Source organism: Robiginitomaculum antarcticum DSM 21748, from assembly GCF_000365025.1.
GTDB lineage: Bacteria > Pseudomonadota > Alphaproteobacteria > Caulobacterales > Maricaulaceae > Robiginitomaculum > Robiginitomaculum antarcticum.
The window spans coordinates 1,106,320-1,163,990 of the sequence record NZ_KB823011.1; the positions used below are offsets into that span (position 1 = coordinate 1,106,320).

The following is a 57,671-nucleotide window of genomic DNA, read 5'->3' on the forward strand; positions in this document are numbered from 1 at the left end:
CCGCCTTAGCAATATGAATCGCTTGTTTAATATAATCCATTTCAGCACGCCGTCCAAAACCGCCGCCCATTAACGTTGTATGGACATGGATATTCTCGACAGAGAGTTTCGTAATAGCCTTGGCTTCTTTGACGATTTGTGTGGGCAATTGGTTTCCGGCCCACACATCCAAGCGGCCGTTTTTAAGTAACGCTGTCGCATTCATCGGCTCCATCGTGGCGTGGGCCAGATAAGGCACTTTATACTCACGCTCAATAATATTACCTTTGGACAAAGCCGTATCAACGTCGCCGTCATTGCGATTCTCGCTATCACTATCACCCGCGAAGGATTGCGCTAATGCATCGAATTGTCCGTCAGTTGTCAACGGATAGGATGGCGGCTCATAATCAACCCGAATCGTTTTAGCCGCCTGCATGGCATTCCAAGTATTTGTCGCCAGCACAGCGACACCATCCGGAATTTTGACGATCTGTTTGACGCCAGGCATAGTTTCGGCCTTGGAAGCGTCATAGCTTTTGATCGGATAAAGAATATGCGGGCCCATTTTCACACTGGCAAACAGCATATCGGGAAGGCGCACATCAATGGAGAACTGTGCCGTTCCCGTTGATTTAGACGCCATATCCAAACGCGGCATGGACTTGCCAAGATAGCGCCATTCGGATTGCGGTTTTAATTTCGGTTTTTTGCGCAGATCGACCTGCGCCGCCTCCATCGCCAAATCAGTATAGGCAATGCGTGTTCCGTCCCGGGTGACGACCGCGCCCTCTTGCGTGACAAGCACATTAGCGGGAACGCCGAGGCGCTGCGCGGCAGCCTCAATAAGCGCGCCGCGCGCCGCAGCGCCGGCAAGGCGCATTTTCATAAATCCGTCGGGAATCGAACTTGACCCGCCGGTTATTTGCATCGCCAGGAATTTACCTGCCCCTTTGGCAATCACGCGCATACGTTCTGCGGCGTCGGATATATCTATTGCCGCGTAGGGGAGGCCCTCTTCAAGCACGGCTTGATTGAGATAAGCTTTTGCCGGCGGGCCGTGTATGACGCGTATATCGTCCCACGCCATGTCCAGCTCTTCGGCAACCAGTGCGGCCAGCGTGGAGTGGATGCCCTGCCCCATTTCGGCGCGCGGCGTAATAATAGTTACGCCGTCAGCGTCAATTTTAACAAAGGGCGTTAGCGCGGCTTCGCCCTCTTTCAAACCCTCCGCCAGCGGATTTCCATAAGGCGTTTTATAACGCCAAACACCAAAAGCGACGCCGCCGGCAACAGCCAAAGATCCAACCAAGAACGTGCGGCGCGCGATTTTACCGGCGCGGGAACCTTTGCTTTTTTGTTTACGGGCCATAATCTAACCCTCCGCCATCAATTTGGCTGCAGAATGAACCGCGGCGCGTATGCGCGGATAGGTGCCGCAACGGCATAAATTACCCGACATGGCTTGATCAATTTGCATATCCGTGGGGTCCGGCACTTCGGCAAGCAGAGCCGCTGCCGTCATAATCTGTCCGGATTGACAATAGCCGCATTGCGCGACCTGGTTATCAATCCACGCCTTTTGCACGGCGTGCAGAGCTTGCGGATTACCGAGACCTTCAATGGTGGTGATTTCGCCGTCAACTTCGCCTACGGGATAGGAACAGGACCGCACGGCCTGTCCGTCAATATGCACGGTGCAGGCCCCGCACATGGCAATGCCGCAGCCAAATTTTGTGCCTGTCAAACCAAGCTCATCACGCAGCACCCATAATAGCGGCGTATCGTCCGTCGCCTCTGTAACCGTCTTCTTTTGTCCGTTAACGACTAAATCGACCATGATGTTTCCCGTACTTCGCGCGACGTTAACGCTAACCTACCCTGTTACACCGCCCGATAACAAGCAGACATCAGCAACAGCCGTGACGGACGGCTATTCACGCGGGCGGTCTTTATCCAGCAAATCGCTGTCCGCTTCATTTTGGATTTCCGCTTCAATGCGGTCTTCCAGATGGGTATTTGGAGACACATCCATGACGTCGTCATGCGGCTCGACAGTGACCGCCGCAGGCTTTTGTGGCTTTGGCGGGGCAGGTTTTGGCGTTTTTGATTTGTCAGGCTCAGGCAATTGCGTAAGCCGTCCCTCCAACGCTGATAATGTGCCCGCATCAAGGCGCAGGCGGTAGATAGGCTCTGGCAGGGTAAAGCCTTGCTCCTCAATTGTGTCTTTAGCGTCTCTGATGGCCAGGCTGCGCGCTTTACCGAAATTAGTCTCTTTCTGATCGATCCACGCCATAAACTTTATGACGATATTTGAATCGCCCACCGTTTCAATCACGGCATAAGCTTCGGGGTCATTGAGCACGAAAGGCAATGCCCGTATGGAGTCCAGTCCCGCCTTCATGGCCGCGACCGGATCGTCCGCAGCGTCAACACCAAGCTCAAACTCAAAACGCCGCTCGGAATTAGTCGTATAGTTCAGAATGATGCCTTTAAACACGTTCGAATTGGGAATACGAAGATGATTGCCCTCCAACGTCATCAAAATTGTCGCCCGAGACGTCAGGCGCACGACAATGCCTTCATGCTCATTAATCACAACATGGTCCTTAGCCCGAAAGGGCTGGCGAAGGCTGAGCATGATAGAGGAAATATAATTTTCCATAGAATCGCGAACGGCAAAACCAATAGCAAGGCCGACAACCCCGGCGCCGCCCAGAAGTGTCGTAATGACCGCCCCGGCTCCTAACAGTTTGAGCGCGAAAATAACGCCTATGACAACAAAAATAATCCGAACGGCCTGAGCCATTAATTCAGCCAGAAACGGATTAGGGGCAATCTTTGCCCAGATCGTTTTGCGGCGCGCCAGAAACCCGCCAAAGAGTGCGAATATTGTCGCAATTATTAGACTAATGGCAATAAGGGGCAGCGCCTTGATTGCGCCTTTAATAAAACCGCGAATTTGCGTCACCACAGGGGCCACATTATCACGCACGGCTAGCGTTCGGGTTATATTATCCTGCACAGCAACAACGCTGTCCATACGCTCGGCTAGGCTTTGCGCTTTTTGCGCGCCGGCCTCATTGGCGGTCTCCCCGCCCAGCGTCACGACGCCTTCATTAACGGTCACAGTCACCGCGCCGAGGTCATCCAGTTCAGCAAAAATATTCTGGAGGCGTGACTGTATGCGCTCGTCTACTGCCGCGCTATCCACGAAGGTTTCAATCACCGGCGCAGGAGAGCTGTCATCCGGCGGCGTTTGCGCGCTAGCCTCCATCCCTACAAGACTTGAAAAAACTAAAAACCAGACCGCTAGAAAATATCGCATTATTAAGTCTCATGAACAGAATGAATGTATCAGCTTAAAATGATTCGACTATGTAATCAGAGTTTACATGACTTTGTTCCGCGCGCTGCGTCAATTTCCGTTAGCGGCCATGCGGATAAGCCATATTGTGCATTGCGGTCTGCGGTTTATATAGACAACACTCACAGGACATCTGACTTATGAACACGCCCCTTTCCGGTCTTAAAATTATTGAAATCCAATGTCTTGGCCCCGCGCCCTTTTGCGGGCATTTGCTGACGGATCTGGGCGCGCAAGTGACGTTAATCACACGCCCGACGCCTTCGCTAAATTTGCCTGGCGGGGCGGGGCTGGTTGACCGCGAGAAACACGCCGTCCCGCTCAATCTGAAAGACGAAGACGACCGCGCCAAACTTTTAGAAATGGTCAAAGACGTCGATGCCCTGATTGAAGGCATGCGCCCGGGCGTGATGGAGCGCCTCGGTCTGGGGCCCAAAGACATGGCCGCCGTGAATCCCAAATTGGTCTATGGCCGCGTCACGGGATGGGGCCAAAGCGGGCCGCTATCGCACGCGGCGGGGCACGATATCAATTACTCCGCCCTGTCCGGCGCGCTCTGGTATAGCGGACAACCTGACGGAGCCCCGCCCATGGCTCCGCCAACATTGCTGGGCGATATTGCGGGCGGCGCGCTCTATCTGGCCATTGGCTTGCTTAGCGGCGTCATGAAAGCGCGCGAGACGGGCAAGGGCTGCGTTGTTGATGCAGCTATGGTTGACGGCAGCGCGCATATGCTCAACCTGCTGCTCTCGCTCATGCCGATAGGTCAATTATCAGAGACGCGCGGGCAAAGCCTTGTCGACGGCCCGCATTGGTACCGCACATATGAATGCAAAGATGGCGGATCCATTTCCATCGGGTCTATAGAGCCGCAGTTCCACGCGCAGCTTCTCGCCGCGATGGGGCTGGAGGGTGACTCCGATTTCGCCCATCAAATGGACCGCAAACGCTGGCCGGAGTTGACGCAGCGCTTTGCCACGATCTTCAAATCGAAAACCCGGTCTGAATGGCAGGATATTATGGAAGGCACGGATATTTGCTTTGCGCCCGTACTCTCTCCGATGCAGGCGGCTAATCATCCCCACATGAAAGCGCGCGGCATTTACCGGCAGGAGCAGGGCGGACTTCGCGCTGCGCCTGCGCCGCGATTCTCCCCGCTTGATGGGTAGCCCGCCGCATATATTAATTGCGGGCGGCGGCATTGGCGGCCTGACCGCGGCCATCGCCCTGGCGCGTCATGGCGCGCGGGTCAGCCTATTTGAACGCGCCTCAGAGTTTGGCGAGATCGGTGCAGGGCTGCAGCTTAGCCCCAATGCTATGGCCGTCTTGTATGCGTTCGGTCTTGGCGATGAAATTAAAGCCGCTGCATTTGAACCCGAAGCGGGTATCTTGCGTGATTACCTAACGGGAAAGCCGCTATTGACGACAAAAATGCGCGGTGCTTATGAGGCGCGTTACGGACATGGCTATTACAACATTCACCGCGCGGATTTGCACGACATTCTGGTCAAGGCAGCGCGTGACAGCGGAGTAGCCCTGCATTTAGATCACGACGCGCAAGGCTACGCCCAGAGGTCTGATTTCATCTCCTTGCAAACATCTCAAGGCGAATATAGCGGGGATGCTCTCGTCGGCGCGGACGGTATAAAATCGGCTATCCGCGCGAAGATGTTAGGTCATAGTGAGCCGCGCTATACTGGATTTTGCGCGTGGCGCGGCACGGTAGCGACCAATGCGCTCCCCGAAGGCACACTCCCCAAAGCGGCCAATAACTGGCTTGGTCCGGATAAGCACTTCGTCGCCTATTATCTACGCGGCGGCGAGCTTGTGAATTTTGTCGCAATACACAAGCGTGAGGCTTGGAGCGACGAATACTGGACGCAAGACGCAGATATGACCGAGCTACGCGCCGCCTATCAGGATTGGGACGCCCCCGTCTGCGATATTCTAAACGCGTGTAAGCAGAGTTACCTCTGGGGGTTATCTGACCATCCCGCCCTACCGAATTGGACGGATGGACGCGCCGCATTGTTAGGGGATGCCGCGCATCCGATGCTGCCCTTTATGGCGCAAGGCGCAGCCATGGCTATTGAAGACGCATGGGTACTGGCGTCGAAAGTCCTCAGCCGTGACGCGCCTATGGCGTTTCGTTTGCGCGCCTACCAGGCCGCACGCTATCAACGCGCCACAATGGTGCAGGACATCTCACGAAATAATGCGAAATTATATCACGCCCATGACGCTATTGGTCTTGCCAAACGCGCTGTGATGTTGAAAACGGCAAGCCTGTTTCCGGCCGCTGCACATTCAAAATTTGATCCTGTATTTGGCGTCGATGTTACGAAGAGCCATCCTATTTGTCAGGTTTAAGCGCCCGCCGCCCGATCAGCCTTAATCATATCGGCGGCTTTTTCAGCGATCATAATGGTCGGCGCATTAGTGTTGCCGCTAATCAGATTTGGCATGATTGAGGCATCGACAACGCGAAGTCCGTCCAGCCCGTGAACCCGCAGACGATCATCTACGACCGCCATGTCATCATGACCCATTTTACAGGTTCCGACGGGATGATAAATCGTCTCTGCCCGCGCTTTGATATTGTCGCGTAGCGTGTCCTCATCCAGATTATCACCATCATAAAGCACGTCACCCCGCATATCGCCAAAGGCGTCAGAGCGCATGATTTGCAACATCGTTTTAGCGCCCTTCACAAGCTTTTCAAAATCACGCGGGTCAGAAAAATATGCCGGATCAATCATCGGCGCGTCTTCGGCATTGGCGCTATTCAGTCCGACGCGGCCGCGGCTATGCGGACGCAAGACGCAAACATGACAGCTATAGCCATGTCCCCAATGGGTTTTGCGGCCATGATTATCAACAATCGCCCGCACTAAATGAAGCTGAATATCCGGGCTGGGCTCGTCGCGATCCAAATATAGAAAGCCTCCGGATTCTGCATAATTAGACGTGTACAAACCTTTACGCTCTTTGCGATAGGCTTTGATTTGTTTGGGAGTATCCATAAAACCGCACAAAGAAAACCCAAGATTATCAATATCTTGAGATTTATAGTTCACTACGTAATCTATATGGTCTTGTAGGTTTTCACCCACGCCGGGAAGGTCATGAATTTGCGAAATCCCGTATGGGGCCAGCTTATCTTTTGGCCCAATACCCGAGAGTAGCAAGAGTTGCGGCGACCCAAATGCGCCGCCACACACTATAACTTCGCGTCGCGCTTTAAGTGTCCGCGCTGACTTGCCAATCTTCACCTGAACCCCAATGGCGCGTTTATCTTCGAACAGGATTTTTTGGGTTTGAGCCTGCGTGATAATGATGAGGTTTGAACGCTCCATATTCGGGTCAAGATAGGCGCGCGCCGTGGACCACCGTTCGCCGTCTTTTTGCGTCACGTCATAGAGACCAACGCCCTCTTGGTTTGCGCCGTTAAAATCATCGTTCATGGGAATTTGAAGGGCGCTGCAGGCCTCTAAAAACCGTGAATTGATTTTGCCCGGACTGCGCAGCGCCGCAACATTAAGCGGACCGCCGGAGCCATGATAGTCATCAGCGCCCGCTTCTCTGTTTTCGGCTTTTTTGAAGTATGGAATCACGTCGTCATAGGCCCATCCCGCATTACCCTGTGATGCCCAATTATCATAATCCGCGCGGTGTCCGCGAATATAAATCATGGCATTTGCGCCTGACGATCCGCCCAGCATTTTACCGCGCGGTTGATAGGTTTCCCGATTGTTTAAATGCGTCTGCGGGATGCTTTCATATTCATGGTTGCGGCCTTTGAAATGGCGCTGCAAAACGGCCATTGCGGGGACGGCTACAGTGAAATGATTATGGTCTTTTCCGGCTTCTAAAACGCAGACCGTGACCTCAGGGTCTTCGGATAAGCGCGCGGCCATGACGGCCCCTGCCGAGCCTGCGCCGACGATGACATAATCATACTCCGTGTCCATATTCCCCCCTATGAGGACGCGTCGTCGCGCGCCCAATCCCCGGACTTTCCGCCCGTCTTTGTGTTGAGCTTAATGTCTGAAATCACCATAGATTTATCTGACGCTTTGAGCATATCGTATAACGTTAAAAGCGTAACCGATACGGCGGTCAGCGCCTCCATCTCTACCCCGGTTTTTCCTAAAGTTTTAGTTGTAGAAGTTACATTAATACATTGTTTTTCATCATCTATATTTATAGAGACCTGTACATTAGACAGCGGCAAGGGGTGACATAAAGGTATTAAATCCGACGTTTTTTTTGCGCCCATTATACCCGCAATTTCAGCTACGCCGATCACATCGCCCTTGGCTGCCGCGCGGTTTTTGACCAGCGCCAACGTGGCCGCCGACATGGATATCGTCCCGCTCGCCACGGCGACGCGCGACGTATCGACTTTGCCGGATACATCGACCATGACGGCACGGCAATCGGCATCAAAATGGGTTAACGGATCAGTCGCCATACGCTTAGCGCTCCGACAATCGCGGCATCAATTCGACCAAATTGCAGGGCTTGTGCCGGCTATCAAGTTGCAAGCGGATTACTTTTTCCCACCCGTCTTTGACCGCGCCGTTAGAGCCGGGCAGACAGAAAATAAATGTATTATTGGCCAGTCCCGCACAGGCGCGGCTTTGCAGCGTCGACAGCCCAACACTCTCGTAACTTTTCATATGAAAGACAATCGAAAATCCGTCGAGCTCTTTTTCAAATAATGGACGTATCGCTTCCGGCGTGACGTCGCGCCCCGTCAGGCCTGTCCCGCCCGTGCTGATGACCACGTCAATATCGGGATCATCAATCCAGCTTTGAACCTGGGCCGCAAGTTTGAGTTTGTCGTCCGTCACAATTTTGCGCGCAGCAATAGAGTGTCCTGCCGCCTCAATCATGCGCTGCAGGTTCGCGCCGGATGTATCCGTGTCCATGGTGCGGCTATCCGATACGGTCAGCACCGCAATACTCACCGGGGTGAAGGTCAGGCTCTCGTTAATTCCGTGCGCCACTTATGTCTCCCATCGTTTTAAATCAGCTTTATCGCGCCCGCACGGTTCAATCCAGCGACTCGCGTCGGCACGGTATTCTTTCTTCCAGAACGGCGCTTCAGATTTGAGATAATCCATCACATAATCCGCCGCCTTGAACGCCTCGCGGCGATGGGTGGCGGCCGCCGTGACCAAAACGATTGGCTCTCCGGCCTGCATCTTTCCCACGCGGTGAATGACCAAAAGCCCGCTGAGTGCCCAGCGCGCTTCAGCCTGCCCGCAAATGTCTTCGATCTTGCTCTGCGTAAATCCTTCGAAATGCGATAGCTCTAGCGCGTTGACGCCATCCTCATAGCGAACCATGCCTGTAAAGCTTACAATCGCGCCGCAATCGCCCAGCGCCTTGCGGAACGCCGCTAAGCGCGCTTCCGGATCAAAGGCCTCGCCGCATATGTCAATTTGCGGGATCACTTAGCCGCCGCTCAGCGCCGACATAAAGGCGATTTCATCATCATTCCCGATCGTGACAGGCGCGCTGCCCATCACCAGCACTTGATTGACCGCCATGCGCGCCCCGGCCCGCTGCCATTGTGCTTCAAACCCCTCAAATGTCCGGCACAGCCAGAGCGAAAGGGCGGCGCTGTCAGAGACGCCGTCCGGCAAATCGCGGGCGAAGCCTTTACTGATATCTGTAAACCGTCCAAAAAAGAGAAACTGAGCCATAGCCGTTTTTGTGCCGCTTTCGCAGCGTTTTGGCTAGCTAAAAAGAGTTTTATCCCTGCATGGCGGGTGTTAAGCGATGTCATGATTTCTGTCTGCGAAGCGCTCCATCTATCTCTCAGCATCGCTCCGATTATAAATCGCAAGCGTGTCGCGTGGATAGATTAGCGGGCCGCATTGCCTGCCAAGATATCCATGCCCGCCTGACACAGCCGCCCTTTGATAGTTCCGCCATGGATGGCTACGCCGTCAAACTTGACGATGTCACCACGCAGGGCAGGACGCTCTCCATTATTGGCGAAGCGCCTGCAGGCGCGCCGTTTAACGGTGCAGTTGGCATCGGCTAGGCTGTGCGGATATTCACCGGAAGCGTCGTTCCGCGCGGGGTAAATCATATCGTCATTCAAGAACATGTGACACGTAATGGCGATATCATTACTGTCAATAAACCGGGCAAAGCTGCCGGCAATATCCGGACTGGCCGGACAGATGAGCAAGCTGACCGATATCGGCATCGCAAAACAGGCGCTGGACTATTGGCCTGTCCTGCCCGCCGTTTTGATCGGCGGATTAATCGGCAATCGCGTGGCCGCCCTGAAAATATCAGAATTGTGGCTGAAGCGCCTCACGGCCATTCTGATTTTATGCGTTGCGCTGCGTCTGGCTTTGCGCTGGATTAGCCTTGTGACAGCCTAGCCAGATCATCGCGCGTATCGACGTCACCGGCATAATATGCGTCCAGAGCAATCATTTCAGGCGGCTTTGCAAAAACATCCTTGCCGTTCTGCCCGGGCTCTAATGTGGCGAGCGCCGGTAGATCATTTGCGGTGAACAACGCCGGAGGCTGTGGCACGCCGCCAACACTCGTCATAGCGCTACGCTTACACTTTAGCACATCGCGGTAATGCGCGGATGGAACCAACGGCATATCGGACAGAGTGATTAGAGCGCGGTCCGCGCCATGAGATAAAGCCGCCTTGGCGCCCAACCGGATTGACCCCCATTGTCCGTCTTCAGGGGCGTCATTGATGACAATCCTATAGCCCTTGAATAGTGCCGCCCTCTGGTGCGTATCCGGCCCGGTCACAACATAGCGCGCGGAAAATTCAAACGGCGCGAGCGTATCAATGACGTGCTGCGCCAAAGACTTTCCATTCAATGAGGCCAGCAATTTATCATCCGTGCCAAAACGGCGGGATAGCCCGGCCGCGAGAACGATGAGCGCGGTCATAACAGATCCCCGTCTTGTGCCGTCTGAATAATTTGGGCGAGTATTGAAACGCCGAGTTGCCGGGCGTCACGCAGAGACGGGATTAGGCCGACCGGCCCGCGCACGCGGTCAATCTGCGCCGCGCTTATGCCCAATTCTGCCAGCCGTTCACGGCGGGCTGCCTGAGTCTGGCGGCTCCCCATGGCGCCAATAAAAAAGGCGGGGCCGCCCAGCGCAGCCTTGAGCAAGGGCAGCTCGTAATCATGGTCGTGAAACAGCATCACATGCGCCGTCCACTTATCGTCCCCGCGCCCCGGCAAAGATGTTCCGTTCAAATGCGTAAAGGCGATATCGCCAAGCGGCATTTTAAGCTCAATATCCGGCGATCCGGCATCGACCAGAAATCCGGACTCCGTCGCCAGCCGGGCAAGCGCGATAAGCGCCGCGCCGCGCCCCGAGATGCGAAGGCGCAATCGGGGATGATAGACGCAAGGGGACCCGAGTCCTAAATCCAGCGTCACAGCCTCGCGGTTTATGAGCCCCGCCAGCCCCTGACTCATAATATCGCGATCAGGGCCCGGAATAAGCGTCAGCGCAATCGCGCCGCCGCAGGGCAGGACAATATCAAAAAACGGTGAGCCCTCGCCATATATTAAATCCCTGCGCTCGCCATCCGCCAGCGCCGCTCGGGCCTGAGCGATAATATCGGCGTCAACACAGCCATTACTGACATAGCCCGCCATCCCGCCGCTCTCGGTGACCGCAAACAGCGCACCTTCCGGCCGCATTGCGCCGCCCGTCACGCGGGTGATGACGCCAAGGCAGACGTCATCACGCGCGCAGGCAAAGCGCAATATGTCTTCGGGATGGGCGGCATAAGTCATATCTCACCCTAATGCGGCATTACGTCATCGCCAATGGCCAAGCGGCGTCCGCGTCACTATATAGCCTCTATGGATTTTCTGATCTCACATGAAGGCGTGTTGCGTCTGGGTGTTTTTGCAGCGCTGTTGGCGGCTTTCATCATGCTGGAAACGCTATTGCCGCGCAAAGCGCGGGTCATGCCGCGCGCCCGGCGTTGGCTGACCAATTTTGCGATTGTCGGCGTTGATACGGTTTTGCTGCGTCTCATCTTTCCGTTGGCCGCTGCAGGGACGGCGGTATGGGCCAATCAGGCCGGGTTTGGCCTCTTCAATCTTGTTGCTTTGCCGCTTTGGCTCACGATTGTGGTCACCGTCATAGTGCTCGATGCTTTGATTTATGTGCAGCATATCATATTCCACCGCGTGCCAATTTTCTGGGCGATGCATAAGGTCCACCACACGGATCGCGATCTGGATGTGACCAGCGCGTTGCGGTTCCATCCGGCAGAAATTATCGTGTCGATGCTCTATAAGCTCGCCTGCGTTGCGCTGCTCGGCGTGCCGGTTGCCGCTGTGATCATATTTGAAATTCTTCTTAATGGCACTGCCATGTTCAATCATGCGAATTTACGTTTACCGCTCTGGCTGGATAAGGCGCTGCGTATAGTTTTAGTAACGCCGGATATGCACCGCGTCCATCATTCCGTCATCCCTAAGGAAACCAATAGCAATTACGGCTTCTGCCTGCCGTGGTGGGACAGGCTGTTTCGCACTTACCGCGCGCAACCCGAAGCCGGCCATGAGGGTATGATCGTCGGGCTTAAGCCGCATCAAGACGAGCGGCCCGCAAACCTGCTGTGGAGCCTGGCCCTGCCCTTTCGTCGCATGAAGTAACAATAGGTCCTTTGACGCACATCCCTTCTGTCATCCAGAGCCGCAAGGCGGCGAAGGATCCATGCCTGGGGGCCGCGTCTCTAAATAATTTTGCACGTAACAGAACCCTCTAGGAATTGATCCTTCGCTGCGCTCTGGATCACGGGGTGTTTGGTGTGTTGTTTATCTCAATATTTTTTCTCATTTTCGTTATAAGTAGGGCTGTCTGTGCGGGACTTTGGTAAACAGGAGTACCTGAGCTAAAAATGTAATTTCGTTTATCAAAGTTCCTGCCGGGCACGCGGATCGCTCCGCATGACCAACATGTGACCCTGAACTCTGCCCGGGTCACAGCACAGCAATGTCTCTGCCAGCGGCCATGAGCCGGGTTTCGCCGTTCTAGCTCTCACTGGCGGGAGTCACTACAGCTCGTTTAGCTGCAGCTCGGCCCAACACCGCCTCATCTCCAGCCAGCCAACGATCACTTGCCTGCCCCGTGAGATAAGAACAGCTTAAATATATATGAGGTTTGAAAGGCGGGGATGAATCTGTTTTCTGATAAGCGTTATCAACGGCTTATACGCAACGCGGCGTGGATATACAGTCGCGGCACCTGATTACGAAAAGAACGATTTTCAATCTTACAGTCGGTAAGTTTGCCCCCAACCTCGCCCTTTAAACCCCCAGCCGCCGTTCAATCGCGTCCCAGCACAGGGCGGCGGCGTCGATGCCGGAGAAGCGCTTTAGCTCCTGCACGCCGGTCGGGCTGGTCAGGTTGATTTCGGTCATTTTATCGCCGATGACATCAATGCCGACGAGGATTTGACCCCGCTCGCGCAGCATCGGGCCGATGGCGTCGCAGATGATCATATCGCTTTTCGTAAGCTCGGTCGGCAGGGCCGTCCCGCCGACATGCATGTTCGAGCGGGTCTGGCCTTCAAGCGGTTTTCGGTTAATCGCGCCGGCGGCTACGCCGTCAATAATGATGATGCGCTTATCGCCTTTGGACACGGCGGGCAGGAAGGCCTGCGCGATAATGGCTTCGCGCGAGCCGTCGAAAAACATCTCCAGTAAGCTGTCATAATTACTATCGCCCGCTTTAACGAGGAAGACGCCCGCGCCGCCATTGCCGAATAGCGGTTTAAGGATGATGTCCTTGTGTCTCTCGCGAAAGGCGTCAATTGCGGATTTGTCGCGCGTAATTAAAGTTTCAGGGATGAGGTCCGGATAATCCAGCGGGATGATTTTCTCAGGACAGCTGCGTACCCATTGCGGGTCATTGCAGACAAGCGTCTCGCCTTTCAGGCGCTCTAAAATATGCGCCGCTGTAATATAGCTCATATCAAAGGGCGGATCCTGGCGCATCCAGACAACATCAACATCGGTCGCCAAATTAAGGCGAACCGGCTCGCCAAGAATGGCGGGCGTGCCTTTAACGCGCTGCACCTGCGCCGGCCGCGCCAGCGCCTCAATCCGTCCGGCATTATAAGACAGCTGATCCGGGCCATAGGTATAAAGATCATAGCCGCGATCCTGCGCGGCTTCGGCCAAAGCGAATGTCGTATCGGCAGTGATGTCGACATTTGTGATCGGGTCCATTTGGAATGCAATTTTTAAAGTCATAATCGGAGGCATACAGGGTGATTTGCCGATGGGCAATCACGTAGCGCGCTGCGGTCACGCAGTTGTGAGGCAACTATCATAGTCCGGCACACGTATTATTTATATAGACGCGACGCCATATTGCTTCGCGCCCTAAAAATTATGACTAGGGACGATAAATGATACATTTAACGAAAATTCTCGCCGCAACGGCTTTGATGACAACGCTGGCGGCCTGTTCCGACAATAATAAGGACATGTCTGATGATACAAATATGGCCGCTGAAACAGTCGTTGTTGAAGTTAAGCCCGCACCTGTGGTGGCTGAACCTGAAATAATGGTTGCCAACCCGACCGTTGGCGGCGCGGCCATGTATGACTATAAAACCATAGTCGCCAATGCCTCTACAGCCCCGAATTTAACAACACTTGTGACAGCCGTAACGCAGGCGCAATTAGTTGAAACATTATCAGGCGAAGGTCCTTTTACAGTTTTCGCCCCGACAAATACGGCGTTTGGAAAATTACCTGCTGCCACGGTTAAAAGCCTTATGATGGATGAAAACCGTGCCGATTTGCAAAACGTTCTGACCGCACATGTCGTGTCCGGTAAAATTACAGCGACCGACCTGATTGCTAAAATCATGGATAATGACGGACGCTACACGGCCACCACCGTATCCGGTGACAACCTCGTCTTTTTCATGCGTGACGGAAAAGTCATCGTCGAAGATGAAAATGGCGGCACCGCCACAGTTATCACGGCTGACGTCATGCAATCCAATGGCGTCGTACACGTTGTTGATGGTGTTTTGGTCCCAAAATAGCCGTATTTGCAGGCTTCACAGAGTTGTGAGGCACCCAATACGCTCAACTGAACGTATTTATAACATAGACGCGCCGAAATATTTCGGCGCGTTATGAACTTTATTCCAGATAGGAAAATATAATGACTAATTTAACAAAAATTCTGACAACATCGGCCATGGTTTTGGCGCTGGGCGCTTGCGCTACAGCTGACCGCGTTGAAAAACAAGCCGAAGCTGTTGTCGCCAAAGAGCAAGCCATGATGGCCGAAAAGAAAGCTGAAAAAGCTGAAATGAAAGCGATGAAGGCTGAGAAAATGGCCGATATGGCTGAGGATAAAGCGATGATGGCCGCTAAAAAAGCCAAAATGGCCGAAGAAGAAGCGCAGGCCAAAATGATGACCGCTGAGAAAAAAGCCATGATGGTGAAAAACCCAATGGTCGGCGGCGCCCCTATGATGGCGAAGAAAACCATCGTTGAAAACGCTTCTATGGCCTCCAATCTGACAACGCTCGTCGCAGCCGTTAAGCAAGCCCAGCTTGTCGAAACATTGTCCGGCCCCGGTCCCTTTACCGTATTTGCGCCAACTGATGCGGCCTTTTCCTTATTGCCCGCTGACGTCACATCATCCCTTATGATGGACGAAAACCGTGCTGATTTGCAGAAAGTTCTCACGGCTCATGTTGTGGCCGGTAACGTAACTTCTGCTGACCTGATGATGCGCATTAAAGAAAATAATGGCAGCTATACGGCGACAACCGTCTCCGGCGACGCGCTGACATTCTTCATGTCCGACGGCAAAGTCAAAGTGGCTGATGAAAACGGGATGGTCGCAACTGTGACAACCGCTGACGTTATGCAGTCAAACGGTGTCGTACACGTTGTGAACTCTGTGCTTGTCCCGAAATAAGCCTCTAAAATACTAGACTGTTAAACCCGCTTGGCTCTGTCAGGCGGGTTTTTTATTGGCGTACCCACTGCTCGCCGTTCCAGTAAACGGGTGCGGGTTGAGGCGCGGATGTTTCGGGATTGGCCGCAGGCTGTCGTAATGCAGTCGGCGCGGGCACAATTGTAGCGGTGCGGGTTTGCGGCGCCGTAACCGTTTTGAACTCTGTTGCTACAGCCACGATATTGCCCGCGCTGTCGAGCGCGGCATAGCCGGGCGGTTTACGTCCGCCTGCGCCTAGGCCGCCGGGCGTACTGGGCTGATAGGGCACAACTTTCGTGCCGGGCGGAAGCTCTATAATCTCGCCTGTATAGGGATCACGGTAAATCGGCTCGCCGCTGCTGAGCGCGTCAGGGTCCAGTTCTGTTGAGCCGGGAGAATAGGGTAGCGGGGCGGCGGGGTCGATCGGTGGCGCTGTCGGTCCTGCGCCGGAAGGCGGCGCCGTATCGGCAATAGGATCGCCCCAATAAGATGTATCGTCATTGGTCTGCGGCGTCACAGCCGTTGGCGCCCCATAAGGCGAGCCGCTTTGCGCCACCACCGCGCCTTGCGACGGCGCGGCATATTCATTGGGCATTTCGCTTCCAATGGTGACATAGGAGACAACTTCGGTCACGCCGCGTGTGATAGAGGCCAGACGCGCGGCTTCTTTAAGCTCGAAATCGTTACGCGCCACGCCCATTAAATAGACCACACCATTACGGGTCTCGATGCTGTAGTTCAAATTGCGCACATTATTACTGCCGGCCATCCGCGTTCTGACGGCTGTTGTGATGAGTTCGTCTTTGGTCTTGCCGCCAAAGCCCAGCGATTCTCCGACATAGATCTCGTTTCCGACTTGCGTGACGCCGGGCGCTGACCAGGCAATACGCCCGGCCTCGACTTTGTCCACATCGCGCGGCGCCGCGCCGGCCAGCAGGACGACGCCGTTAATAACATCGACGGAGATATCGTTCAGATCAAAACCTTCAACGCGAAGCATGCGCGCTTTAATGGCGCGCGCCGCGGTGATGTCTTTAAAGGATCGGGTCACGCTGACCTGGCTTTTTGGGTCAATCGCGGATTTGGTCATGGCGCAGGCCGGAAGGATCACGGCCGCGGCGCAAATGGAGACGGTCAAATATAGTTTTTTCATCATAGGCGTAATTAGCGCCATTATGGTTAGCAAAGCGTTACTGCACGGCCGTTTTTACCGAAATTTTAATCTCCCCGCCAGGCTTTGTAGCGCTTCGTTTGTTTGGCCTTTTCGATCTGACCTTTCAGCGTTGCCATAAAGCCATTGGGAGATAAGGGGACAGATTTATTTTGCGATGCCGCGCGCATTTGGGCTTTGGTCATGCTCATCCCGACCAGAGAATTAAAGGCGGGATGTTTCAGGCGCGATAGCGGAATAGAAGTCGTCAGGTTTTCACCGGCTCGCCAATCCAGCGGAATATCGGGGTTGGCCGCCATGGCGCGGGCTATACCCACCATATCAACGCCTTTTATAGATAGCGCATAATTTGCCGTCTCGCGGCGGGTCACACCGCCTGTGACCATGATAGCGGGCTTTGCCGCGCGGGCGAGATCTTCGACAAATTCAGCAAAGTAAAGCTCGCGTTCCATGCTGCGCGTGACGCGGCCATCCGCGCTATGGCCGGCCATGGCAGCGCTTTCATAGCTGCCGCCGGAAAATTCGATAAAGTCCACGGCCTTGTGATTGAGCATGGCCACAACTGCGCGGGCGTCATCCGTATCAAATCCGCCGCGCTGGAAATCACTACTGTTGAGCTTCACGCCGACAATAAAATCGGCGCGCGTTTTGGCGCGCACGGCGTCGATAATCTTCATGAGAAACCGCGCGCGGTTCTCCAAATTGCCACCATACTCATCCTCACGTTTATTGACGAGCAGGGAGAGGAATTGACTGACCAGATAGCCATGGGCCGCGTGAATTTGCACGCCGTCAAACCCGCAGGCCTGCGCGGCGGCGGCTGTATCGGCAAAGCGCGTGACCAGAGTGTCAATCTCAGCGGCGGTCAGCGCCCGCGCGGCGGCGAACATGCCTTTCAGCCCTTTGATCTCGACCTGCGTATCGGACGGCGCAACTGCGGGCGTGCCCAGACCACTATCATAAAGGCTACTATAGACCTGCCGTCCGGGATGGCTGATCTGCATGACAAATTTTCCCGCGCCGGATGTGCCCGCTTGCGCCCAGCGCTTAAAGCATAATTTTGCCTGCGCGTCATCAAAGGTCGAGCGCTGCAAGACCACGCCGCCCGGCCCGGTCATGGCGGTCGGATCAACCATCACATTACCCGTCAGGATCAGGCCTGCGCCGCCTGCTGCCCAGTTACGATATAAATTATGAAGCGCCGGGCCGGGGAGTTGCCCGGGCTGCTCGGCCAGATTTTCCTCCATCGCCGCCTTGCAAATGCGGTTGGGCAAAACGGCGCCGCACGGCAGTGTCAGGGGCGTAAATAAATCGGTCATAATCGCTTTCGGATAATCGGGGGACAAATAATCTTATGGGGCCGCTTTACCGCGTCACGCCCCGCGCTTACAAGGCGCTATGAGCAAGACAATACGCATCGCGCTTCTGGGCGCAACGGGGCGCATGGGCCTCGCCCTTGTGCGCGAAATCGCCGCCCATCCGCGCGCAGAGCTGAGCGCCGCAATCGCTGCGCCCGCCCATGACGGCGCGGATATTTTCGAGATGGCAGGCCTGAAATCGACGGGGCTGTTGGCGGGCACGGATTTATATGCCGCGCTGGACGGTTGTGATGTGCTGATTGATTTTTCCACCCCGAAATCAGCGATCGACGCCGCCTTGCTCATGCATGAAGTGTCCTGCGGCGCGATGGTGTCGGGGACTACGGGCTTTACCGGCAGCGAAGAGCGCGCTTTTGACGCCGCCGCGCAGGCCGTTTGCGTCGTGCGCAGCGGGAATTTCTCGCTTGGCGTCAATGTGCTGACCGCGCTGGTCGAGCAAGCTTCCAAAGCGCTTCCTGCCGACTTTGATATCGATATTCTAGATGTCCATCACAAATATAAGGCTGATGCGCCGTCCGGCACTGCGCTGATGCTGGGCGCCGCCGCCGCCAAAGGCCGGGGGCAGGCCGCGCCCGATGCACGCAATCTGCGCCGTAACCAGCCGCGCAAAGATGGCGAGATCGGCTTTGCGGCCATGCGCGTGGGCGGGGTGACCGGCGATCATGACGTGATTTTCGGGAGCGAGATGGAAACGCTGACGCTGTCCCACCGCGCTCTGGACCGCGCCGTCTTCGCCCGCGGCGCGCTGGTTGCGGCGCTCTGGGCGGCCGGGCAAAGCGCGGGGCATTACGATATGCGCGATGTTTTGGGATTAAACAGATAGTTTATGCTCAAAACGCGTATGAAAATCTTCACATCTATTGTTTGCTCTTTTGCAGGCATTGGCCTTTTCGCTTGTAATCGGGCAACGCCTGCACCTGATTTCGGCATAGATGTTCTAGAACCGTTTGGATTTACATGGGAAAAATCAAACTTACAGCCAAAATCAATCATTGGAGAATGCAATAGAGAAACGAATAAACTTCGATCTATATATACAGTTTCAGAGCTAGAATCTTTGGTCGCGCATTGTAAATCGGAAAGTTACGACATTGTGTTCTTTCCAAAGAGACGCTTACCAAAGGCATTCCGTGACGGTGAAATCGGAGTTCTTATAAATGGCGATGGCCAACCTTTCTCTTATACGTTCTCATATCTACATGAACTAAGCCCAACTACGAAATCGGTTAGAAAAAAGCATATACGTGCAGATGCTTTGAAAAAAACGATTACAGAAATATACGGAGAGCCTCTAGCCAAAGGCTACTATGCTCAGTTTAACCGAATAGGGTTTATACCGGATGAAACAATCGCGCCGGAGTGTTTCTTTTGGAAACAAAATCAAGTCGGTATTCTGCTTTGCCGGGAGCGCGTGATTTATGTAGACGGCTTTGAAATGTCACTATCATTTATAAGAACGGATAACTTTCCGTATGGCATAGCTTTGCAAGAGAGAGTTAACCAATACATCGAAAAGGGCAAATTCGACTTGCCGGAAGATGACGACATTGAAAATGATGAATATGAAAAATCTTTTCTTGCGTCAGTGCGAAGATTATCAGAATGGATGAAAAGCCCTTACAAGGCTTGCGAGCAAGATACTCTACAGCCCTTAGAAAAAGCTTGGGAGATAACAGAAAATGATAAAAAGCGCGTTGCACCGCTATTAGAAAAATACAACGGTGACGAGTTGGCCGAGCTCATTTTTGAGCATGAGGAGCTTCCAGATTGGATTTGGAAGAAAGATAACGTCGTTCTGTATCTTTTGAAATATGCGGCCGATGACGGCAACGCAGATGCTATGAACGAGATTGCATATTCTCAACTCAGATGTGCGTTTGGCGTTGAGCAGAACCGAGAGTCCGGAAAAAGATGGATAGCGAAAGCTATAGAGGGAGGGAGTTATTCGGGTTACGCCAATCAAGCTTCGACAATATTCTACGAAGGGCCCCCATCTAAACAAACACGGCAAAATGCAATGGGTAATCTCCAAAAATGTGTCGATTTAGGTGGCGAAAACTGCGGGGTGGAACTACGGGCATTGAAGACTCTCAATGAAATTATTGATGCTGGAAAATGAATAGTAGGGCGCGCCTTTTCACTCGACAGAATGCTCTCGCGCGTCAGTATTGCGGCATTAACGCCTTCCTGAAAGCCAAATTGCATGACGCCGCATAACCTTCAGACCATTGTGGACGATATTGCCGCCGAGATGGCGCAGCATACCCTGCGCGGGAAAGTCGCCGATTATATTCCGCCGCTCGCATGTGTTTCGCCCGACCATTTTGGCATTACAATTATTGATCGCAAGGGAGATGTGTTCTCCGCCGGGGATGCGGACAAAGCCTTTTCCATTCAGAGTATCAGTAAAGTGTTTGCTCTGACCATGGCGCTGGGATCAGTCGGGGATTCGCTCTGGGCGCGGGTGGGCCGCGAGCCGTCCGGCAGCGGGTTTAATTCGATTGTGCAGCTCGAATGGGAAAAAGGCATTCCGCGCAATCCGTTTATTAATGCCGGAGCGATTGTCGTGGCCGACGTACTGCTTGCCGGTTATCAGCCCAAAGAAGTGATCGGAGAATTTCTGCGCTTTTTACATATGGTCACCGGGGACAACACGATTACGATTGATAAAGCCGTGGCGCAAAGCGAGCAGGATACAGGCTTTGGCAATTTTGCCCTCGCCAATTATATGCGCGCCTTTAAAAATATTCATAATCCGGTTGAAAAGGCGCTGGGCATTTATTTTCATATTTGCGCGCTGTCGATGAATTGCCAGCAGCTGGCTATGGCCGGGCGCTACCTCATGTGCGGCGGACGGCGCGGCCCTAATACTCAGGACACGATTATCTCGCGGCAAAGAACGCGGCGTATATTGGCGCTGATGATGATGTGCGGCCATTATGACGGATCCGGCGAATTTGCTTATCGCGTGGGACTACCCGGTAAGTCCGGTGTCGGCGGCGGTATTCTGGCCATCGTCCCCGGCATCGCGTCGATTGCGGTGTGGTCGCCCGGCCTCAATACCACCGGTAATTCAAAGCTCGGGACAATTGCGCTGGAACATCTGGTCAAGCGCACGGGGTGGTCAGTCTTTCGCGCGGATAAATAATATTGGTAAAGCGGTTCACCGCCTTAATACGCCCACCGTAATTGCCTCTCGACAAACCGCGCATTCTGCCTTATACAGCTCTCAAGTATGAGTTCTGAAGCATTACGCTGACGACGGCCTCCCCCACGGAGCGCCGTTTTTTTAATGTCCCGATTGGGGCGTGACGCCCGCGATAGTTTCAGAACGCCATGGAGTGTAAATGAAGACAAAAACAGATATGGACGCGCGCATATTAGCGATAGCCGAGCCGGTCGCAGATGATCTGGGCCTCGATATCGTGCGCATTCGCGTCATGGGCAATAAGCGCACAACCGTGCAGATCATGGCCGAGCGTAAATCCGACGGCATGATGAATGTTAAAAACTGCGCCGATCTGTCCCGCGCTCTGTCTGCCGTAATGGAAGTTGAGGATCCGCTGGTTGAAGGCTATGCGCTGGAAGTCAGTTCCCCCGGTGTTGACCGCCCGCTGACAACGCCGGCGCAATTTGCCCGTCACGAGGGCTATCTGGCCCGCATCGAACTTGATAGATTAGTTGAAGGCCGTAAACGTTTTCGCGGCATATTGGCCGGCGTCGAAGACGGCGACCAGATCGGGATTAATCTGGAGGGTGAAGACGAAACCGCCTTTATGCCGTTTGACTGGATTTCCGAAGCCAAGCTGCTGATCACCGATGAGTTGATCGCAAAGGGCCAAGAAATAGCCGCCGCAGCGCGCGCGCAAGATAATAATAATGACGACCTATCGTTAGAGGAAGAATAATTATGGCAACCGGAATTAGTGCAAACCGCCTTGAGCTTTTGCAAATCGCAAATGCTGTCGCGGCAGAAAAATCAATCGACAAATCCATTGTTTTGGAAGCGATCGAAGAAGCCATTCAAAAAGCGGCGAAGTCGCGTTATGGCAGCGAGCACGATATTCGCGCGACGCTTAATCCTGTCACCGGTGAAATGGCGCTGAAAAAAGTCATCACCGTGGTCGAAGAGGTTGAAAACGACGTCACGCAAATCTCTCTGGCGACCGCACAACTCGACGCGCCGGATATTCAACTGGGCGATATGATTGAAGAGCCGTTGCCTCCGATTGAATTTGGCCGCGTTGCCTCGCAAACGGCGAAACAGGTCATCATGCAAAAAGTGCGTGATGCCGAGCGCGAGCGTCAATATCTGGAATATAAAGACCGCATTGGCGAGATCATTAACGGCATCGTTAAGCGCGTTGAATATGGTCATATCATTGTTGATCTGGGCCGCGCCGAAGGCGTTATTCGCCGCGAGCAGGGTCTGCCGCGCGAAAATGTCAAATCCGGTGACCGCATCCGCTCTTATATTTATGACGTGCGTCAAGAGCTGCGCGGCTCACAAATCTTTCTCTCGCGCGCTCATCCGCAATTCATGGCGCAACTCTTTGCCCAGGAAGTGCCGGAAGTGTATGACGGCATTATTGAAATTGTGGCCGTGGCCCGCGACCCGGGATCACGCGCTAAGATCGCTGTGCGCTCAAATGACGGATCGATTGATCCGGTCGGGGCCTGTGTCGGTATGCGCGGCTCGCGCGTGCAAGCCGTCGTCAATGAATTGCAAGGCGAGCGCATCGATATTATTCCTTATATCGAAGATGCCGCCAGCTTTATCGTCAATGCCTTACAGCCCGCCGAAGTGACCAAGGTCGTTTTGGACGAGGCCAATACACGCATCGAAGTGGTTGTGCCTGATGAGCAATTATCACTGGCCATCGGCCGCCGCGGCCAGAATGTACGTCTTGCGTCACAGCTCTCCGGCTGGACCATTGATATTCTGACCGAAGAGCAGGAATCCGAGCGCCGCCAGAAAGAGTTCTTGGAGAAATCCGAACTGTTTATGGGCGCGCTGGATGTCGACGAAATGATCGCCCAGCTTCTGGTAACGGAAGGCTTTGAGACCCTCGAAGAAGTTGGTTATGTGGCCCAGGACGAGCTGGCCTCTATCGAAGGCTTTGATGAAGAAACCGCGCAGGAATTGCAGGCCCGCGCCCGCGAATTCCTCGACAAACAAGCCGAAGAACAGGACGAAGCCCGTAAGGCCGCCGGCGTCGAGGACGATGTTCTTGAAATTGAAGGCGTTACCCTTCCTATGGCCGTCAAATTCGGTGAGAACGAGATTAAAACTGTTGAAGATGTTGCCGGACTGGTTCCGGACGATCTTCTGGGCTGGGACGAAGTGAAAGCGGGCGAAACCGTACACGAAGCCGGCATTCTCGAAGGCATGGATATGGACTCGGATGCGGCGCAAATGATGATTATGCAGGCGCGCGTTAAAGCGGGCTGGATTGAAGCCAGCGCGCTGGATCCTGATCCTGAATATGTTCTGGATGAAGATGGAAATCCTGTTCTGGATGATGAAGGCGAGCCGATTTTGTTAACGGATGTCGCACTGCCTGCGGCTGAGGAGATGGCCTAACGCGCGTTGGGCTATAAAACCCTGATGCGCCCCGACGACGCTCCGACAGATTTATTTGAAACCGCCGACGCGAAAGAGATCGCGGCTCAGCTTAGCTCAGGCGCGCGGGGTAAGGCTTTGCGCGAGCGCCGCGATATTGTGTCCGGGGCTGTGATGGAAGAGAGCCGCCTTATCCGTCTCGCGATCGGGCCCCAGGGTCAGGTTCTACCTGATTTGGGTATGAAGCTTGGCGGGCGCGGCATTTGGGTAGAAGCGACGCGCGCCTCTGTTGAAATTGCCGTCAATAAGGGCCATATCCACCGTAGCGCGAAACGTAAAACCGATGTGCCCGACGGACTGGCCGATATGGTCGAGGCCGGGCTTCACCGGTCGCTACTCGGCTTGATGGGCATGGCCCGCCGCGCCGGAAAACTGCATAGCGGATTTGAAAATGTGCGAAGTTTCGTGCGTGAAAATCCGCCCGCTTGGCGTATTGCCGCGAGTGATGCGACGCGTGACGGACGCAATAAAATCCGCGTCCTGTCCAAAGCGCCGTGGAACGCAACGCCAATGCTGGCGGCGTTTAGCGCGCAGGAACTGGGCGGGGCCATTGGCCTTGATGATGTCACCCACGCAGCTTTGGCTGAGGGGAAATTGGCGAAAAGCTTTACCACCGTCGCGCTAAAGCTGCATGGTTTTACGCCGCTTATACCGCCCGACTGGACGGAAGAATTAGACGATTTTGCGGCTTGGCAGGCCGATCGAGCAGCGCCCTGAACAGGCGCTATGGAGTGTTGATAATTTGGCAGAGGCCGTTAGGTTACGGCTCCTGTCGCAGAGGGGGAGATTTGCTCCCCGGCAAAGAAGAGACTTATGACTGATAATAATGACACATCCGGCGGCAATAATACAGGCGGGCGCAAGCCGCTCAGCCTGAAGGCGAAATCCGGCGGAACCGTACGGCAGAACTTCTCTCATGGACGGAGTAAATCCGTTGTGGTTGAGAAAAAGAAGCGCCGCGTTATTGGCGGACCGGGCAAACCCGCGCCCGCGCCCGAGGCTGCACCGGCCCCGTCCAAACCCCGTGTTGATGAAGACGCAATTGCCGCGCGCAAAATGGGCCTGTCCAAGACTGAATATGTAAAGCGCAAACAAGCGCTGGGCGCGGCTCAGGCCGTTGCCGCAGACCGCGCCGCGGCCCAACAGGCTGAGGCCGAGGACCGCAAGCAACGCGCGGAAGAAGAACGCACAGCGCTCGAGCAAAAACGTATCGAAGAGGAGCGCGCTGCTGAAGACGAAAAACGCCAAGCCGAACGTGAAGCCAGCACGGCCAAAAAAGAGAGCGAAGCCCCGCGCCGCACCGAAGCGCGCGCCGAACCCGAGCCAAAACCCGAGGCGCGCAATGCATTGGAAGCTATGGGCGGACGCGTAAAGCAAAAGCGTCAGCAGCCGTCCTCCACGTCCAAGCCTTCCCGCAATACGCGCGAGCAGCCGCGCCGCCGCCGCAAGCTGACCATTGTCTCCGCTCTGGCGGACAATGAAGAGCGCCAGCGCAGTCTGGCCTCGGTTAAGCGCGCCCGTCAACGTGAAAAAGAACGCCGTAGCGGGGGCGACGGCGGGGATAAAAAAGCCCGTCAGGTCGTCGTACCGGAAACCATTTCAATTGCCGATCTGGCCAACCGTATGGCAGAGCGCGGCTCTGATGTTGTGAAATATCTGATCAAGCAAGGCACTATGGCCCAGATCAACGATTTGCTGGATGCCGATACGGCGCAGCTTATTGTCGAAGATTTTGGCCATAGCGTGAAACGTGTTGCCGATAGTGATGTTGAGGATAATTTCCTGGCTGATCGTGACGATGACGATCCCAAAGATATGAAACCCCGCGCGCCTGTGATTGCTGTTATGGGTCATGTTGACCACGGTAAAACATCACTGCTCGACGCTCTGCGTAAAGAAGATGTGGCCAGCGGCGAAGCCGGCGGCATTACGCAACATATCGGCGCCTATCAGCTCAAGCTGAAAGACGGCAAGAAAATCACCGTTTTGGATACGCCCGGACATTCGGCCTTCTCGGCTATGCGCACACGCGGCGCTGCGGCGGTGGATATTGTTATCCTCGTTGTGGCAGCTGATGACGGCGTCATGCCGCAAACCATTGAGTCGATCAGTCACGCCCGGGCTTCCGGCGCGCCGATTATCGTGGCGATTAATAAAATGGACGTGCCGGGCGCTAATCCGCAAAAGGTCGAAACCGATCTTCTGCAGCACGAGATTATCACCGAATCCATGTCCGGCGAAACCCAGGCTATACCGGTTTCTGCCAAGACGGGCGAAGGCCTGGACGCGCTTTTGGAAGCGATTAATTTGCAAGCCGAACTGATGGAGCTTAAAGCCAATCCAAAACGCGCGGCGGACGGTCTGGTTATCGAATCCAAGGTCGAAAAAGGCCGCGGCTCTGTTGCGACATTGCTGGTCAAACGCGGTAATCTGAAACGCGGCGATATTATCGTCGCCGGTGATTATTGGGGTAAGGTGAAAGCCTTAACCGATGAGCGTAGCGCCCGTATCAAGCAGGCTTTGCCGAGTATGGCAATTGAAGTGATGGGTCTGGACGGGGCGCCCGATCCGGGCGAGCCTTTCGGTGTTGTCGAGAATGAAACCCAGGCCCGCGAAATTACGCAATACCGTCAACGCGCGCGCCGTGACACCCAGACGGCTCCGACGGCTATGGCCTCTATGGAGCAGATGATGGCAAAATTGCAGGAGAAACAAATCTCCGATATGCCGCTTCTGGTTAAAGGTGATGTTCAAGGCTCCGTCGAGGCGATCAAAGCTTCGGTCGAAGGTATGGGCAATGACGAAGTGCGCGCACGGGTGATTTACGGCGCAGCCGGCGGGATTAGCGAGAGCGATATTCTTTTGGCCAAAGCGTCCGAAGCGCCTGTGATTGCGTTTAACGTCCGGGCCAACCGTCAGGCTAAAGATTTAGCCGAGCGCGAAGGCGTCGAAATCCGCTATTACTCAATCATTTACGATCTGATCGACGATGTGAAAGGTGTGCTCGAAGGCATGCTGGATCCGGAACGCCGAGAAACATTCCTGGGTTACGCGACCGTCAAAGAAGTTTTCGATATTTCCAAGCTCGGCAATATTGCGGGCTGTTTGGTCACTGAAGGCATGGTCAAGCGTGGCTCCGGCGTGCGCTTGCTGCGTGATGATGTTGTTATTCATGAAGGCGAGCTCTCCACGCTTCGCCGCTTTAAAGACGAAGTCGACTCTGTTGTCTCCGGCACAGAATGCGGTATCGGATTTAAAAATTATCACGACATCAAAAAGGGTGATCAGGTTGAATGTTTCAGCGTAGAATACCTCAAGCGTAATCTTGACGAAGTCAATAAAGCCGAGGCCGCAACGAAAAAAGCTGAAGCCAAAGCCCAGAAAGCGGCCGACGCGGCGGCAGAGGCTGAAGCGGAAGAATAGACCGCCTAAAATAGCTAATGATAAAGCCGCCCTCCTTTAACTTAGGAGGGCGGCTTTTTGTTTAGAGTTTAGAACATATTACGTGAATTTGTCAGCGCGTTGGGCGCTGAGGCGCTATGGATACACGGATCAGTTTCAAAGATTAACCGCCTTCAATGCAGCCTTTTAATTCGGTAATGAGATGCTCATTAGCGGTAATAATATTGCCGCTCATCGGATTATGACCATTTATATCGGCTGCATCATTATCCAGTTCCCAGACTTTCAGTCCGGCTTCGCGCGCAATCACAATTCCGGCTGCGACGTCCCAAGGCTTCAGATCGCGTTCCCAATAGCCGTCATAACGGCCTGCGGCTGTCCACGCCAGATCAAGCGCGGCGCTGCCATAACGGCGTACGCCCGCGGTTTTTGCCATGACTTTGTGAAGCCCTTTGAGAAATTGTGCATGTCCGGGCTTACCTAGAAACGGCATTCCGGTCGCAAATAATCCTTCATTAAAATTCTCGCGGTGTGCGCCGCGAAGACGAATCGCTCCCATTGCCCGCTGCGCGTCCAAATAAGCGCCTTTGCCCTTCTCGGCATAAAACATTTCATCGACAGCCGGATTATAAACCAGTCCGGCAATTAATTCACCTTCCCGCTCAAGCGCAATAGAGATGGCGAAATGCGGAATGCCGTGAAGAAAATTTGTCGTGCCGTCCAGCGGGTCAACAATAAATGTGTTTTGTTTATCCGTGCCTTTAGCAATGCCGCCTTCTTCAAGTATAAATCCAAAACCCGGGCGGTCACGACGAAGATTTTCAAAGATAATTTCTTCGGCTTTTTTATCGGCGTTGGAGACAAAATCCGCCGGGCCTTTGCGGGAGATTTGTAGATTTTCAACTTCGCCAAAATCACGTAGCAGATGACGCGCGGCTTTGCGCGCGGCGCTTTGCATGACAGCCATTAAAGGAGAGAGAGCCATAATTAATCCGCGCGCTTAACATAGGCGCCATCGGCGGTCGTCACGACGATGCGCGTGCCTTCGGCGACAAATGGCGGAACGGAGGTGCGCACGCCGTTTTCTAAAATGGCGGGCTTGAAAGAATTGGCCGCGGTCTGACCTTTGACCACAGGCTCTGTTTCTGTAATTTCCAGCGTCACCTGCTCGGGAAGCTCAACGCCAATAGGGCGGTCTTCGTAAAACTCCAGCTGCACCTCCATACCGTCAGCCAGATATACGCAGGCGTCACCGATAAATTCGTCGCTAATAGAAATTTGTTCGTAATTTTCGCTATTCATAAAGACGCGCATTTCGCCTTCAGGATAAAGATAGCTATGCGGTTTTTGGTCAAGACGCACACGCTCGACAGTTTCAGAGGCGCGGAAGCGCTCATTAAGCTTGCGCCCGTCCAAAATATTTTTCAGCTCGACCTGATTAAACGCCCCGCCCTTGCCGGGCTTTACCGCATTGGCCTTTACAGCGACCCAGAGCGTGTCCTGATGCTTGATAATATTTCCGACACGGATTTCATTGCCGTTCATTTTCATGGCTGGGCCCTATGATGTAAGTAAGTTGGCGCGTCCTAACAGCGGCGGCGCTGCATCGCAATGCCCAAATCTCAGGCGCGGCGGGCGCGCCGCTCAATCCATTTCATCAAAGCCGTTTTGAACGAGTTTTGTTAAGGCCGTCAAAGCGGGTTTACCCTCAACGCCCGCAGCGCTGATGGTCAGATCTTCCCCGACGGCGCAGCCCAGCATTAAAAGCTCCATGATACTGTCGGCGATAACGGTCTCTGCGCCGCAATTATTATGACTGGTCACTTTGACAACGGCGTCGAATTGATTAGCCGTAGCTACGAATTTAGCCGAGGCCCGCGCGTGAAGCCCGCGTTTATTGACGAGTGTAACACGGGCTGTATACGGTGTGAACATTAGGCGCTATCCGTCTCCGGCCAAAACTTCGGACGCAATGGCGATATAGCGTATGCCCGCTTCTTTGGCTTTGACCGCCGCGTCAGCGAGGCTATGCGTGCGGCGTGCTTCGGCGAGTTTGATCATCATGGGCAGGTTCACGCCAGCGAGAACTTCGACCGCGCCAAGCTTGAGAAGCGATATGGCCAGATTTGACGGCGTGCCGCCAAACATATCGGTCAGCAAAATGACCCCGTCTCCTGTATCAACAGATTTCACGGCGGCGCGGATATCATCGCGGCGGCGCTCCATATCATCATCCGCGCCGATACAGACGGTATCCATGTGCTCCTGCGGCCCGACGACATGTTCAGCCGCGCGGCGTAATTCGATCGCCAGATTTCCGTGTGTGACGATAACAAGACCAATCACATATGACCCCTATGATAAAAACATGCCGAGCATGTTAGCTAACCGTTAAACCAAGAAAATAAGGTTTTGAAAACTGTTAATTGCGCTTTTTACCGCTCTGGCGTAAGCCCTGCCTTATGAGTGATGAAAATGACACAGTAAAACCCGATGATGATGACCCGCGCGAGATCGATCCGCGCCTGCTCGAAATCTTGATCTGCCCCAAGACGCGCGGCCCGCTGTCTTATGACCGCGCCCGCTGTGAATTGGTCAGTAAGCGCGCCAAGCTGGCCTATCCGATCCGCCGCGGCGTGCCGATCATGCTGCCGGATGAGGCGCGCAAACTTGACTGATCCGGCGACTCATAGCCTGTCATAACCACACGGACGGCTCTGGCTATTGAGCAGGCGCGCATCACGGCGCAATAAAAATGCCCGAATTAAGGCAATATTTGTCATAAAAGCGCCCTATCCCTACCTTACTACATCATTACGAAATTAAGGCAGACCCGCTTGGCAAGATTAGCGCGGCGGGTTAGCGTGAACCAGGTTGGAGGCTAAAATTATGACATCGATCGCGCTTGTGGATGACGACGAAAATATTCTGACATCCGTATCTATGTTTCTCGAAGGCGAAGGCTACGAGGTTCGAACCTATCATGAAGGCGTTTCCGCGCTCAAAGCGCTCACACGAAATCCGCCGGATATTGCTATTTTTGACGTGAAAATGCCGCAAATGGACGGGCTGGAACTTTTGCGCCGTCTGCGCCAGTCCAGCAATTTACCAGTCATATTTCTCACCTCCAAAGACGACGAATTTGACGAGGCTATCGGCCTGAATATGGGCGCAGACGACTATATCACCAAGCCGTTCAGCCAGCGTTTGCTCGGGGAGCGTATTAAAGCCGTGCTGCGCCGCGCCAAGCTTACCAATGTTGAAATGCCGACGCCGCAAGAAGGCGACGATAAAGTCATCCGCCGTTCTAAACTTGTGCTCGACCCCAACCGCCACGCCTGTAGCTGGGATGGAGAGCCGGTAAAACTCACCGTCACAGAATTTCTCATTTTGCATGCTTTGGCTCTGCGGCCCGGCTATGTGAAATCGCGCGATCAGCTGATGGACGCGGCTTATGACGACCAGATTTATGTCGATGACCGCACAATTGACAGCCATATAAAACGCCTGCGCAAAAAGTTCCGCAAGACGGATAAGAGTTTCGATGGTATCGAAACGCTATATGGCGTCGGATATAAATATAAAGAAGCCTAGCAAAGCGCCCGCTTTAACGGTCCGCGGCCCGCGCAGACGCCTGCGCGCGCTGGGCTTGTCGGCGCTGGCCCGCGCTATATTTCTGTCCAATATGGTCGGGTTGCTGATCCTGCTGATTGGCGCGCTGACCCTGAACGAAGTGCGCGCGGGCCTTATTCAGACCAAATTGCAGAGCCTTTATAGTCAGTCCGAACTCATCACGTCCGTGTTGGCCAACGAAGCCACAGGCACCGGGCCGATCCCGACGCTCAATGTTCAGGATGCGCGGCAAGTGCTGCGGCTTGTCGATTGGCCCGATGGGACGCGCGTTCAGCTATACGACTACGAAGGTATATTGATCGCCGACAGCGCCGCTCTCGGCACAGGCGTTGAAGACTTGCCGATGAACCCGCCCCAAATAGCACAAAATTTATCCATGATGGAGCGCATAGAAAGCGGCGCGCAATCTTTGGTGCGGGCCATTCCCAGCGTCAAACGCCGCCGCGCGCTGTTAAAACGCGATTTGAACGAAGATATACGCTCGGCCCTGTTAGGTGAGCCGGTGGCGGGGGAGCGCTATGATGAAGGCGAGCTGATTGCTGTGGTCAATTACCCGGTCAAACGGGTGCAGGCCGTGGTCGGCGTGCTGACGATGGAGACGCGCGATCTGCAGGCCATTGTCGATGCCGAGCGGGCCTCACTCGCGCCCATCGCGCTACTGGCTCTCATCACCGCATTATTGTCGTCGCTTGCGCTGACATTGTTCATCGCCCTGCCTGTGCGGCGTCTGGCCCGCGCGGCCCAGATCGTCACGCGCTCATCCGATAATCGCGGTGCGATCCCCGACCTGTCGGGGCGGCAGGACGAAATTGGCGATCTATCGATTACGCTGCGTGAAATGACGGACGGCCTGTATAACCGGATTAACGATATTGCCAATTTTGCCGCCGATGTCGCCCATGAGATTAAAAACCCGCTCACCAGCCTGCGCAGCGCGACGGAAACATTATCCAGCGCCAAGACCAAAGCGCAGCGCGATAAAATGGTCAGTATTATTCAAAGTGACGTTATGCGTATGGACCGTCTCATTACGGATATCGCCAAAGCGTCCCGTATGGACGCCGAACTGGCGCGCGAGTCGGATGGTCCTGTCGAGATTGAAAAAATGCTGGAAAATATGGCGCAGCTTTATGATCAAACGGCGCAAAGCGACCGCCCGACTGTGCGTTATCTGTCGGCTGACAATGCGGCCGGAGAACCGATTATTATTTCCGGGGTTGCCGAAGCGCTGGGACAAGTCGTGCGCAATTTGATCGATAATGCGCTGACTTTTTCGCCTCCGGGCGGACATGTGCGCTTGCGCGTGCGGCGCGGCGCGGGCGAGCACGCCGAGATGGCGGTTATAACAGTTGATGATGACGGGCCTGGCATACCGCCGGATAATCTGGATAATATCTTTGAGCGTTTTTATACGCAGCGCGCTAAGGGCCAAGCCTTCGGCGCCCATTCCGGACTCGGCCTGGCGATTTGCAGGCAGATTGTTCGCGCGCATCGCGGAGAGATATACGCCGAAAACCGCGGCCATGAGGGCGCTGTCAGCGGCGCTAAATTTACCGTATTATTGCCGCTATATCGCGAGTAGCCGCGCTTCCAGTCCAGCGAGATCTTTTGGCAGTTCGCTGGTAAATGAGAGCTTTTCTTGGGTTACGGGATGGATAAAGCCGAGCGTGCGGGCATGAAGCGCCTGGCGTTTTAGCCCGCCGAGGATCTCTTCGCTGCCGACAAACCCCCGGCCCTTGCCGTAAACCGGATCGCCGAGAAGCGGACAGCCAATATGGCCCATATGCACGCGGATTTGGTGCGTGCGGCCCGTCTCCAAACGGCAAATCACCTTGGAGACCAGCGGCGTGCCGAGCGCGGCGCGCGGCTGCTGCCCGTAGGTCTCAACCGTCTCATAATTCGTCACAGCCTGTTTGCCGTGCTCGCTCTCGGGCAGCTCGCCGTAACGGCGGATTTGCTCCGCGCTGCGCATTTGAATGACGGCCATTTTTTTGCGGTCGCCTTTGGAGCGCGCAATACGGGTGTCAACTTGGCCACGGCGCGGCTTGGGCGCGCTGCGCACGAAACAGACATATTCGCGTTCGGCTGTTTTTTTTGCAAATTGCTTGGACAGGCCCTGATGGGCGTCATTGGATTTCGCGACAACCAGCAAGCCGGATGTGTCTTTGTCAATGCGGTGGACGATACCCGGCCGCGCAACTCCGCCAATGCCCGACAGCGTTCCCGCACAGTGATGCAGCAGCGCATTGACCAATGTGCCGTGATAAAGTCCGGGCGCGGGATGCACCGTCATGCCCGACGGCTTATCCACGACGAGCAGATCATCATCTTCATAGACAATGGTGATCGGGATGTTTTCCGGCTCGGGGATGTCTTTGGCAGGGGGGGGCAGGTCGACGATATATTCGCCTTCTTCGAGTATCGCCGCGCGCGGTTTGGTCTCGACTGTGCCGTTTACGCTGACACGGCCATCGGTCAGCACAGCTTTGACGCGGGCCCGCGACAGCCCTGTCCACGTGGCCAGCCATTTATCCAGCCGCTGTCCGGTATCTTCGAAATGCGCCGTCTTTATCAATTTTTCGCTCATGGTGCGGTATAATACGCAAGGGGATAAAGACAAGCTTGAACTCGCTTAGACATAGATTTATCAAATATCAATTATAGTTTTTTAAACTTATCTGAGAACAAAGCTTTCATTTGTTTTCGATCAATTATTTTTGTTTCGACATGATCGTCTGGGGGGGATAAATCGTTTTGGATTTTGAGTTTTTCTTTCTCTAACTTCCAAACTTGAAATCTTTGATATATTTTCTTCTCATATTCTTGTGGAATATCTGCATACTGAATGTCCTTGCAGTTATATATAAAAGGTCTGAATAAAATATTTTTTTCGTCATTAAAGAAAAGTGTAACGTATTCTCTGACATCAAATAAACTGCAACTTTCTTGAGTTCCCAATAATTTATTTTCTGCCTTAACAAGTTCATCATCTGGAGAAGAAGTATCGATCCAAAAAATCGGATATGGTGAACCGCCCAAGACGCCTTTTAAATTTTCCTTTCCATGATATTTTAATCCAATTTCAGCGATGGGTTTGCCATCGTAATCAATTTTTGAAAGAAAATATGCGATTTCCATAGATACTGGAAAACGATGAGCAGTTGCGTAAGCGGATAATCTAAATCCAGTATCGACCGCAGGGCCTATGTAGTCTTTCACATAATCGCTTTTTGAGTTGTTCTCTTGCGCTTCGTACCATTCATTCAAACGATAATATTGGCCATATTGGCCCGCATGCTCGCTTAAATCTGGAGTTGCGTCTGATAAATCACTCCAAAAAGCCACTTCATGATTTCCTATTGGAAAGCCCGCCATCCAAGCTGTAGCCTTTAAGTCCAATCGCGATTTTGTATCCCGTAAAAAGCGTCTGTAACTAAGCAGAGCATGTCTCCAAGCATACAATGCTGTCGCAATCTGCCCAGGATGTACTATCTCAAGAACATAGATTAATTCATCACCATTTATCTTCCATAAACTTGGATTTGGTTGTTTGTCGTTAGGCCAGCGAGGCTCGGCTATACCATCATCAGTAAAAGCGTGGCGCCATGCTTCGGCAAACATAACTTCAAAGCCAGAATAGAAGTCAATTAGGGCTTTGAACCAAATTGAACTCGTTGCTTCGAATGACTTTTCTGATTCTGGATTATATTTGAGAGCGTTCTCATCATGTTTCAGTTTTGTTGATCCTATCAGATCAACACTTAAAAACATTTTTAAAGATGGCCTTAAAAACTTCGGTAATTCATTAAGGCTTGAGTTCAATTTCAAGTACCTTTGCACGAGTTTCAGCTGCTTTCAGGGAAACCGCAAAGTGTTTAGCCATTTGTTCAATAGAGTTACTTTTTCTCTTAGCTACTTTCTTAAACTCATCTTCAGGCATCAAAAACGCAGCTGCAAACCAATTTGCCTCCCACTCGGGTCGATCTGATCCATATCTACTTGCCCGCAGACAAAACTTTTCGCGGCCCTTTACTTGCAATGGCCATAAGTAATGTAGAACGTAGTGCCCAAGTTCATGGGCTATAGTAAATCGATCTCTTATTTCGGAAGTGTCTTCAGGAATAAAAATGGTAAAATCATTATGATCGATAACATCTAAAGACCCCGCTTCTTGAGAGCCTTCTGCCCAAAAATTTTTCAGTATTATTTTACCGCCCAAACTCTCTACAATTCGAACTATATCTCCACCTATGGTATATCCATAATGTTTAGCAGCATTTTCAGCAATCCGAAATACAGAATTCATGTCCAGATTGGTAGGCTGCGGGGGTTCGAAAGTATCAGAATGTACTGAATTCACCATATTTTAAGTCAACCGATTCTATCTCAAGTGTCAATAGCCTTCATTGCTTAATACAATGTTAGCTTAGCCATATAAATTTTAGGTGTACGAGATGCCCCACACTCAACGCGCGTTAGCGTGTACAAAAGAGTGCAAAGTACGTCAAGGCACAAATTGATCACGTAAATATGAGTTTCCCGCTTTTAAGGTCAATTTTAATCGCCGAACCGTCCGGCAGATCGCCTGCGAGCAGTTGCGCAGCCAGTGGATCCTGCACCTGTTTCTGGATCACGCGTTTGAGCGGACGTGCGCCATATGACGGATCATAGCCGCGCTCGCCAATCCAGTTTCGCGCCGCGTCGGACAGCGTAATCGTGATGCGACGGTCTGACAGCCAGCCTTGCAGACGCTTCATCTGAATATCGACAATCGCGCCCATATGCTCGGGCTTTAACCGCTCAAACAATAGCGTCTCGTCGACACGGTTTAAAAACTCCGGACGGAAATGCGCGCCCAGCTCGGCCATCACGCCGATGCGGGCTTTCTCCACGGACTCGCCGTCCCCCAGATTAAGCAGGTGCTGCGCGCCGATATTAGACGTCATCACGATCAGCGTATTGCGGAAATCCACTGTGCGGCCTTGGCCATCGGTCAGGCGTCCATCATCGAGCACCTGCAACAGGATATTAAACACATCCTTATGCGCTTTTTCGATCTCGTCGAACAAAACAACCTGATAGGGACGGCGGCGCACGGACTCGGTCAGCGCCCCGCCTTCATCATAGCCGACATAGCCGGGCGGCGCGCCGATCAGACGCGATACGGCGTGCCGCTCCATATATTCGCTCATATCGATACGGGTAATTGCCGCGTCATCGTCAAACATAAATTCAGCCAGCGCTTTGGTTAGCTCGGTTTTCCCCACGCCTGTCGGGCCAAGGAAGATAAAGCTGCCGATCGGCCGGGCCGGATCTTTCAGACCCGCGCGCGCGCGCCGTACAGCGTCGGATACGGCCTTGACCGCCTCGCTCTGCCCGACCACGCGCTTGGCCAGATAGCTTTCCATATCCAGCAGTTTTTCGCGCTCGCCTTCGAGCATTTTTTCCACCGGAATACCGGTCCAGCGCGCAACAACCCCCGCGACCTGCTCGGCCGTGACAGTCTCCATCTCGCTGCCATCTTCCTGCGCGGCTTCGGCTAATTTGAGGTGCTCTTCCAGCGCGGGAATGTCTTCGTGCTGTAGACGGCCTGCGCGCTCATAATCGCCTTGGCGCACGGCTTCGGCAAGTTTGCTGCGCGCCTGATCAAGCTGATCCTTGGTCTCCGCTGCGTCGGCTAATTTGGCTTTCTCCGCCTGCCACGCAGCCGTCATATCCGCGCTCTGGCTTCCCAGGTCGGACAGTTCGCCGGACAGCTTTTCAAGGCGGTCTTTGGAGGCTTTGTCTTTTTCCTTGCGCAGGGCCTGCTCTTCGATGCGAAGCTGCACAATGCGGCGGTCAATTTCGTCCAGCGCTTCGGGCTTGCTGTCCACTTGCATGCGCAGGCGGCTGGCGGCTTCGTCCATCAGGTCGATAGCTTTATCGGGTAAAAACCGGTCAGTGATATACCGGTGTGACAGAGTTGCCGCCGCAACGATCGCCGCGTCGGAAATACGAATGCCGTGATGAACTTCATATTTATCTTTTAATCCGCGCAGGATCGATACGGTGTCTTCGACGCTCGGCTCGTTGACGAATACAGTCAGAAAGCGCCGCGCCAAAGCCGCATCTTTTTCCAGATGTTTGCGGTATTCATCCAATGTGGTTGCGCCAACGCAATGCAGCTCCCCGCGCGCGAGCGCAGGTTTTAAAAGATTGGCTGCGTCCATTGCGCCGTCACCTTTACCGGCGCCCACCAAAGTGTGGATTTCGTCGATAAACAAAATGATCTGCCCGTCAGCGGCTTCAACTTCTTTTAGAACGGCTTTGAGACGCTCTTCGAACTCGCCGCGATATTTCGCGCCCGCAATCAGCGATCCCATATCCAGTGCCAGCAGGCGCTTGCCCTGAATAGACTCCGGCACATCGCCATTAATAATACGCAAAGCGAGACCTTCGGCGATGGCGGTTTTCCCGACGCCCGGCTCCCCGATCAGCAGAGGATTATTTTTTGTGCGGCGGGTCAGAACCTGAAGCGTGCGGCGGATCTCTTCGTCGCGGCCAATGACCGGATCAAGCTTGCCGTCACGCGCGGCCTGAGTCAGATCACGGGCATATTTCGCCAGCGCCTCATAACCGTCTTCGGCATTTTCACTGTCCACTTTACGCCCCTGTCGTAGATTTTTAATCGCTTCACCCAAGGCCGCCGGCGTCACGCCGGCCTCTTTCAGCACGGCGTTAATCTCTTTATCGCCCGTTAGCGCGAGCAAAAGCCGCTCGGCGGAGACGAAACTGTCACCTGCATCCTTGGCAGCCTTTTCGGCATTCGCCAGCACCTTGCCTGCCGGCGCGCTCATGATCAGGCGGTCTGCACCGCCGCCGTCCACACCGGGAAGTTTCTCAAGCAGGCCCGCTGCGCCCGCAGCCGCTTTGAGGCTATCTCCGCCTGCCGCGGCAATCAAATTGCTCGCTAGCTTTTCTTTTTCCTCCAGCAGGGCCGCAAATAAATGGGCGGGCACCAGCTGTTGGTGGTTATTTTGAAGCGCAAGCGCCTGGGCCGCTTGCACAATGGCGCGCACGCGGGCTGTCATTTTTTCCGGATTCATACATCCCTCCTTGGTCGCCCCTTAGGGGCTCATCAATATCTGACTCAAAGATAGGAATTTATTCCGTAGAGGCAAGGGGTGGAATTATGCGTCGCTTTGCGATACCGGATTTCGCTGGCGCTCTATCCGGCAGGCGTAAGCCCTCGATTATCCCACCGATAATTCCTGTAATTGTGCCACCGCAAGCGCAAATTTAGCCAGTGTCCAGCCGCCGGCGCCGGAGAGGCGCATATAGGCGGAATCGTAAGCTTTTACGCTGGCGAGATGATCTTTCAGCCACGGATCAATAACATTGCGGGCCGGAACGTTGGCTTTGCCGCCGCGCGTTTTATGTGCGCGGGCAGCCAATAAGGCGAGCTGTCCCTGAACGGCGTAAAAGTCTTCGGTAATACGGCGCAAAGCGAGGCGATCCCAATGATCTTTAGGTGTCAGGCGTATGGCCGCATTGCGCAGACGGTCAATTTTAAACCGCCCGCCAATATCGTAAAACAGCTCTGCGGCAGGTTTCAGGTCCCATCCGGTTTCGCTGGCAAAGGCGACAACATCAAAGCCCGATGCGTAACTGCGCAAAAGGGCGGCGCGTTCGGCCAGCTCTTGCGGTATGCCCTGTTTGGTAAAGCGCGAGACGCGGCCTTGTGCGCGTTTACGGTCATAGGAGCTGAGCAGGTTAAGCCAGTCACTGTCCAAATCGGCCAGCGCGTTTTTGCGCGGCGTCAAGCGCGGCTCGATCTCTCCGCTCTCATAACGGCGCACGATCCAGCCGGTAATACGGGAAATGACGCGGGCGAGCTCGGCCAAAACGTCATATTGCGCGCTGGCAGACACGACATTATCCAGCGCGGCAATTTCGCGGCGCAAATTCGGCCCGTCCAGCGCGGCATAAGCGATAATAAAGGCGCTGGAAATATCAGACACTATCCCATTTGTATGCTCTGCCGCGCGCATCATAAAGAGCGGCCCGCCGACATCGACAATTAAATTGGCCAGACGCGAGCCGATAATCTCACCGCGCAGGCGGTGGGTTTCCATGGCCTTGTCAAATTTGCTCAAAGCGGGCGGAAAATAATCCTGTAATAATTTGTGCAAATAGGGATCAGACGTCAAACCGCTGGCCATTAAATCATCAAATAATTTGATCTTGGCATAAGCCAGCAATACGGCCAGTTCAGGACGATACAGACCGCGATCTTCGGCTTCCCGGGCGCGCATTTCCGCCGTACTCGGCAGACCTTCAACTATGCGGTCCAGGCGCCCGCCGCGTTCCAGCAAGCTCATAAACCGCTCATAGGCATTATGATCATTTACTGCCGTAAGCTGCGCCCGCGACAAGGCCCCCGTCTGATCATAATTATGAGCCAGGACAAGGCGCGCCACATCATCGGTCATACTCTCCAGCAGCGCGTTACGGTCAGCCTTTTTGAGCGCGCCTTGTTCTATCGCGCCGCCCAGAAGGATTTTGATATTCACCTCATGATCAGAGCTGTCCACGCCTGCGCTATTATCAATAGCGTCGGTATTGATGCGTCCGCCGGATCGGGCAAATTCAATACGTCCCGCCTGGGTTACGCCCAAATTGGCGCCTTCGCCGACAACTTTCGCGCTCACGTCGCAGCCTGTGACGCGTACGGGATCATTGGCTTTGTCACCGACCTGTAAATCGGATTCGAGACTGGAGCGGATATAGGTCCCGATCCCGCCAAACCAGAGCAGTTCACACTGGGTTTTCAATAGCGCATGGATCAGCTCATTGGGGGTGACTTCATTGCGGGACAGCCCCGTCAGGGCTTTGATTTGTGGCGTTAACGCTATGGACTTTTCCGCGCGTGAGAAGACGCCGCCGCCTTTGGAAATGAGTTCGGCATTATAATCCTGCCAGGTCGAACGCGGCAGAGCAAACAGGCGCGCGCGTTCGGCAAAACTGCTTTGCGCGTCAGGGGTCGGATCGATGAAAATATCAAGATGATTAAACGCGGCGAGAAGTTGAATATGAGGCGAGAGCAACATGCCATTGCCAAAAACATCGCCTGACATATCACCGACGCCGATAACGGTGAAATCCTCATTCTGGATATCTTTGCCCATTTCACGGAAATGTCGTTTGACCGCTTCCCAACCGCCGCGCGCGGTAATACCCATTTTTTTATGGTCATAGCCGACCGATCCGCCGGACGCGAAAGCGTCCGCCAGCCAGAAGCCTTTGTCCATGGCGATGCCGTTGGCGATATCGGAAAATGTTGCCGTGCCTTTATCGGCTGCCACGACCAAATACGGATCGGACGCGTCCCAGCACAGAACGTCCTGGGGCGGTACAATATCCGTTCCGACATAATTATCAGTGATATCAAGAAGCCCGGAAATAAAGATCGTATAGGCGGCAATGCCTTCTTCCATAATTGCATTACGGTCCCCGCCAATTGGCAGGTCTTTAGGATAGAACCCGCCTTTGGACCCGACCGGAACGATGACCGCATTTTTGACCTGCTGGGCTTTGACAAGGCCCAGCACTTCGGTGCGGTAATCGTCACGGCGGTCAGACCAGCGCAGCCCGCCGCGCGCGACAGGGCCGAAGCGTAAATGCAGGCCTTCAACGCGCGGTGACCAAACAAAGATTTCACGGTAGGGCTTGGGATTGGGAAGGTCTTCGAGCTCACGGCTGGCGATTTTCAAGCTGATATAAGGACTCGGGGCTCCGTCATCATCGCGCTGATAGAAATTTGTGCGAAGCGTGTTTTGCAACAGATCTGACAGGCGGCGTAGGACGCGGTCATAATCCAGCGATTGGACTGTATCGAGCGCGGACGTGATTTTAGCGACGATGGCAGTAGCGGCCTCAGCCCGCGCGCCCATATCCGCAAACATTTTCGGATCAAACCGCGTTTCAAATAGCGCAAATAACAGACGCGCTATATCACCATGCGCGGTCAGGGCCGCAATCTGTACGGTTTCCGATGGATCCATGCCGGATTGGGCGCGATATCGGCACATGGTGCGGATGACCGCAACATCACGCCATGACAGGCCAAGGCGCATGATCAGCGCGTTAAAACGATCATTATCCGTATGCCCTGATAAAACAGCAAGAACGCCGTCTTCAAACAGTGTCCCGTCGGCGGTCTCAGCGCCTTCGGGCAAGCGGATCTCAAAGTCATGTATCCAGATACGCCTCTCGCCGGAGAGAATTTCGTAGCCGGTTTCCTGCACAATATAGAGACCGAGATGATCAAAAATCGGCATGACTCCCGACGGCTCCAGCCGTAGTTCATAGCGGTAGAACTTTGCACGCAAAATACGCGGGTCATCACCGTTACGGCGATAAGCGCGGATCCGCATGGCGCCGGGAATTGTACCAAGTTTGTTGATCTCGACCAGATCGGTCAAGGCTACATCGATGGAGAAATTATCCTGATAATTGGACCGAAATCCTGAGGCGAAGCGGGCTGTAATCTTTGGATCCAGAACATCAGGCCGCGTTTCGGACAGCTCTAAAAGGCGCTGCTCCCAGGGCTGGGCAATCTGCGCAATCATACGCTCCAGCGTTTCGACATCAGGCTCGGGATGATTATAAGGCGTGACGCCGATAATAAAGTGAACGCGCGCGACAGGCTCGTCCGCATAGCGCGGGTAAAATGCCGAGACCCGCCCGCCATAAGCATCTTTAAGCACCTGTCCAATGCGGCGACGCAGGATGGTATTATATTGCTCACGCGGGACGAAGACCAAGGCGCTTATAAATCTGTCAAACGGATCGCGGCGGATAAAAAGCTTACTGCGCGGACGGTCTAGAACACTTACGATTCCGATTGAAATCCGTAATAGATCGTCTTCGCGGATCTGGAACAGTTCATCACGCGGATAGGTCGCCAGCACATAATCGAGGCTTTTGGCGTTGTGACTGCCGGGAAGAACCTGGGCGCGGGCGCGTACATTTGCCAGCTTTTCGCGAAGAAGCGGGACTTGGTCCGGAGGCAGGTTATAAGCAGCGGCGGTAAACAGCCCGATAAAGCGGGTCTCGCCGACCACTTCGCCGTCATCGGCATAATGTTTGACGCTGATATAATCGAGGCGAACGCGGCGGTGTACGCGCGATGCCAAATTAGATTTCGCTATCACAACCGGATCATATTCTGTCAGAATAACACCTGACTTTGTCACCTGTGTCGGCTCGCTCGCATTGCGTAAAACCTGCAGGTTCTCGTCGCGGAGCAGACCCAGATTCGACTCGCTGATAATGTCCGGTTCAGTATTGCCGGCTTCATCCGTAAGAATATGTGTATAATCAAACCGGCGCGCGCCCATGAGCACAAAATTACCGTTATAAAGCCAGCGCAGAAATTCCCGTGCTTCACCGTTTTTAAGATTGTCCAGACGGGCCAAATCCTGTTCCGCGGCATGGAGAGCAGCACGCATGGGCACAAAATCAGCCACGACTTTTGAGACATCACCGAGCGTTTCAGTCAAACCGGTTTTGGCGCGCTTGGCCGCCTGCGGTGTTAGGCGAGGGGTTACGATAACCATGTAACTTTCGGTTTTGCCTTCACCTTTACGGGCGCGTTTGCCGGATTTATCGCGGGCGGGTGATAGGATCGGATGGATTAGCGCGTCCATGGTTGTGGCTTGAGCGGCGAGCTCGCCGGTAATAGAGGCAACAAGGAAAGGCTTGTCATCGGTGACAACGGCAAAGGCGCTACACTCGGCAGGTAGCGCGCTGACAGCAACGGAAGTTATAAGAGTTTCGCCGCGCATCCGGACCGCGCTGGCTTTGAAAATTTCCGACAAAAGTGCGCCAAAGGCGGCGGGCGTCATATCCAAGCGTTCGGATTTGGCACCCTCCAGCATTGCGGCCGCAAAATCCAGCGCGGCAGCCTTCGGAGTCAAACCCTTCATTTCCGGCAAAGCCAGAAGATCGGATGCCGCGATATCCATAAGCGGTGTGACAGGTCGCGGCGGCGTATATTCGGTCATGTGATAACCTCTATCGAGACAATAAGCCCATTTATATTATTATAATTGCTATAGTATTATTTTATGCGGTTTTAGCCCCGATTTGATGCCTTTTGCAGGAAATATCTCACGCTTCGATATCATATCATGCCGGTTTGGGCTTGGCGCCTGTTTTAGACTCATCCTGCTCCGGCGCAGGGAGTCGCTGCGCGCTGCCAAAATCAATATTTGAACTCATAAGATGCAAATCGCGCTGCGGGAACGGAATGGTAATTCCGGCTTTCGCTAAGGCGTCATTGAGCGCCATATGCAGTTCATGTGTCATCGGCACCCGCAGATCAAAACTGGGAAGGTAAACCCGGACTTCAAAATCTAAAGAGCTGTCACCAAAACCCATAAATAAAACCTTGGGCTCGGGCGTTTTGAGAACATTAGAATTGGCTTTGGCAGTTTCGAGCATAACTTTGTGGGCGTGTGTGGTATCGGAACCATAAGCGATGCCGACTTTGACCGCGAGGCGCGTCATGGAGGTTGTCAGCGTCCAGTTTGTCACCCGCCCGGTGATCAGTTCTTTATTCGGGATAACAATTTCCAAATTATCCAGATTAGTGAGTGTTGTTGCGCGGATTTGAATGCGCGAAACCGTTCCGCTCTGATCTCCAATCGTGACGTAATCGCCAATACGCACCGGGCGTTCAAACAGGATAATCAGGCCGGATATGAAATTGGCAATAATTTCCTGCAAACCGAAACCGATACCGACAGACAGACCCCCGACGATCCATTTCATACTGCTCCATTGCAGACCCAATTTGTTAAATGCAAACAGGAAGCCGATGATGATAATGATATAGCCCATAACGGTGGTGATGGCGTAGCGGCTGCTTTCCTTCAGACCTGTGCGTTGCAGCACGAACAGTTCGAGCAATCCGGGCAGATTGCGGACCGCAATGATGGTCAAAATAGTGAAGGCGATGGCCTGTATAATGCTCCATAAGGTCAGAACCGTCTCGATCTCGCTCCCGTCTACTCCAATGTTTCCGGTTTTGAAGCGATGCAGCTCGATTGTATCAAATATGGTCAGCGCCGGCAGAAGACTGGCCCAAAGCACATATACCATAACGCTCGCGCCGATCAGAATGGCCAGGTTTAGAAGTTGACTGGATTGGCGGGACATCTGTTCAATATCGATTGTCTCGTAATCGACAGGCGCGGTCGCAGGAGCGTCCTCGCCGCGCTCTTCAGCCTCCTGACGCTCCTTGCGCTCTTTCTCAGCCTTTTTGCGCAGTTCCATGAGCTGGGCCAATTTGGCGCGGCGCTGCGCAATGGTCAGGCTGCGGCGTGACAAACCATACATCAGATAGGCAAAAATCGCGACGGCAGCGGTCAGTAATATCCGGCCCTGCACTTCCAAAGCGGTCGCAAAATAACCGGAAATGGCAAGAGCGGTAATAATCAGCGGTAGCAAAAGCGCAGCGCCGAAAAGGACTTTGCGGTATCTAGCGACAATGCCGTCGCGGCGTAGCAAATTATCATAAGTCATCTGCCGGGCCAGCAAGATACGGTAAGCCAGCCACGCCATTGAAAGGGTCGCAATGATAAAGCCTAAAACGCCCAGCGCCGCTGTCGAGGCTTCCCCGTCAACGCTGACGCAGGTTACAACCAGTAAGGCGGAAATGGCCTGTAGCGGCGTAAACCACCTCAGGTTCCGCCGCAGCCTGCGGGTCAAAGCCGGTTTGACTTTGAAATGTTTTTCTAACAGCGCGCCTTCGCGGGCCCAATTGCGCAAAGATTCCAGTCCCAAGACCAAAAGACCCACAGCCAAGAGCGCCTGGCCCGCCAGAGGCGCAAATCCGAAATCCCCGCTATTAATCAGTAATATTGCGACGATGAGACAGGGCAGGGCTATGCGCAGCGCAGCAACCGCGCCGGATAAAATCGCAATCGGAGTAAAGCTATATTGATCAGTCTGAACACGGCCAATATGGGGCGCCATCTGGGTCACGCGTTTGCGAAGCTTGGGACGCACCAGCAAGGTTAATATGGTCAAAATAGTCAGAAATAGAGTTAGAAACGGATTTCTGTAAAGGCCGTCTTTAAGGCCGCCGGCAACTTCGTCGAAATTGTCTTTCGAAAACAGCCGCTGCGTTGAAACGACAAGCTCTTGCAAATAGGTCAAACTTATCGGCTCGGCGCTGGGGAGCCATATCAGCTTGGTCTCGAGTAATTTGACAAGACTATTTGTCTCATTAGCCAGCTCGGATTCCAGAGCATTAACTTCAGACAGCTCGCTGCTTTGCCGCACGGCGGCGCTGATCAACTCGGTTAACAGCACGCGCTGCTGTTTATAGAGCGCGCGGAGCTGAGTCTCATCCTCAGAAGTTAATGGCGCGCTGTCGGGATGCGTGCGTCTCCATTTGGCGTAAAGCCCGCTGACATTAATACCGCTTGCGGGGAAATCCTGTAGTCGATTTTGCGCCAAAACGCGCTGCATTGAAATATCCAGACGCAATTTAGACCGCGTGCTGACAGAATTTTTAAGCCGCCCGACTTCGGGGAGATTATCGCGCAATTGACGCAAGACGCCGCCATATTTGCGTCCGATATCTGACTCACCCAGGATAGACTCGGCCAGTTCACGGTCATTTGTGATCTGCCGCGTTTCGGCCTGCAGGCGTGAGCGCAAAACCGGTAAATTACCGCCAGCTGCCTCAATAGTTTTAAGCTGTTTGGCGAACACCAAATTGTCTCTGGCAAATTCCTGAACAAGGGGATGGGCAGTGCCGGCGGCGTCAACGGCGGCTTGTGCATTGACAATCCGCGCTTCAATCTCGCGGGCGCGAAACGCCCCTGTTTTTTGGCGCAAAGCCGTCAGTTCGCGGTCCGTAATGGCCAGCCGCAAGCGTATGAGCTGGCGCTCAAGCGGCAATATTTTCAGCCTCAACGGCGCGGCCTGTTCGCGTTGTAGAAGCGTTTCAATCTCCTGCTCCAGAGCGGCGCGGCGGACAAATGCGACAGCTTGGCGGGCCTCTTCGATCGGGTCGACACCATCGGTTGCAAAACCCGCGATGCGGTCATTGACCAGTCCCAGCTCGCCGCGCAAACGGTCACGCTCGGCCGCGCCCCCTGTAGACACTTTATTGGCCTCAGTGAGGCGCACTTCCAGCTCTTCCAATGCGCGGCGCAGACGTTCGGCATCCGCCTCAAGCTCGGCAATGCGTTGCTCATAACTCAGTAGGGCCTGTTCGCTCAGCTCTTGATCAGGAATATTTAGCGGCGCTTCCAGCTGCGTCTCAGCCTGATCAATCTCATCTTCCAGCTTCTGGATACGAGCCGCCGCATCTGTTCGCAATATTTTGCTTTCGGCAGCTTTGCTGCGCAACTCCGCAATGGTCTGGAACCGCGTCAGCGCGGCATTATAAAGCTCATTGGCTTCTTTGATCTGATCTTCGTTTAATCCTGCATTACTGCGCAGCGCAGTCTGCGCGGCGCGGATTGCGCTTTCTGTAGAGCTTGGCGGTAGCGGGGTCACTGATTCTACGGGCGTAATGCCGGATGTATCAGGGGTTTGCGCCATAACGGGCGCGGCGCTGATCAGGCTAATGCAGACCCAGATCATTATCAAAAATCGCATATAAACGGGCTTAAAGATCAGGCTCATAAGTCTGCCTAACACAAGACAAATGCTGCGCCAATGCGGCGCAGCTTTAAATGCGAGAAAATGATTACATGAACCGCAGAGTTCGTGCAGCGCATTAAGTACGGTCTGAATAATACTCTTCTGATAGATCACAGCTTAGCTTCTTTCATGCTGACGCCGCCTTATAGATGCCGCTTCCGGCTTGCAGAGCCATTATACAAAAGCGGCTATGGACATTATTTAACCCAGGTTGCAAAGGGCAGCACATTAGGGACATATCTCATGAACGAATTTAAAAATAAGACGGCGTTTATTACCGGCGCGGCGGGCGGCATTGGCCTGTCTTTGGCGCGTAAATTTCATGAGGCCGGCGCTAATGTGATGATGGCGGATATTAACGCCGGCGCGCTGGAGAAAGCCAAGGCGGATCTGGGCGGCGGGAGCCGTCTGGCGCGCATTGTCTGTGACGTCTCCAAACCAGACCAAGTTAAAGCCGCTGCCGATGCGACCCTCAAAGCTTTCGGCAAAGTCCATATTGTCGTCAATAATGCGGGCGTCGGCCTTGCGGGCCGCGCCGGCGATATCGCGCTGGAAGACTGGCGCTGGATTGTCGACATTAACCTGATGGGCGTGGTCTACGGCGTCGAAGCCTTTACGCCGCTGATCCGCGATAACGGTGAAGGCGGGCATATCCTCAACGTCGCCTCTATGGCCGGGCATTTTACGATGCCGGGGATGGCGCCTTATCATGCGACCAAATTTGCCGTGGTTGGCTATAGCGAAGCCTTGCGGCAGGAGCTCGCGCCGGACAATATTAATGTCACGACTTTGTGCCCGACATGGGTGAAAACCAATATTTATAACGCTGCGGCGAACCGCCCGACGGCGGCGAAAGACAGCAACAAGCCCGCATCTGTGACCGCAACGCAGCTTTACGCATTGACCAAAGGCCTCGTCGATAGCGGCATGTCGCCCGACACGCTGGCCGATTTGTGCCTGACCGCGCTCACGGCGCGGCGCGGCACAGTCTTTAATGACCCGGAGGCCCGCCCGGCCATTATGGCGCGCGCAAAAACCCTGCTCGCTGATTATGATGCCTGCCTTGATGATTTGGGTATGAGCTAACGAGAGATGTATGTGAAAGCACCCGCGCTTTGCGTATTTTAAGCGATATCACCTCACGTCTTACGGGCGTTTCTGCCCGGCTCGCCGGGGTCTATGATCTCGCTTAATATCAGGATCGTGATTGTAAAACTCGACCAGCATGCGCATCGCTCCAAGAGGCTCAACGAGATGCGGCTGGCCCGGCATAACGCGCCCGGGATGGGCAATATCAAGAACTGTCTCTGATACAGGATCCAGAATGCGGTATCGCAGACGCCCCTGTAATACGCGAATAATTCCCCAAACGCCTGCCTTGGTGCGATGCGTCTTCCGCAGCCCGGCGGGCAAAGTGTTTTCATCAAATATCGGCGTGCATTTATAGGGCTGCGGTAAGGGCGGGGGCGCTAAGCCGCCTTCATTCTCCCATCTGGAAAGAGATTGGCCGCGACTTTTGGGCGTCTGCGAAACCGGATTTGAATCATAAGTCATAGGGCCTTCTCCTCGTCGCTGTATTGAACCGCGTTTATCGCCGTATTCTGGTGAGTCTTATACACTATTTTAGTCCAAATTCTTTCATAAACAAAATAGAGTCTCAGCTTAGGTAAGTTTTTTCCGGCTTTTGATCGAGACTGCGGGCGCTAAGCGGCCTGTATGAAACGATGTCAACGCGCCCGTCTCCGCGCGACGCGATGTGGCCATGTTTTGGCCAGCGGTTTCATTTTTCTAGACGCGGGGTTATCGCCGCTGACGATACGCCCAAGCGCCGTTATGCGATGGCCCGTCGGGTGACCACATGCGCGCCGGGTTGGTCGGCGGCGGCGCGCCGCAAAAAAGCAGGAAGCCTGCGGGGCGGCAGCTCCGAAGGCTGCCAAAGAGTTTCTAGTGTTTACGAAGATGCCATCCCCGCAGCGATATCTCACGGCCGATACGCGGCTCTCGCTAAGGTCACAGTCCACAGCGCAGTCTGCTCCCAAACCCGTTTGATGTAAGCCATAACCCCACCTCGCCCGAATCCAATACCGTCTCGTGGCAGAAAAGAAACGTCTTCCCCGTCCTGACCAAAAGAACAGTTTAAACATAGGCGGTAATGGAGAGGGCGGGGATTTATCTTTAATATAAAGTGCTATAATGCAGCGAATCAATGGTTTAACGTGAAGAGCCGTGAGGATGAATGTCTTGACGAAGACGTGGGCTTGCAGTGGGATTAAGTGTCTAACGTCTTGAGCCAGCTCTCAACCAGTGCAATTTGAGGCCCCGCCCCAATTTCAGTAAATAAATTCAAGGATTTTTGCCAATATCCCCGTGCGCCGCCGAGATCCCCGCGCGTTTCTGCCACTTTGCCCATATTACCGTAATTATTGGCCATGCCTTCTTTTCGTCCGAGGGCTTCATTAAGCTCCAAGGCTTTCCCGTAATAATCCATCGCACCGTCGATATCCCCGCGCGTCTTTGCCACTATGCCCATATTGCCGTATTGATTGGCCATGCCCTCTTTGCTGCCGAGGGCTTCATACAGCGCCATGGCTTTGGCGTAATAGTTCATCGCAGCGTCGAGATCCCCACGTATTTGTGCCACATTGCCCATATTGCCGTAATTATTGGCCATGCCTTCTTTGCGCCCGAGGGCTTCATTCAGCGCCAAGGCTTTGCTGTGATAGTCCATCGCCGCGTCGAGATCCCCGCGTATCTGTGCCACATTCCCCATATTGCCGTAATCAGAGGCCATGCCTTCTTTGCGGTTTAGGGCTTTTTCAATTTCCAGAGATTTCGCATAATAGTCCATCGCCGAGTCGAGGTCCCCGCGCGTCTGTGCCACATTGCCCATATTGCCGTAATTAGCGGCCATGCCTTTTTTGCTGCCGAGCGCTTCATGTAAGGCCAAGGCTTTGCCGTAATAGTCCATCGCCGCGTCGAGGTCCCCGCGCGTCTGTGCCACTATGCCCATATTGCCGAAGCTCACCGCGTGTAATTCATCATTGTCCCGCGTGTTTGCAATTTTTAGAACTCTCTTATACGCGCTTAACGCCGCATCCAGATCGCCCAGACGAAGTTGTAAGTTTCCGAGTTGATTGCAGCTTTCTGCATCATTTGGGTCAAGATCAATAATACGATTATAGGCTTTTACGGCCTCTTCCCCATTAATGAAGTAATTGATTGTCGCAATTTCTTGCCACATTTCGATTTCATTGCTCGTGGCTTCAGCACGGGCATCGCTTTGCTCCGCAATGGCTTGTTTCAACCGATTTGTGGCCGCAACAGGGTTTGGCGGGTCCGCCATAATTGCTTTAACGGCGTCCTGCGTCGCCTGCCTTTCTGAGGAGAGCATTTCTCTAACTGTTTTTTCGACGTAGTCTTGCTCGTATTGAGACGCCGTTTTCCCATCACGTAAAATGGTCAGAACTTGGTCGACTTTGTCCTCAATGCGATCAAGTTTCTCACCGAGATAATGTTTAAGCTCTGCGAGTTTTTCTATGAAGGCACCAACATCCCGCTTAATTTGTCCCGTGAGCTTTAAATTCTGCATCAGAATTTCCGGTTGGAGCGTCTTGAAATAATCTGCATCCTGCAAACTTGAATTTAGCGCTATCGTAATAATTTTTTCAGCGTAATCTCTGGCGTCACCGTCTTCGAAAAAGTGGTCAGGAACGCCGCTTAAATTTGCTCCATTAATTTCGTCTAAAATATGGTCCGCTATAGCCTTAGGAAAGCCATCCATATCTCTGGCGAGTTCCACAATCATTTTTGGGGCTGGCCAATAATCTGATAGGAGTTTGGAAAGGTATTTATCTGCAAATTCGCGAGCGTCATTGTCCATTTCGGCGAAACGGCTATCGCCAGCGAGTGTTTCATTAATGCGGGATTTAATCTTTTGAATGGTTCTATAGGATTTCGGGTCTTTCGTCTGATATCGTTTCATCCATTTGGACACGCCCCAGGCTCCAATACCGACCGCAGGAGCTGCAAATACCCCAAATGCGATCACCGCGCCGCCTGTCAGCCCGCCCAAAGCGACGCAGCTGCTTCCGGTGGCCAAGAGCGAGAGCTGATTGACCAAGTTTTCGTTTATTTTAAAGTCGCTCCCCATTATAATAGATTTAGGAGAATTTCTAAATTTTTCAACTCCTTCCTAATTAAAATTTAAAGTAAGCGTTTTTTGGTACGAAGACAGGTGAAACTTATGACCTGTAAACCCAAGAGCCCTGCGGCACCATTCTGCTTGGGAAGAAAGGGGCGGCCAAGGCCGACCCTCCCCCACAACTCCCCAACCCCAAGATTAACGCATTGACTCACGCGGTTTATCGCTTTAAATATTGAACGAACGTTCGTTCATAAGCTGAGGCTGAGGCGGGGTAATGGATAATGTAGCGCAGAGCGCAGATCATGGGCGCGGGGTTATCGCGGCTGACGATACGCCCAAAGCGCGGCTGGAGCGCGCGGCGGTGCGTTTGTTCGGCGCGCAGGGCGTTGACGGTACCTCTATGCGCCAGATCGCGGCGGGCGCCGATATGTCCCTTGGGGCGGTCTATGCCCATTATGACAGCAAAGATAAGCTGGCTTTCGCGCTGATGTCGCATACGCATAAACGTCTGGCGGGTTTAATCGCGGCGGCTGCGGCGGGCGGTGATCTAAGCGTCGTGACCGGGCGCATTATTGACGGCTATTGCGCCGCAGCCGATGACGATTGGGATTTGTTTCGATTTTACCTGATTAATTTACATCGGTTTGAGAATTTGGCCGGCGGTAAACGCGGCTCACCGACAGAGGCCGCGGCTAAAATCGTGCGCCGCGCGATCACATCCGGCGACATTGTAAAAAAACCGGCTTTGTTAACAGCCGCCATGGCATTAGGCGTCGTGATGCAGGCGGGGCTGGCGCGCTCTTACGGGCAAATTAACGGTCCATTGTCTAAGCATAAAGATCAATTTAAGGCCGCTGTCACGGCCGTATTGGAGGCGGGTATATGAGCGAGCAGTCTCTTCCGATGATGCGGATTAATTCCGTATTATTTACAATTGTTTTTTTTGGTCTGACATTTGTGTTTGCGGTTATCTGCGCCGTGCTGGCGTTGATACCGGGGCGTAAGCCGATGATGTCGGGCCTGTGGGTCTATACCAAAATCATTCGTTTTCTGATGGAGGTCATGCTTGATATTCATGTGGAGGTGCGCGGCAAAGATAAATTGCCCCAAAACGAAGCCTTTATAATTGCGGCTAAACATCAAAGCTATGGGGACGGCATCATCATGTTCTCCGAATTTTTTGACCTCTCATTCGTCACGGGCGACCATTTAGAGAAGTTTACATTGCTTAAGACGATCCTGCGCAAAGCGGGGGCAGTGGTCGTGGATAGCTGCGGCGGGCCGGACGTGCACGAGAAAATGACGCGCGAGGCGGAGCGCGTGAAGCGCGAGCGGCGCCGTCTTTTGATTTATCCCGAAGGGCATCTGTCGCAGATCGGGACGCAGCACCGCTACCGCAAAGGGGTCTACCATATGTATAAGGATTTTGGCTGTCCCGTTGTGCCGGCCGCGACAAATCTCGGGCAGCGCTGGAACCAAAGCGACTGGCGTAAATATCCCGGCCAGGCCGCGATTAGGTTTCTTGACCCTATTCCGCCCGGACTTGATAAAGACGCCTTTATGGCGCGGCTGGAGACCGAGATTGAAACCCATAGCCGCGCCATGCTGGATATGGATAATCTGGGCGCGTTAAATCCGGCGGATATCGGAAAGACGGTGGAAAATGATGTGGCCCGTGCTAAGCGTGAAGCGCGCGAAGCTCAGGCCTCGCATATTGACGGGTCGATTGTCCTGAACCGCGGAGCCAAATCATGAGCGCAGTGACCGCCATTAAATTATTCGGGCAGCGCCGGTTTTTACCGCTCTTTGTGCTGTTCCAAGCGGGAACATTTAACGACAATGCGCTCAAACAAGCGCTGATCGGGCTTGTCGCTTTTGGCGGCGTCGTGCTGTTTTCGGACAATATTCCGCGCGGCTCTGTTGTGCCAGTCGCGGCGCTTTTATTTACGCTGCCCTTCCTTATATTTTGCACAATTGCCGGACAAATCGCGGATAAGGTCGACCGGGGCGTCGTTTTAAAATGGGTCAAGCGCGCCGAAGTCGGCATTATGATCATTGCGGCGATCGGGTTTTTCCTGGAAAGCCCGATTATTCTGGCGATAACTCTGGTCATGATGGGGACGCAGTCGGCCTTTTTCTCCCCGACAAAAAATGCGGTTCTACCGCAATGGCTATCCGATGATGAGCTGATCGCCGGTAACGGGCTTCTGTCCGGTTTCCAGTTCTGTTTAATCCTAGCGGGGCAGACCTTCGGGCTGTTATTTGTGCTCAAAACCTTTCCCGAGGGCAGCCTGATAACCGGGCCGCGCATTGTCGGACTTGTTTTAATCGCGCTCGCCATTGTCGGATGGATTGCGGGCGAGAGCCTGCCCAAAGCGCCTGCGCCCGCGCCCAAGCTCAAGATTGACTGGAATCCGGTCACTGCGATTGCCAGCGCCCTGACATTTGCGTGGCGCAACCAGCCGGTGTTTCGGCCTATGCTGGGCATTGCCTGGTTTTACGGCCTCTCGACCATATTTGTGACGGCCTTTCCGACCTATGTCGCAGACGTCATGAAATATGACCAATCGGTTCTGATCGTCATTCTGGCCGCCTCGACTATCGGTATTCTCATCGGGGCGTTATCGTGTTTTATATTTGCCAAAGGCCGCGAGGCCATGCACCTCGTCGCCATCGGGATTGTCGGCGTGACAGTCTTTACGCTTGATCTTTATCTGAACAGCGCGGTCGCGCTGCGCGACGGTCTGGGTACGCTCGATGATTTCTGGGCCGACCCCGCATCCAAAAGATTTTTAATCGATGTGGTCGGAGCGTCCATTTGTAACGGCCTGTTCGTGGTCCCTCTGCAAGCCATGTCTCAGGGCCGTAGCCCGGATGTAAACCGCGCGCGGCTGATGAGCGCCGGGGCCGTGATGTTAAACCTCTCGGTTAATTCATTCACCTTCATTCTGATCGGGCTTGGCTTTACCGCTCTGCCGCTCAAAACACCGTTTCTGTTTATTGTCGTCATCAGCGCGCTGGTCTCGGTCTATGCGCTCTACCGCGTATTTGTGCCCCCGACCGATATTCCGCCGGAAGGCCGGACGATAGAGCCTGCCGCATAATGCGCGGCTATTTCGGCATAGGATGTGAGGGCATATCCAAAGCGCATAATCTGGGCGCGATGATGCGCACGGCCAATGCCTTTGGCGCGAGCTTTGTCTTTACCGTCAACGCCGCTCATGATGCGCGCAAGATCAATAAAACCGACACCTCCCGCACGATAAAAAATCTACCCTATTATGAATGGGACGCGCTGGCTGATATGCGCCTGCCGCAAGGCTGCGCTTTGGTCGGGATTGAGCTGACCGAAGACAGCATCGATCTGCCCAGTTTCAAGCATCCCAATAATTGCGCCTATATTCTCGGGCCTGAAATGGGCTCGCTCTCGCCGCAGATGCAGGCGCGCTGTGCCCATATTGTCAAAATTCCAACGAAGTTCTGCATTAATGTGAGCCTTGCTGCGGCGCTGACACTTTATGACCGGACATTATCGTGCGGCGGCTATCCACCCCGTCCCGTCCGCCCCGGCGGGCCCGATCTGGCGGCGGTCAGTGACTGGAACGTGCCAAACCTGTCGAAAAAATAATACCGCAGCTCAATAATGCGCTGCGATTTTCATTTGGGTTAAGGCTGTCTTAACGACATAAAGACACAATAGAGTTCACTTTAATTTATGGAGCCTATTGTGATCCGCAGCCTAACTCTTGCCGCGCTTATTCTGCCCGCCGCCTTTACGATCGCTCCGGCCGCCCATGCCGAAGAGCCTAAGCTGGAGGCCACCTATTCTGATTGGCGGGTCTATTCGCGCGGATCGGGCAATAGCCGGATTTGCTACGCATTGGCCATGCCGTCCGAGCAATCGCCGCGCGCGGTTAATCACGGCAAGGTCTTTTTCATGGTCGCCAATTGGCAGAACGGCGCGGCCAAAGAACAGCCCAGCTTGATTACGGGTTACGCCTTTAAACGCACCAGCCCGCCCCATGCCCGCGTCGGGTCTACGAAAATCCCGATGTATGTGTCGCAGAATGAGGCGTTCGTCGAATCAGACGGGGATGAAACGAAGCTCGTCAAAACCATGAAAAACGGCTCCGTCATGCGCGTCTCTGCCGTATCGGAACGCGGCACGGCCACCAGTTACGAGTTCTCGCTCAAAGGCATTACCGCGGCGACCCGCAAAGCCAGCGCACTATGCCGCTAATGGCTTGCGCAATTTAGGCGCAATAGGCTAAGGCCGCGCTATGACTGATAATAAAAACCTGCTCGAGACTGAAGCTCTTAAAACAGCCGCTAAACCCGCTATGCCCATGTGGATCGAATACGGTCCCATTCTGATTTACGTTGTGCTTTATACCATATTGCGCCGCGGCGCGGATCCTGAGACGGCGATCCTTAAAGCCGCCACCGTGTTTATGATCGCAGCGGTTATTGCGATGATCTATGCGTGGCGCAAAATTGGCCGCATATCGCTTATTCTCGGCATGACAACGGTCTTTATTGTTATCGCAGTTGGCTTATCAGTCTTTACAGGCAATCCGATTTTCTTTTTCATGAAACCAACTATCGTTAATATTCTCTTTGGGATTGCTTGCATTGGCGGCGTATTAGTCGGTAAAAATGGGTTAAAATTACTCATGGGTGAGGCCTATGCTATGCCCGAAAAGGCGTGGAACACTTTTGCCATACGCTGGGGCCTATTCTTTTTTGCGATGGCGGCCGTCAACGAGATTGTCTGGCGCAATTTTTCCGAAGACTTCTGGTCATATTTCAAACTGTTTGGCTTTTTGCCGCTGACGCTTGTCTTTATCCTGACGCAAATGCCGTTCCTGTTGAAACACTCCGATTTGAAATCGCGGATGAATGATGCGGGCAAGGATTAGGGCTGCACCCACAGGAAAGTCCGGCGTCTGAATGAAGAGACACGCCGCTTGCTTTTGGTCAAGAAATGCGTCGCGCGCTGGCGCTTATGAAATTTATCTTCACCCCCTGACAATATGGTCAATTGAGTTTCACGCCTGCGCCACCTATAAGGCGTCCAAATAAGACCCTTAATGACAGGACGACTTCTATGGCTTCTCTAGACAGCTTTAAATGCGAACGCACAATGACAGTGCGCGGCGGCGACTATACCTATTATGACCTTGGGCAGGCCGAGAAAAACGGGCTGAAAGGCATTTCAAAGCTGCCTAAGTCGCTCAAAGTGCTGCTGGAAAACCTCCTTCGCCACGAAGACGGAACAACCGTTAAAAAAGAAGATATTCAGGCGATTGCCGACTGGCTGAAGACGAAAAAAAGCACGCATGAGATTGCCTATCGTCCCGCCCGCGTCCTGATGCAGGATTTCACGGGCGTTCCGGCCGTTGTCGATCTGGCCGCTATGCGCGACGCCATGACCAATCTGGGCAAAAGTCCGGCCGCCATTAACCCGCTTAACCCTGTACATCTGGTCATCGACCACTCGGTCATGGTCGATTATTACGGCACGAAAACCGCCTTTGCCAAAAACGTCGCCCGCGAATATGAGCGTAATGGCGAACGGTATGACTTCTTAAAATGGGGCCAAGGCGCCTTTGATAATTTCTCCGTTGTGCCTCCGGGCACAGGGATTTGCCATCAGGTCAATTTGGAAAATCTGGCGCAGACCGTTTGGACAAAAACCTCGGGCGGCAAAACCTACGCCTTCCCGGACACGCTTGTCGGCACAGACAGCCACACCACTATGATTAACGGTCTGTCCGTTCTGGGCTGGGGCGTTGGCGGTATTGAGGCCGAAGCGGCCATGCTGGGACAACCCGTCTCTATGCTGATCCCCGAAGTGATCGGCTTTGAGCTGACAGGCAAAATGACCGAAGGCTCCACCGCGACGGATCTTGTGTTGACGGTTGTTAAAATGCTGCGTGAAAAAGGCGTTGTCGGTAAATTCGTTGAGTTTTATGGCAAAGGTCTGGATACGCTGTCTCTCGAAGACCAGGCCACAATTGCGAATATGGCGCCGGAATATGGCGCGACGTGCGGCTTCTTCCCGATTGATGATGACACGCTGAAATATCTTGAGGCCACGGGCCGCGACGAAGCGCGAATTGATCTGGTCAAAGCTTATGCCAAGACGCAAGGCCTGTGGCGTGATGATAGCGTTCCGACCTTCACCGATACTGTCCATCTGGATATGTCATCCGTCGTGCCGTCGATCTCCGGCCCGAAACGCCCGCAGGACAAAATCGCGCTCAAAGGCGCGAATGTGAAATTTGCGCAAATCCTGCGTGATGAATATAATAAGACGCCGTCAGGTGACAGCGCGGTTCAGGTTAAAGGCCGCGACTTTAGCGTCGATCACGGCGATGTTTTTATTGCTGCGATCACGTCATGCACTAATACGTCCAATCCGTCCGTTATGATGGCGGCGGGTCTGCTCGCGAAACGCGCCAATGAACTGGGCCTAATGGTTAAACCCTGGGTGAAAACATCACTGGCACCCGGGTCACAGGTTGTTGGCGAATATCTGGAAAAATCCAAATTGCAAAAAGAGCTGAACACACTGGGCTTTGACGTTGTCGGATATGGCTGCACTACCTGCATCGGGAATTCCGGCCCCTTGGCCCCGGAGCTGTCCGAAGCTATTGCTGACGGCGATTTGGTCAGCTGCTCTGTCTTATCGGGCAATCGCAACTTTGAAGGCCGCATCGGTCCGGATATCAAAGCCAATTTCCTCGCCTCGCCGCCGCTTGTCGTCGCCTACGCGCTGGCCGGCTCTATGCATCATGATTTTGAAGCCGATCCGCTGGGCGTGGATAAAGACGGTAATGAGATTTATCTGCGCGATATCTGGCCGGACAGCGCGGATATTGCCGCTGTTGTGCGCAAGATCATTACCCGCAAAATGTTCACGGAGCGCTATGCCGATCTGTATAAAGGCGACAAAGAGTGGCAAAAAATTAAAGTCGGCGGCGGCAAAACCTATGAATGGAAGCCGGCCTCAACTTATGTGCGTAACCCGCCCTATTTTGACGGCATGACCATGACGCCGGACGCGATCGAAGATGTCAAAGACGCTAATATCCTCGCGCTATTGGGTGATTCTATCACGACCGATCACATCTCTCCCGCCGGATCGATTAAACATGACGGCCCCGCCGGGGAGTATCTGTCAGCTCACCAAGTGCCCAAAGCCGAGTTTAACTCATTTGGGTCACGTCGCGGCAATCACGAAGTTATGATGCGCGGTACATTTGCCAATA

Annotated in this window: 51 protein-coding genes (2 of these 51 only partly in view); 26 read left to right on the forward strand and 25 right to left on the reverse strand. The window is 53.8% G+C overall.

The genetic code is table 11. From position 1 onward, the window contains the following. From H142_RS0105250 to H142_RS0105260, 3 genes are all read right to left on the reverse strand, one after another. Positions 1 to 1,351: the 5' portion of a xanthine dehydrogenase family protein molybdopterin-binding subunit gene (locus tag H142_RS0105250; protein WP_017931057.1), read on the reverse strand. 911 nt of this gene lie to the left of the window's left edge; only the first 1,351 of its 2,262 coding nucleotides appear in the window; it begins with the start codon at positions 1,349 to 1,351; the stop codon falls past the left edge of the window. 3 nt (positions 1,352 to 1,354) lie between these two features. Further along, positions 1,355 to 1,822: a (2Fe-2S)-binding protein gene (locus tag H142_RS0105255; protein ID WP_407689919.1), complete on the reverse strand. Its 468-nt coding sequence runs from the start codon at positions 1,820 to 1,822 to the stop codon at positions 1,355 to 1,357. 90 nt (positions 1,823 to 1,912) lie between these two features. Further along, positions 1,913 to 3,307 carry a mechanosensitive ion channel family protein gene (locus H142_RS0105260; protein ID WP_033314805.1) on the reverse strand — a complete coding sequence of 465 codons (1,395 nt, stop codon included), beginning with the start codon at positions 3,305 to 3,307 and terminating at the stop codon, positions 1,913 to 1,915. 179 nt (positions 3,308 to 3,486) lie between these two features. Here H142_RS0105260 and H142_RS0105265 point away from each other — a divergent pair, with 179 nt between their 5' ends. Continuing rightward, a complete protein-coding gene (locus H142_RS0105265) occupies positions 3,487 to 4,515 on the forward strand; it encodes a CaiB/BaiF CoA transferase family protein (protein ID WP_017931060.1) in 1,029 nt (342 codons plus the stop codon). Continuing rightward, positions 4,508 to 5,716, forward strand: a complete 1,209-nt coding sequence (locus tag H142_RS0105270; RefSeq protein WP_017931061.1) for an FAD-dependent monooxygenase — start codon at positions 4,508 to 4,510, stop codon at positions 5,714 to 5,716. The genes H142_RS0105265 and H142_RS0105270 overlap by 8 nt, the downstream gene beginning before the upstream one ends. Here the strand turns inward: H142_RS0105270 and H142_RS0105275 are convergent. From H142_RS0105275 to H142_RS0105295, 5 genes are read right to left on the reverse strand one after another with little or no spacing between them, the layout of a single operon-like run. Then, positions 5,713 to 7,317, reverse strand: a complete 1,605-nt coding sequence (locus H142_RS0105275) for a GMC family oxidoreductase (protein WP_017931062.1) — start codon at positions 7,315 to 7,317, stop codon at positions 5,713 to 5,715. The genes H142_RS0105270 and H142_RS0105275 overlap by 4 nt on opposite strands. A gap of 8 nt (positions 7,318 to 7,325) precedes the next feature. After that, complete coding sequence (gene moaC, locus H142_RS0105280) at positions 7,326 to 7,820, reverse strand: cyclic pyranopterin monophosphate synthase MoaC (RefSeq protein ID WP_017931063.1); 495 nt, start codon at positions 7,818 to 7,820, stop codon at positions 7,326 to 7,328. 4 nt (positions 7,821 to 7,824) lie between these two features. Then, complete coding sequence (gene moaB, locus H142_RS0105285) at positions 7,825 to 8,358, reverse strand: molybdenum cofactor biosynthesis protein B (protein ID WP_017931064.1); 534 nt, start codon at positions 8,356 to 8,358, stop codon at positions 7,825 to 7,827. Then, positions 8,359 to 8,808, reverse strand: a complete 450-nt coding sequence (locus H142_RS0105290; protein ID WP_017931065.1) for a molybdenum cofactor biosynthesis protein MoaE — start codon at positions 8,806 to 8,808, stop codon at positions 8,359 to 8,361. Next, positions 8,809 to 9,060 (reverse strand): MoaD/ThiS family protein, encoded by a 252-nt coding sequence (locus tag H142_RS0105295; protein WP_017931066.1) that lies wholly within the window; start codon positions 9,058 to 9,060, stop codon positions 8,809 to 8,811. A gap of 152 nt (positions 9,061 to 9,212) precedes the next feature. Here H142_RS0105295 and H142_RS0105300 point away from each other — a divergent pair, with 152 nt between their 5' ends. Beyond that, a complete protein-coding gene (locus H142_RS0105300; RefSeq protein ID WP_017931067.1) occupies positions 9,213 to 9,404 on the forward strand; it encodes a hypothetical protein in 192 nt (63 codons plus the stop codon). A 76-nt stretch (positions 9,405 to 9,480) separates the two neighbouring features. Beyond that, positions 9,481 to 9,753, forward strand: coding sequence for a hypothetical protein (locus H142_RS0105305; RefSeq protein ID WP_017931068.1), 273 nt, complete (start codon positions 9,481 to 9,483; stop codon positions 9,751 to 9,753). Here the strand turns inward: H142_RS0105305 and H142_RS16175 are convergent. Both H142_RS16175 and H142_RS14445 read right to left on the reverse strand, forming a co-directional pair. Beyond that, entirely contained in the window at positions 9,734 to 10,288 is a 555-nt protein-coding gene (locus H142_RS16175) for a nucleotidyltransferase family protein (RefSeq protein WP_017931069.1), read from the reverse strand. The two genes, H142_RS0105305 and H142_RS16175, sit on opposite strands and share 20 nt — an antisense overlap. Further along, entirely contained in the window at positions 10,285 to 11,151 is an 867-nt protein-coding gene (locus H142_RS14445) for an XdhC family protein (RefSeq protein ID WP_017931070.1), read from the reverse strand. Before H142_RS14445 ends, H142_RS16175 begins: the two co-directional genes overlap by 4 nt. 69 nt (positions 11,152 to 11,220) lie before the next feature. Between H142_RS14445 and H142_RS14450 the strand changes: the two genes are divergently transcribed. After that, positions 11,221 to 12,024 (forward strand): sterol desaturase family protein, encoded by an 804-nt coding sequence (locus tag H142_RS14450; RefSeq protein ID WP_017931071.1) that lies wholly within the window; start codon positions 11,221 to 11,223, stop codon positions 12,022 to 12,024. A 654-nt stretch (positions 12,025 to 12,678) separates the two neighbouring features. Here H142_RS14450 and gshB read toward each other — a convergent pair. Beyond that, complete coding sequence (gshB, locus tag H142_RS0105325) at positions 12,679 to 13,626, reverse strand: glutathione synthase (protein ID WP_026147815.1); 948 nt, start codon at positions 13,624 to 13,626, stop codon at positions 12,679 to 12,681. Between the two features lie 158 nt (positions 13,627 to 13,784). On the opposite strand from gshB, the gene H142_RS14455 reads away from it, so the two are divergent. Together H142_RS14455 and H142_RS0105335 are read left to right on the forward strand one after the other, a co-directional pair. Beyond that, positions 13,785 to 14,432: a fasciclin domain-containing protein gene (locus H142_RS14455; protein WP_017931073.1), complete on the forward strand. Its 648-nt coding sequence runs from the start codon at positions 13,785 to 13,787 to the stop codon at positions 14,430 to 14,432. A gap of 323 nt (positions 14,433 to 14,755) precedes the next feature. Continuing rightward, the gene (locus tag H142_RS0105335) at positions 14,756 to 15,322 is read left to right on the forward strand and encodes a fasciclin domain-containing protein (protein ID WP_407689920.1); all 567 of its coding nucleotides are present in this window, start codon (positions 14,756 to 14,758) and stop codon (positions 15,320 to 15,322) included. A 52-nt stretch (positions 15,323 to 15,374) separates the two neighbouring features. Here the strand turns inward: H142_RS0105335 and H142_RS16180 are convergent, their stop codons facing one another. Continuing rightward, positions 15,375 to 16,496, reverse strand: a complete 1,122-nt coding sequence (locus tag H142_RS16180) for a BON domain-containing protein (protein WP_169331809.1) — start codon at positions 16,494 to 16,496, stop codon at positions 15,375 to 15,377. A gap of 62 nt (positions 16,497 to 16,558) precedes the next feature. After that, the gene (locus H142_RS0105345) at positions 16,559 to 17,830 is read right to left on the reverse strand and encodes an NADH:flavin oxidoreductase/NADH oxidase family protein (protein WP_026147818.1); all 1,272 of its coding nucleotides are present in this window, start codon (positions 17,828 to 17,830) and stop codon (positions 16,559 to 16,561) included. A gap of 79 nt (positions 17,831 to 17,909) precedes the next feature. Here H142_RS0105345 and dapB point away from each other — a divergent pair, with 79 nt between their 5' ends. The 7 genes from dapB (at position 17,910) to infB (ending at position 26,936) form a co-directional block, all read left to right on the forward strand. Further along, the gene (gene dapB, locus H142_RS0105350; protein WP_017931077.1) at positions 17,910 to 18,713 is read left to right on the forward strand and encodes a 4-hydroxy-tetrahydrodipicolinate reductase; all 804 of its coding nucleotides are present in this window, start codon (positions 17,910 to 17,912) and stop codon (positions 18,711 to 18,713) included. Positions 18,714 to 18,716: 3 nt separating this feature from the next. Further along, positions 18,717 to 20,009 carry an SEL1-like repeat protein gene (locus H142_RS0105355; RefSeq protein ID WP_017931078.1) on the forward strand — a complete coding sequence of 431 codons (1,293 nt, stop codon included), beginning with the start codon at positions 18,717 to 18,719 and terminating at the stop codon, positions 20,007 to 20,009. An 84-nt stretch (positions 20,010 to 20,093) separates the two neighbouring features. Then, positions 20,094 to 21,038, forward strand: coding sequence for a glutaminase (locus tag H142_RS0105360; protein WP_017931079.1), 945 nt, complete (start codon positions 20,094 to 20,096; stop codon positions 21,036 to 21,038). Positions 21,039 to 21,237: 199 nt separating this feature from the next. Next, complete coding sequence (rimP, locus tag H142_RS14465) at positions 21,238 to 21,798, forward strand: ribosome maturation factor RimP (protein ID WP_017931080.1); 561 nt, start codon at positions 21,238 to 21,240, stop codon at positions 21,796 to 21,798. Positions 21,799 to 21,800: 2 nt separating this feature from the next. Next, on the forward strand, positions 21,801 to 23,474 hold the full coding sequence (nusA, locus tag H142_RS0105370) for a transcription termination factor NusA (protein WP_017931081.1): 1,674 nt from the start codon (positions 21,801 to 21,803) through the stop codon (positions 23,472 to 23,474). 6 nt (positions 23,475 to 23,480) lie between these two features. Further along, the gene (locus H142_RS14470; RefSeq protein WP_017931082.1) at positions 23,481 to 24,230 is read left to right on the forward strand and encodes an RNA-binding protein; all 750 of its coding nucleotides are present in this window, start codon (positions 23,481 to 23,483) and stop codon (positions 24,228 to 24,230) included. 96 nt (positions 24,231 to 24,326) lie between these two features. After that, on the forward strand, positions 24,327 to 26,936 hold the full coding sequence (gene infB / locus H142_RS0105380) for a translation initiation factor IF-2 (RefSeq protein ID WP_017931083.1): 2,610 nt from the start codon (positions 24,327 to 24,329) through the stop codon (positions 26,934 to 26,936). A 142-nt stretch (positions 26,937 to 27,078) separates the two neighbouring features. Here infB and H142_RS0105385 read toward each other — a convergent pair whose 3' ends face one another. The 4 genes from H142_RS0105385 to H142_RS0105400 form a co-directional block, all read right to left on the reverse strand. After that, the gene (locus H142_RS0105385) at positions 27,079 to 27,900 is read right to left on the reverse strand and encodes an inositol monophosphatase family protein (protein ID WP_033314806.1); all 822 of its coding nucleotides are present in this window, start codon (positions 27,898 to 27,900) and stop codon (positions 27,079 to 27,081) included. A 2-nt stretch (positions 27,901 to 27,902) separates the two neighbouring features. Continuing rightward, a complete protein-coding gene (gene efp, locus H142_RS0105390; protein ID WP_017931085.1) occupies positions 27,903 to 28,466 on the reverse strand; it encodes an elongation factor P in 564 nt (187 codons plus the stop codon). Between the two features lie 93 nt (positions 28,467 to 28,559). Continuing rightward, positions 28,560 to 28,850, reverse strand: coding sequence for an HPr family phosphocarrier protein (locus tag H142_RS0105395; protein WP_017931086.1), 291 nt, complete (start codon positions 28,848 to 28,850; stop codon positions 28,560 to 28,562). 6 nt (positions 28,851 to 28,856) lie between these two features. After that, positions 28,857 to 29,261 carry a PTS sugar transporter subunit IIA gene (locus tag H142_RS0105400; protein ID WP_017931087.1) on the reverse strand — a complete coding sequence of 135 codons (405 nt, stop codon included), beginning with the start codon at positions 29,259 to 29,261 and terminating at the stop codon, positions 28,857 to 28,859. A 116-nt stretch (positions 29,262 to 29,377) separates the two neighbouring features. On the opposite strand from H142_RS0105400, the gene H142_RS14475 reads away from it, so the two are divergent. From H142_RS14475 to H142_RS0105415, 3 genes are all read left to right on the forward strand, one after another. Continuing rightward, positions 29,378 to 29,593 carry a Trm112 family protein gene (locus tag H142_RS14475; RefSeq protein ID WP_017931088.1) on the forward strand — a complete coding sequence of 72 codons (216 nt, stop codon included), beginning with the start codon at positions 29,378 to 29,380 and terminating at the stop codon, positions 29,591 to 29,593. Between the two features lie 211 nt (positions 29,594 to 29,804). Further along, positions 29,805 to 30,509: a response regulator transcription factor gene (locus H142_RS0105410; RefSeq protein ID WP_026147819.1), complete on the forward strand. Its 705-nt coding sequence runs from the start codon at positions 29,805 to 29,807 to the stop codon at positions 30,507 to 30,509. Beyond that, on the forward strand, positions 30,460 to 32,130 hold the full coding sequence (locus H142_RS0105415) for a stimulus-sensing domain-containing protein (protein WP_083898939.1): 1,671 nt from the start codon (positions 30,460 to 30,462) through the stop codon (positions 32,128 to 32,130). The genes H142_RS0105410 and H142_RS0105415 overlap by 50 nt, the downstream gene beginning before the upstream one ends. Here H142_RS0105415 and H142_RS0105420 read toward each other — a convergent pair. From H142_RS0105420 to H142_RS0105445, 6 genes are all read right to left on the reverse strand, one after another. After that, positions 32,116 to 33,135, reverse strand: a complete 1,020-nt coding sequence (locus H142_RS0105420) for an RluA family pseudouridine synthase (RefSeq protein WP_017931091.1) — start codon at positions 33,133 to 33,135, stop codon at positions 32,116 to 32,118. The two genes, H142_RS0105415 and H142_RS0105420, sit on opposite strands and share 15 nt — an antisense overlap. Before the next feature lie 71 nt (positions 33,136 to 33,206). Further along, positions 33,207 to 34,370: a hypothetical protein gene (locus H142_RS0105425; RefSeq protein ID WP_233341581.1), complete on the reverse strand. Its 1,164-nt coding sequence runs from the start codon at positions 34,368 to 34,370 to the stop codon at positions 33,207 to 33,209. Then, positions 34,354 to 34,854 (reverse strand): ImmA/IrrE family metallo-endopeptidase, encoded by a 501-nt coding sequence (locus H142_RS0105430; RefSeq protein WP_017931093.1) that lies wholly within the window; start codon positions 34,852 to 34,854, stop codon positions 34,354 to 34,356. Before H142_RS0105430 ends, H142_RS0105425 begins: the two co-directional genes overlap by 17 nt. A gap of 214 nt (positions 34,855 to 35,068) precedes the next feature. Beyond that, the gene (gene clpB / locus H142_RS0105435) at positions 35,069 to 37,633 is read right to left on the reverse strand and encodes an ATP-dependent chaperone ClpB (protein ID WP_017931094.1); all 2,565 of its coding nucleotides are present in this window, start codon (positions 37,631 to 37,633) and stop codon (positions 35,069 to 35,071) included. A gap of 147 nt (positions 37,634 to 37,780) precedes the next feature. Next, positions 37,781 to 42,595 (reverse strand): NAD-glutamate dehydrogenase, encoded by a 4,815-nt coding sequence (locus tag H142_RS14480; RefSeq protein WP_017931095.1) that lies wholly within the window; start codon positions 42,593 to 42,595, stop codon positions 37,781 to 37,783. A gap of 124 nt (positions 42,596 to 42,719) precedes the next feature. After that, a complete protein-coding gene (locus H142_RS0105445; protein ID WP_169331810.1) occupies positions 42,720 to 46,208 on the reverse strand; it encodes a mechanosensitive ion channel domain-containing protein in 3,489 nt (1,162 codons plus the stop codon). A 288-nt stretch (positions 46,209 to 46,496) separates the two neighbouring features. Between H142_RS0105445 and H142_RS14485 the strand changes: the two genes are divergently transcribed. Then, the gene (locus H142_RS14485) at positions 46,497 to 47,339 is read left to right on the forward strand and encodes an SDR family oxidoreductase (protein WP_033315021.1); all 843 of its coding nucleotides are present in this window, start codon (positions 46,497 to 46,499) and stop codon (positions 47,337 to 47,339) included. A 60-nt stretch (positions 47,340 to 47,399) separates the two neighbouring features. On the opposite strand, the gene H142_RS14490 is transcribed toward H142_RS14485, so the two are convergent. Next, the gene (locus tag H142_RS14490) at positions 47,400 to 47,807 is read right to left on the reverse strand and encodes a DUF1971 domain-containing protein (RefSeq protein ID WP_017931098.1); all 408 of its coding nucleotides are present in this window, start codon (positions 47,805 to 47,807) and stop codon (positions 47,400 to 47,402) included. A 170-nt stretch (positions 47,808 to 47,977) separates the two neighbouring features. Here H142_RS14490 and H142_RS17020 point away from each other — a divergent pair, with 170 nt between their 5' ends. Continuing rightward, on the forward strand, positions 47,978 to 48,307 hold the full coding sequence (locus H142_RS17020) for a hypothetical protein (protein WP_017931099.1): 330 nt from the start codon (positions 47,978 to 47,980) through the stop codon (positions 48,305 to 48,307). Between the two features lie 215 nt (positions 48,308 to 48,522). On the opposite strand, the gene H142_RS16185 is transcribed toward H142_RS17020, so the two are convergent. Beyond that, a complete protein-coding gene (locus H142_RS16185) occupies positions 48,523 to 50,403 on the reverse strand; it encodes a tetratricopeptide repeat protein (RefSeq protein ID WP_083898940.1) in 1,881 nt (626 codons plus the stop codon). 268 nt (positions 50,404 to 50,671) lie between these two features. Here H142_RS16185 and H142_RS14500 point away from each other — a divergent pair, with 268 nt between their 5' ends. From H142_RS14500 to acnA, 7 genes are all read left to right on the forward strand, one after another. Further along, positions 50,672 to 51,283, forward strand: a complete 612-nt coding sequence (locus H142_RS14500) for a TetR/AcrR family transcriptional regulator (RefSeq protein ID WP_017931101.1) — start codon at positions 50,672 to 50,674, stop codon at positions 51,281 to 51,283. Next, positions 51,280 to 52,152, forward strand: a complete 873-nt coding sequence (locus H142_RS14505; RefSeq protein ID WP_017931102.1) for a lysophospholipid acyltransferase family protein — start codon at positions 51,280 to 51,282, stop codon at positions 52,150 to 52,152. The genes H142_RS14500 and H142_RS14505 overlap by 4 nt, the downstream gene beginning before the upstream one ends. Then, positions 52,149 to 53,501: an MFS transporter gene (locus H142_RS0105480; protein WP_017931103.1), complete on the forward strand. Its 1,353-nt coding sequence runs from the start codon at positions 52,149 to 52,151 to the stop codon at positions 53,499 to 53,501. Before H142_RS14505 ends, H142_RS0105480 begins: the two co-directional genes overlap by 4 nt. Continuing rightward, a complete protein-coding gene (locus H142_RS0105485; RefSeq protein ID WP_017931104.1) occupies positions 53,501 to 54,025 on the forward strand; it encodes an RNA methyltransferase in 525 nt (174 codons plus the stop codon). Before H142_RS0105480 ends, H142_RS0105485 begins: the two co-directional genes overlap by 1 nt. Positions 54,026 to 54,124: 99 nt before the next feature. Continuing rightward, a complete protein-coding gene (locus H142_RS0105490) occupies positions 54,125 to 54,637 on the forward strand; it encodes an invasion associated locus B family protein (protein ID WP_233341583.1) in 513 nt (170 codons plus the stop codon). 40 nt (positions 54,638 to 54,677) lie between these two features. Beyond that, a complete protein-coding gene (locus tag H142_RS0105495) occupies positions 54,678 to 55,316 on the forward strand; it encodes an inner membrane-spanning protein YciB (RefSeq protein WP_017931106.1) in 639 nt (212 codons plus the stop codon). A gap of 188 nt (positions 55,317 to 55,504) precedes the next feature. Next, positions 55,505 to 57,671, forward strand: the 5' portion of a protein-coding gene (gene acnA / locus H142_RS0105500; protein WP_017931107.1) for an aconitate hydratase AcnA. 515 nt of this gene lie beyond the right edge of the window; the window shows 2,167 of its 2,682 coding nt (coding positions 1-2,167); its start codon is at positions 55,505 to 55,507; its stop codon lies off the right edge, out of view.

Bases quoted from the DNA above. Each gene is read 5' to 3' on its own strand.
- H142_RS0105260 (WP_033314805.1), bottom strand. From the start codon at position 3,307: ATGCGATATTTTCTAGCGGTCTGGTTTTTAGTTTTTTCAAGTCTTGTA.
- H142_RS0105265 (WP_017931060.1), top strand. From the start codon at position 3,487: ATGAACACGCCCCTTTCCGGTCTTAAAATTATTGAAATCCAATGTCTT.
- H142_RS0105270 (WP_017931061.1), top strand. From the start codon at position 4,508: ATGGGTAGCCCGCCGCATATATTAATTGCGGGCGGCGGCATTGGCGGC.
- H142_RS0105275 (WP_017931062.1), bottom strand. From the start codon at position 7,317: ATGGACACGGAGTATGATTATGTCATCGTCGGCGCAGGCTCGGCAGGG.
- moaC (WP_017931063.1), bottom strand. From the start codon at position 7,820: ATGGCGACTGATCCGTTAACCCATTTTGATGCCGATTGCCGTGCCGTC.
- H142_RS0105295 (WP_017931066.1), bottom strand. From the start codon at position 9,060: ATGGCTCAGTTTCTCTTTTTTGGACGGTTTACAGATATCAGTAAAGGC.
- H142_RS0105305 (WP_017931068.1), top strand. From the start codon at position 9,481: ATGGCGATATCATTACTGTCAATAAACCGGGCAAAGCTGCCGGCAATA.
- H142_RS16175 (WP_017931069.1), bottom strand. From the start codon at position 10,288: ATGACCGCGCTCATCGTTCTCGCGGCCGGGCTATCCCGCCGTTTTGGC.
- H142_RS14445 (WP_017931070.1), bottom strand. From the start codon at position 11,151: ATGACTTATGCCGCCCATCCCGAAGACATATTGCGCTTTGCCTGCGCG.
- H142_RS14450 (WP_017931071.1), top strand. From the start codon at position 11,221: ATGGATTTTCTGATCTCACATGAAGGCGTGTTGCGTCTGGGTGTTTTT.
- gshB (WP_026147815.1), bottom strand. From the start codon at position 13,626: ATGACTTTAAAAATTGCATTCCAAATGGACCCGATCACAAATGTCGAC.
- H142_RS14455 (WP_017931073.1), top strand. From the start codon at position 13,785: ATGATACATTTAACGAAAATTCTCGCCGCAACGGCTTTGATGACAACG.
- H142_RS0105335 (WP_407689920.1), top strand. From the start codon at position 14,756: ATGATGGCCGCTAAAAAAGCCAAAATGGCCGAAGAAGAAGCGCAGGCC.
- H142_RS16180 (WP_169331809.1), bottom strand. From the start codon at position 16,496: ATGATGAAAAAACTATATTTGACCGTCTCCATTTGCGCCGCGGCCGTG.
- H142_RS0105345 (WP_026147818.1), bottom strand. From the start codon at position 17,830: ATGACCGATTTATTTACGCCCCTGACACTGCCGTGCGGCGCCGTTTTG.
- dapB (WP_017931077.1), top strand. From the start codon at position 17,910: ATGAGCAAGACAATACGCATCGCGCTTCTGGGCGCAACGGGGCGCATG.
- H142_RS0105355 (WP_017931078.1), top strand. From the start codon at position 18,717: ATGCTCAAAACGCGTATGAAAATCTTCACATCTATTGTTTGCTCTTTT.
- H142_RS0105360 (WP_017931079.1), top strand. From the start codon at position 20,094: ATGACGCCGCATAACCTTCAGACCATTGTGGACGATATTGCCGCCGAG.
- rimP (WP_017931080.1), top strand. From the start codon at position 21,238: ATGAAGACAAAAACAGATATGGACGCGCGCATATTAGCGATAGCCGAG.
- nusA (WP_017931081.1), top strand. From the start codon at position 21,801: ATGGCAACCGGAATTAGTGCAAACCGCCTTGAGCTTTTGCAAATCGCA.
- infB (WP_017931083.1), top strand. From the start codon at position 24,327: ATGACTGATAATAATGACACATCCGGCGGCAATAATACAGGCGGGCGC.
- H142_RS0105385 (WP_033314806.1), bottom strand. From the start codon at position 27,900: ATGGCTCTCTCTCCTTTAATGGCTGTCATGCAAAGCGCCGCGCGCAAA.
- efp (WP_017931085.1), bottom strand. From the start codon at position 28,466: ATGAAAATGAACGGCAATGAAATCCGTGTCGGAAATATTATCAAGCAT.
- H142_RS0105395 (WP_017931086.1), bottom strand. From the start codon at position 28,850: ATGTTCACACCGTATACAGCCCGTGTTACACTCGTCAATAAACGCGGG.
- H142_RS14475 (WP_017931088.1), top strand. From the start codon at position 29,378: ATGAGTGATGAAAATGACACAGTAAAACCCGATGATGATGACCCGCGC.
- H142_RS0105410 (WP_026147819.1), top strand. From the start codon at position 29,805: ATGACATCGATCGCGCTTGTGGATGACGACGAAAATATTCTGACATCC.
- H142_RS0105415 (WP_083898939.1), top strand. From the start codon at position 30,460: ATGGTATCGAAACGCTATATGGCGTCGGATATAAATATAAAGAAGCCT.
- H142_RS0105420 (WP_017931091.1), bottom strand. From the start codon at position 33,135: ATGAGCGAAAAATTGATAAAGACGGCGCATTTCGAAGATACCGGACAG.
- H142_RS0105430 (WP_017931093.1), bottom strand. From the start codon at position 34,854: ATGAATTCTGTATTTCGGATTGCTGAAAATGCTGCTAAACATTATGGA.
- clpB (WP_017931094.1), bottom strand. From the start codon at position 37,633: ATGAATCCGGAAAAAATGACAGCCCGCGTGCGCGCCATTGTGCAAGCG.
- H142_RS14480 (WP_017931095.1), bottom strand. From the start codon at position 42,595: ATGACCGAATATACGCCGCCGCGACCTGTCACACCGCTTATGGATATC.
- H142_RS0105445 (WP_169331810.1), bottom strand. From the start codon at position 46,208: ATGCGATTTTTGATAATGATCTGGGTCTGCATTAGCCTGATCAGCGCC.
- H142_RS14485 (WP_033315021.1), top strand. From the start codon at position 46,497: ATGAACGAATTTAAAAATAAGACGGCGTTTATTACCGGCGCGGCGGGC.
- H142_RS14490 (WP_017931098.1), bottom strand. From the start codon at position 47,807: ATGACTTATGATTCAAATCCGGTTTCGCAGACGCCCAAAAGTCGCGGC.
- H142_RS17020 (WP_017931099.1), top strand. From the start codon at position 47,978: ATGTCAACGCGCCCGTCTCCGCGCGACGCGATGTGGCCATGTTTTGGC.
- H142_RS16185 (WP_083898940.1), bottom strand. From the start codon at position 50,403: ATGGGGAGCGACTTTAAAATAAACGAAAACTTGGTCAATCAGCTCTCG.
- H142_RS14500 (WP_017931101.1), top strand. From the start codon at position 50,672: ATGGATAATGTAGCGCAGAGCGCAGATCATGGGCGCGGGGTTATCGCG.
- H142_RS14505 (WP_017931102.1), top strand. From the start codon at position 51,280: ATGAGCGAGCAGTCTCTTCCGATGATGCGGATTAATTCCGTATTATTT.
- H142_RS0105480 (WP_017931103.1), top strand. From the start codon at position 52,149: ATGAGCGCAGTGACCGCCATTAAATTATTCGGGCAGCGCCGGTTTTTA.
- H142_RS0105485 (WP_017931104.1), top strand. From the start codon at position 53,501: ATGCGCGGCTATTTCGGCATAGGATGTGAGGGCATATCCAAAGCGCAT.
- H142_RS0105495 (WP_017931106.1), top strand. From the start codon at position 54,678: ATGACTGATAATAAAAACCTGCTCGAGACTGAAGCTCTTAAAACAGCC.